At 44.1% G+C, this 57671-nt stretch carries 47 protein-coding genes, 1 other RNA gene and 2 pseudogenes; 29 read left to right on the plus strand and 21 right to left on the minus strand.

Annotated elements, in window-relative coordinates; all coding sequences use genetic code 11:
- Positions 1–70: 70 nt before the first annotated feature.
- The 7 genes and pseudogenes from rraA (at position 71) to IQ457_RS06985 (ending at position 9763) form a co-directional block, all read left to right on the plus strand.
- Positions 71–613: a ribonuclease E activity regulator RraA gene (gene rraA, locus IQ457_RS06965; RefSeq protein WP_082894266.1), complete on the plus strand. Its 543-nt coding sequence runs from the start codon at positions 71–73 to the stop codon at positions 611–613.
- Positions 614–851: 238 nt separating this feature from the next.
- The gene (gene mfd / locus IQ457_RS06970; RefSeq protein WP_200662603.1) at positions 852–4571 is read left to right on the plus strand and encodes a transcription-repair coupling factor; all 3720 of its coding nucleotides are present in this window, start codon (positions 852–854) and stop codon (positions 4569–4571) included.
- A gap of 253 nt (positions 4572–4824) precedes the next feature.
- Positions 4825–5256, plus strand: a complete 432-nt coding sequence (locus IQ457_RS06975) for an HIT domain-containing protein (RefSeq protein ID WP_144296506.1) — start codon at positions 4825–4827, stop codon at positions 5254–5256.
- Positions 5257–5626: 370 nt separating this feature from the next.
- A complete protein-coding gene (locus IQ457_RS13575; RefSeq protein ID WP_242465383.1) occupies positions 5627–5968 on the plus strand; it encodes a hypothetical protein in 342 nt (113 codons plus the stop codon).
- Positions 5969–7519 (plus strand): annotated as a pseudogene (locus tag IQ457_RS06980) (neutral/alkaline non-lysosomal ceramidase N-terminal domain-containing protein).
- Positions 7495–7815, plus strand: coding sequence for a neutral/alkaline non-lysosomal ceramidase C-terminal domain-containing protein (locus IQ457_RS13580; protein ID WP_342343309.1), 321 nt, complete (start codon positions 7495–7497; stop codon positions 7813–7815). The pseudogene IQ457_RS06980 and the gene IQ457_RS13580 overlap by 25 nt, the downstream one beginning before the upstream one ends.
- A 517-nt stretch (positions 7816–8332) precedes the next feature.
- On the plus strand, positions 8333–9763 hold the full coding sequence (locus IQ457_RS06985; protein WP_200662604.1) for an adenylate/guanylate cyclase domain-containing protein: 1431 nt from the start codon (positions 8333–8335) through the stop codon (positions 9761–9763).
- A 101-nt stretch (positions 9764–9864) separates the two neighbouring features.
- On the opposite strand, the gene fdx is transcribed toward IQ457_RS06985, so the two are convergent.
- From fdx to IQ457_RS07025, 8 genes are all read right to left on the minus strand, one after another.
- Positions 9865–10203 (minus strand): ISC system 2Fe-2S type ferredoxin, encoded by a 339-nt coding sequence (gene fdx / locus IQ457_RS06990; protein WP_200662605.1) that lies wholly within the window; start codon positions 10201–10203, stop codon positions 9865–9867.
- 101 nt (positions 10204–10304) lie between these two features.
- Positions 10305–12182 (minus strand): Fe-S protein assembly chaperone HscA, encoded by a 1878-nt coding sequence (gene hscA / locus IQ457_RS06995; protein WP_200662606.1) that lies wholly within the window; start codon positions 12180–12182, stop codon positions 10305–10307.
- Positions 12183–12351: 169 nt separating this feature from the next.
- Positions 12352–12942 carry a Fe-S protein assembly co-chaperone HscB gene (hscB, locus tag IQ457_RS07000; RefSeq protein WP_200662607.1) on the minus strand — a complete coding sequence of 197 codons (591 nt, stop codon included), beginning with the start codon at positions 12940–12942 and terminating at the stop codon, positions 12352–12354.
- Positions 12943–13129: 187 nt separating this feature from the next.
- Complete coding sequence (gene iscA / locus IQ457_RS07005) at positions 13130–13450, minus strand: iron-sulfur cluster assembly protein IscA (protein ID WP_068404485.1); 321 nt, start codon at positions 13448–13450, stop codon at positions 13130–13132.
- Between the two features lie 226 nt (positions 13451–13676).
- On the minus strand, positions 13677–14090 hold the full coding sequence (iscU, locus tag IQ457_RS07010; protein ID WP_068404483.1) for a Fe-S cluster assembly scaffold IscU: 414 nt from the start codon (positions 14088–14090) through the stop codon (positions 13677–13679).
- Between the two features lie 229 nt (positions 14091–14319).
- Positions 14320–15546, minus strand: coding sequence for an IscS subfamily cysteine desulfurase (locus IQ457_RS07015; RefSeq protein WP_068404481.1), 1227 nt, complete (start codon positions 15544–15546; stop codon positions 14320–14322).
- Positions 15543–16055 (minus strand): Rrf2 family transcriptional regulator, encoded by a 513-nt coding sequence (locus IQ457_RS07020; RefSeq protein WP_200662608.1) that lies wholly within the window; start codon positions 16053–16055, stop codon positions 15543–15545. Before IQ457_RS07020 ends, IQ457_RS07015 begins: the two co-directional genes overlap by 4 nt.
- Positions 16056–16554: 499 nt before the next feature.
- Complete coding sequence (locus IQ457_RS07025) at positions 16555–17202, minus strand: hypothetical protein (RefSeq protein WP_200662609.1); 648 nt, start codon at positions 17200–17202, stop codon at positions 16555–16557.
- A 601-nt stretch (positions 17203–17803) separates the two neighbouring features.
- Here IQ457_RS07025 and IQ457_RS07030 point away from each other — a divergent pair.
- Together IQ457_RS07030 and IQ457_RS07035 are read left to right on the plus strand one after the other, a co-directional pair.
- On the plus strand, positions 17804–18115 hold the full coding sequence (locus tag IQ457_RS07030; RefSeq protein WP_223808465.1) for an HU family DNA-binding protein: 312 nt from the start codon (positions 17804–17806) through the stop codon (positions 18113–18115).
- A 463-nt stretch (positions 18116–18578) separates the two neighbouring features.
- A complete protein-coding gene (locus IQ457_RS07035; RefSeq protein ID WP_200662610.1) occupies positions 18579–20453 on the plus strand; it encodes a SurA N-terminal domain-containing protein in 1875 nt (624 codons plus the stop codon).
- 144 nt (positions 20454–20597) lie between these two features.
- Here the strand turns inward: IQ457_RS07035 and purH are convergent, their stop codons facing one another.
- From purH to mrcB, 6 genes are all read right to left on the minus strand, one after another.
- The gene (gene purH / locus IQ457_RS07040) at positions 20598–22178 is read right to left on the minus strand and encodes a bifunctional phosphoribosylaminoimidazolecarboxamide formyltransferase/IMP cyclohydrolase (protein ID WP_200662611.1); all 1581 of its coding nucleotides are present in this window, start codon (positions 22176–22178) and stop codon (positions 20598–20600) included.
- A 199-nt stretch (positions 22179–22377) separates the two neighbouring features.
- A complete protein-coding gene (gene fis, locus IQ457_RS07045; RefSeq protein WP_068404623.1) occupies positions 22378–22647 on the minus strand; it encodes a DNA-binding transcriptional regulator Fis in 270 nt (89 codons plus the stop codon).
- 321 nt (positions 22648–22968) lie between these two features.
- Entirely contained in the window at positions 22969–24282 is a 1314-nt protein-coding gene (locus IQ457_RS07050; RefSeq protein WP_200662612.1) for a DUF3426 domain-containing protein, read from the minus strand.
- Between the two features lie 180 nt (positions 24283–24462).
- Positions 24463–25389: a 50S ribosomal protein L11 methyltransferase gene (gene prmA, locus IQ457_RS07055; protein ID WP_191689647.1), complete on the minus strand. Its 927-nt coding sequence runs from the start codon at positions 25387–25389 to the stop codon at positions 24463–24465.
- 164 nt (positions 25390–25553) lie between these two features.
- Positions 25554–26378, minus strand: a complete 825-nt coding sequence (locus tag IQ457_RS07060) for a tetratricopeptide repeat protein (RefSeq protein WP_200662613.1) — start codon at positions 26376–26378, stop codon at positions 25554–25556.
- Between the two features lie 30 nt (positions 26379–26408).
- Entirely contained in the window at positions 26409–28907 is a 2499-nt protein-coding gene (gene mrcB / locus IQ457_RS07065) for a penicillin-binding protein 1B (RefSeq protein WP_200662614.1), read from the minus strand.
- 443 nt (positions 28908–29350) lie between these two features.
- On the opposite strand from mrcB, the gene IQ457_RS07070 reads away from it, so the two are divergent.
- Positions 29351–32176, plus strand: coding sequence for a heavy metal translocating P-type ATPase (locus tag IQ457_RS07070; RefSeq protein WP_200662615.1), 2826 nt, complete (start codon positions 29351–29353; stop codon positions 32174–32176).
- A 119-nt stretch (positions 32177–32295) separates the two neighbouring features.
- Here IQ457_RS07070 and IQ457_RS07075 read toward each other — a convergent pair whose 3' ends face one another.
- The gene (locus IQ457_RS07075; protein ID WP_200662616.1) at positions 32296–33018 is read right to left on the minus strand and encodes a Bax inhibitor-1/YccA family protein; all 723 of its coding nucleotides are present in this window, start codon (positions 33016–33018) and stop codon (positions 32296–32298) included.
- A gap of 309 nt (positions 33019–33327) precedes the next feature.
- Between IQ457_RS07075 and IQ457_RS07080 the strand changes: the two genes are divergently transcribed.
- Both IQ457_RS07080 and IQ457_RS07085 read left to right on the plus strand, forming a co-directional pair.
- Complete coding sequence (locus tag IQ457_RS07080) at positions 33328–34329, plus strand: NAD(+) kinase (RefSeq protein ID WP_068404461.1); 1002 nt, start codon at positions 33328–33330, stop codon at positions 34327–34329.
- 63 nt (positions 34330–34392) lie between these two features.
- On the plus strand, positions 34393–34704 hold the full coding sequence (locus tag IQ457_RS07085) for a YeaC family protein (protein ID WP_200662617.1): 312 nt from the start codon (positions 34393–34395) through the stop codon (positions 34702–34704).
- Positions 34705–34859: 155 nt separating this feature from the next.
- On the opposite strand, the gene IQ457_RS07090 is transcribed toward IQ457_RS07085, so the two are convergent.
- The 5 genes and pseudogenes from IQ457_RS07090 to IQ457_RS07110 form a co-directional block, all read right to left on the minus strand.
- The gene (locus tag IQ457_RS07090) at positions 34860–35234 is read right to left on the minus strand and encodes a HopJ type III effector protein (RefSeq protein WP_068404458.1); all 375 of its coding nucleotides are present in this window, start codon (positions 35232–35234) and stop codon (positions 34860–34862) included.
- Positions 35235–35408: 174 nt separating this feature from the next.
- A pseudogene (csrA, locus tag IQ457_RS07095) lies at positions 35409–35576 on the minus strand (carbon storage regulator CsrA); the annotation flags it as partial.
- Between the two features lie 373 nt (positions 35577–35949).
- Entirely contained in the window at positions 35950–37236 is a 1287-nt protein-coding gene (locus IQ457_RS07100) for an aspartate kinase (protein WP_068404454.1), read from the minus strand.
- A gap of 298 nt (positions 37237–37534) precedes the next feature.
- Complete coding sequence (alaS, locus tag IQ457_RS07105; RefSeq protein WP_200662618.1) at positions 37535–40207, minus strand: alanine--tRNA ligase; 2673 nt, start codon at positions 40205–40207, stop codon at positions 37535–37537.
- A 188-nt stretch (positions 40208–40395) separates the two neighbouring features.
- Positions 40396–42132: a DUF389 domain-containing protein gene (locus IQ457_RS07110; RefSeq protein ID WP_200662619.1), complete on the minus strand. Its 1737-nt coding sequence runs from the start codon at positions 42130–42132 to the stop codon at positions 40396–40398.
- A 355-nt stretch (positions 42133–42487) separates the two neighbouring features.
- Between IQ457_RS07110 and IQ457_RS07115 the strand changes: the two genes are divergently transcribed.
- Positions 42488–42697 (plus strand): hypothetical protein, encoded by a 210-nt coding sequence (locus IQ457_RS07115; protein WP_068404450.1) that lies wholly within the window; start codon positions 42488–42490, stop codon positions 42695–42697.
- Positions 42698–42889: 192 nt separating this feature from the next.
- Here IQ457_RS07115 and IQ457_RS07120 read toward each other — a convergent pair whose 3' ends face one another.
- Positions 42890–44146: a L,D-transpeptidase family protein gene (locus IQ457_RS07120; RefSeq protein ID WP_446737536.1), complete on the minus strand. Its 1257-nt coding sequence runs from the start codon at positions 44144–44146 to the stop codon at positions 42890–42892.
- Positions 44147–44717: 571 nt separating this feature from the next.
- Here IQ457_RS07120 and prmB point away from each other — a divergent pair.
- The 16 genes from prmB to IQ457_RS07200 all read left to right on the plus strand — a co-directional run bounded on the left by prmB (position 44718) and on the right by IQ457_RS07200 (position 57666).
- On the plus strand, positions 44718–45890 hold the full coding sequence (gene prmB, locus IQ457_RS07125; RefSeq protein WP_200662621.1) for a 50S ribosomal protein L3 N(5)-glutamine methyltransferase: 1173 nt from the start codon (positions 44718–44720) through the stop codon (positions 45888–45890).
- Between the two features lie 72 nt (positions 45891–45962).
- A complete protein-coding gene (gene aroC, locus IQ457_RS07130) occupies positions 45963–47066 on the plus strand; it encodes a chorismate synthase (protein ID WP_200662622.1) in 1104 nt (367 codons plus the stop codon).
- A gap of 190 nt (positions 47067–47256) precedes the next feature.
- Positions 47257–47928 carry an alpha/beta hydrolase gene (locus tag IQ457_RS07135; protein ID WP_200662623.1) on the plus strand — a complete coding sequence of 224 codons (672 nt, stop codon included), beginning with the start codon at positions 47257–47259 and terminating at the stop codon, positions 47926–47928.
- Positions 47929–48013: 85 nt separating this feature from the next.
- Positions 48014–48372: a transfer-messenger RNA gene (gene ssrA / locus IQ457_RS07140) on the plus strand.
- Between the two features lie 163 nt (positions 48373–48535).
- Positions 48536–49777, plus strand: a complete 1242-nt coding sequence (locus IQ457_RS07145; RefSeq protein WP_200662624.1) for a tyrosine-type recombinase/integrase — start codon at positions 48536–48538, stop codon at positions 49775–49777.
- A 53-nt stretch (positions 49778–49830) separates the two neighbouring features.
- Complete coding sequence (locus IQ457_RS07150; RefSeq protein ID WP_200662625.1) at positions 49831–50886, plus strand: GTP pyrophosphokinase; 1056 nt, start codon at positions 49831–49833, stop codon at positions 50884–50886.
- 115 nt (positions 50887–51001) lie between these two features.
- Positions 51002–52408 carry a hypothetical protein gene (locus IQ457_RS07155; protein ID WP_200662626.1) on the plus strand — a complete coding sequence of 469 codons (1407 nt, stop codon included), beginning with the start codon at positions 51002–51004 and terminating at the stop codon, positions 52406–52408.
- 532 nt (positions 52409–52940) lie between these two features.
- The gene (locus IQ457_RS07160; RefSeq protein ID WP_200662627.1) at positions 52941–53225 is read left to right on the plus strand and encodes a helix-turn-helix transcriptional regulator; all 285 of its coding nucleotides are present in this window, start codon (positions 52941–52943) and stop codon (positions 53223–53225) included.
- Between the two features lie 2 nt (positions 53226–53227).
- Entirely contained in the window at positions 53228–53947 is a 720-nt protein-coding gene (locus IQ457_RS07165; protein WP_200662628.1) for a helix-turn-helix domain-containing protein, read from the plus strand.
- Positions 53940–54512 carry a hypothetical protein gene (locus IQ457_RS07170; RefSeq protein ID WP_200662629.1) on the plus strand — a complete coding sequence of 191 codons (573 nt, stop codon included), beginning with the start codon at positions 53940–53942 and terminating at the stop codon, positions 54510–54512. Before IQ457_RS07165 ends, IQ457_RS07170 begins: the two co-directional genes overlap by 8 nt.
- Positions 54505–55089 (plus strand): hypothetical protein, encoded by a 585-nt coding sequence (locus IQ457_RS07175; RefSeq protein ID WP_200662630.1) that lies wholly within the window; start codon positions 54505–54507, stop codon positions 55087–55089. The genes IQ457_RS07170 and IQ457_RS07175 overlap by 8 nt, the downstream gene beginning before the upstream one ends.
- A 135-nt stretch (positions 55090–55224) precedes the next feature.
- Positions 55225–55467 carry a hypothetical protein gene (locus tag IQ457_RS07180; RefSeq protein WP_200662631.1) on the plus strand — a complete coding sequence of 81 codons (243 nt, stop codon included), beginning with the start codon at positions 55225–55227 and terminating at the stop codon, positions 55465–55467.
- Complete coding sequence (locus IQ457_RS07185) at positions 55467–56450, plus strand: YdaU family protein (RefSeq protein WP_200662632.1); 984 nt, start codon at positions 55467–55469, stop codon at positions 56448–56450. Before IQ457_RS07180 ends, IQ457_RS07185 begins: the two co-directional genes overlap by 1 nt.
- 202 nt (positions 56451–56652) lie before the next feature.
- Positions 56653–57045, plus strand: a complete 393-nt coding sequence (locus IQ457_RS07190) for a hypothetical protein (protein WP_200662633.1) — start codon at positions 56653–56655, stop codon at positions 57043–57045.
- Entirely contained in the window at positions 57035–57388 is a 354-nt protein-coding gene (locus tag IQ457_RS07195; protein ID WP_200662634.1) for a hypothetical protein, read from the plus strand. The genes IQ457_RS07190 and IQ457_RS07195 overlap by 11 nt, the downstream gene beginning before the upstream one ends.
- Complete coding sequence (locus IQ457_RS07200; RefSeq protein ID WP_200662635.1) at positions 57385–57666, plus strand: hypothetical protein; 282 nt, start codon at positions 57385–57387, stop codon at positions 57664–57666. The genes IQ457_RS07195 and IQ457_RS07200 overlap by 4 nt, the downstream gene beginning before the upstream one ends.
- Positions 57667–57671 lie beyond the last annotated feature (5 nt).

Raw genomic sequence — 57671 nt, forward strand, 5'->3', positions numbered from 1 at the left:
TTATTACCCCAGCATACTTTTTGATACACCATCGATAATTCAACTATTTAACTTAACAAGGAGCGTCACGATGTCAGATACAGCAGAAACAACCACGATGAATAAAGACAACTTTGTCACTTGTGATTTATTAGATGCCAATCCTGAGTCGCAAGTATGCCTGCCCAATATCGAAGGCAAATCATTTTATAGCTTTGGCGGTAAAGACAGATTTTGCGGTGAAATCGTGACAGTAAAATGCTTTGAAGATAATAGCCGCGTAAAATCTTTATTAAACAGCGATGGCAAAGATAAAGACGGCAATGGCAAAGTCTTGGTCGTTGACGGTGGCGGTTCAATGCGCTGCGCGTTGCTCGGCGATATGATTGCGCAATCAGCGATTGATAATGGCTGGGCAGGGGTGGTGGTATATGGCTGCGTGCGTGATGTAGATGATATGGCGCAAATGGATATCGGCGTCATGGCGCTTGGCTGCATCCCGCGCAAATCAAATCGCCGCGATGAAGGTCAAACCGATATTGAAATCCGCTTTGGTGATTTAACGTTAAACTCAGGTATGTTTGTTTACGCCGATAATAACGGCATTATCGCGAGCGAAAAACCATTAATTTAAAAACAGCTTATACTTTAACAGTAGCTTTATGATTATAACTCTAAAACCTCAGCTTAATCGTTGAGGTTTTTTTATTTAAGTAGCTTGTCGTTATAGATGAATATGCGTTTTTTCAATTGTTTAGTTTTTGGTTTTTTCATAACAAGGCTAAGTGACAAACCGTTACGGCATAAATTTTGGTAATTGCGCAAATATTCGTATAATAGCTTTCTGACTCTTAACGTTGACCCTATCCTTTATGTCTATCACTGCTTTGACCGACGCCTTTGACCCTATTAACCAGCAGTTATTTCCTATCCAGAATGCCGAGCGGCGTTGGCTGGCGCCTGTGCATGGAGCAGTCAGTAGCTTGTGGCTCGCAAGTCTGGTACAAACGCCGCTATGGGATGTGGCTGACCGTCTAAAGGTTGTGGTGACGCGTGACCAAAATCAGCTTAACCAGATAGAGACGGAGTTGGCATTTTGCGGCGTCGATGCTTATGTGTTCCCTGATTGGGAAACGCTGACCTATGATGAGCTGTCTCCGCATCAAGATATCGTTAGCGAACGTATTAATCTGTTAACGGATATGCCAACGTCAGGGGTGTTGTTAATATCGGTACAGGCATTAATGCACCGTGTCGCACCGCCAAGCTGGTTGATAGGGCAGCATTTTGATTTGAGCGTCGGTGATCGATTTGATATCAATACTCAGCGCGAACTATTGGCAAAGGCGGGTTACCGCGCGGTTGAGAACGTCTTTGAGCCGGGCGAATTTGCCGTACGTGGTAGTATCATTGATATCTTTGCCATGGGTCAGCCATTTCCGCTACGCCTAGATTTATTCGACGATGAAATTGAGACCATTCGCTTTTTTAATCCGCAGACCCAGCGCACATTGACCGTTGATGACCTCAAAACCATGATGAGTGGCAACGATAGCAGCATGGGCAAAGAGTCGCTATCGCTGCTGCATAAACTGCCAGATATCTCAAAGCCCATTAAGCAATTCCAAATATTACCAGCTAAAGAGTTTCCGCTTGACGAAGGGCGGGAGACGTTCCGCACCAACTTTGCTGCTATGTTCCCCAATGCCAGTAGCCGCAAATCTGAGCTGCATAAAGATGTCATGGCAGGTATTGCCAGTAGCGGACTTGAGTATTATCAGCCACTGTTTTTTGATTTAAAGGATTGGATGGCAGAAAGTAGTTTGTTTTCCTATTTGCCAAGCGATGCGCTGTTTATCACGGATGAGCTGATTAACGAAAAGCAGGCAGATTATTGGTCACAAATTCAGCGCCGTTATGAAGAGCGCCGTCACGATATCGACAAGCCTATCGTTGCGCCTGAATTGTTGTATCTACTATCAAATAGTCTAAACGAGCATCTTAATCATTATCCGCGAGTGATATTGAGTGCGCGTAATGAGCTTGCGACCATGACTGATGTCGCTGCGATCGACAGCATTGATAACGATGACGCAACCTTAGCGTCTGAGCAACTATCGCTGACGCCAAAAAAACAGGGGCTAGTGACGCTAAGTGCGCAAGAGCCGCCACAACTATCAGTCAATCATCAAAAAGCCGAACCCCTTAGCGAACTGTTAGCGTTTTTAGAGTTGCAAGCGCAAACAGCAACACCTGTATTAATTGTGGCAGAAACGGCGGGACGGCGTGAAATTCTGATTGAACTGTTTAAAGGCAAAATAGATATTAAAGCTTATGATAGCTTTGAGGCATTTTTAGCAGCGGATAAATCGAAGAATAATAGTAATAAGTTACCGCAAGTCGGATTGACCATTGCGCCTATTGAACGCGGCGTTTACGTCCCTGAGCGCTTGGTGGTGATTAGTGAGACGCAATTATTTGGCCGGCAAGTGCTGCAAACGCGTCGTCGCCGGCAAAGTGGGGTATCAGAAGAGTTCTTGGTTAAAAGCGTCACCGAAATCACCGAAGGCAGTCCAGTGGTGCATATCGAGCATGGTATTGGGCGTTACAATGGCCTGATTACGCTCGATGTCGGCGATGGTGAGCAAGAGTTTATCCACCTAAAGTACGCTGATGACGCCAGTATCTATGTACCGGTTGCCAATTTACAAATGATTAATCGCTATAGTGGCGGAGATCCAGCGCTTGCGCCATTACATAAAATTGGCAGCGGTAAATGGGATAAAGCCAAGCAAAAGGCGCTTGAGCAAATCCATGACGTGGCGGCCGAACTGCTTAATATGCAAGCACGGCGCGAAGCGAAAGTCGGTATTCATTTTAAAATCGACCCATCACAGTATGAGTTATTTGCCAGTCAATTTGCCTTTGAAGAAACGCCGGATCAAGCCAATGCCATTCATGCAGTCATGGAAGACATGCGGCAGAACCAGCCGATGGATCGTCTTATTTGCGGTGATGTCGGTTTTGGTAAAACAGAAGTCGCTATGCGTGCGGCGTTCATTGCGGTGAGTGCCGGTTATCAAGTGGCGGTGTTGGTGCCGACAACCTTGCTCGCCGGTCAGCATGAAGACAATTTCCGTGACCGTTTCGCTGATTGGCCGGTACGTATCGAAACCTTGTCACGCTTTGGTGGTAAAAAGCATCAAGATACGGTGTTAACAGACCTCGCAGCGGGCAAGGTCGATATTGTTATCGGTACGCATAAACTTCTGCAACCTGATGTGAAGTTCTCTAATTTGGGTTTAATGATTGTCGATGAAGAACATCGTTTTGGCGTACGCCATAAAGAGCGTATCAAGGCGATTCAGACCGACGTCGATAGTATGTCAATGACCGCGACTCCAATCCCTAGAACGCTTAATATGGCGCTCTCAGGGATGCGTGATATGTCGATTATTGCCACCCCGCCTGCACGTCGTCTGGCGATTAAAACCTTTGTCATGCAAAAGACCGATGCCTTATTAAAAGAAGCCATCTTGCGTGAGCTACTACGTGGCGGACAGGTTTATCTATTGCATAATGATGTCGCCAGTATTGAGCGTATGGCAGAGACCGTCCGTGAACTGGTGCCTGAAGCACGAGTAGGGGTGGCGCATGGGCAAATGCAAGAGCGCCAACTTGAGCAAGTGATGCAGCAGTTTTATCATAAAAAGTTCAACGTGCTGATATGCTCGACCATTATCGAAACCGGTATTGATGTACCCAATGCCAATACTATTATCATTGAGCGCGCCGATAAGTTTGGCTTGGCGCAATTGCATCAGCTGCGAGGTCGCGTTGGTCGTAGTCATCATCAAGCCTATTGTTATTTGCTCGTACCTTCTATCAAAGGGCTTAAAGGCGATGCCAAACGCCGTCTGCACGCGATTGAACGCGCCAATACGTTGGGTGCAGGCTTTATGCTGGCAAGCGAAGACTTGGAGATTCGCGGCGCGGGTGAAATCCTTGGTAAACAGCAAAGCGGTAACATGCAAGCGATTGGCTTTAGCTTATATATGGATATGCTTGAGCGCGCAACCAAGGCGATTAAAGCCGGTAAAGAGCCAGATTTGAGTACGCCGCTGTCATTGACCAGTGAAATCAATTTGCACAGCTCAGCGCTAATACCAGAAGAATATTTGCACGATGTGCATCAGCGTTTATTGTTTTACAAACGTATTAGTAATGCTGATGATAAAGAAGCCTTGACCGATATCCGTACTGAAATGATTGACCGTTTTGGGACATTACCCGACCAGACTAAGCAATTATTTGCTATTCATGGACTGCGTATACAAGCTGAACCCTTAAAGATTAATAAGATTGATGCCAATAGCAGCAGCCTAACACTGGAATTTGCGCCTGATACGCCAGTCGATGCTTTAGCGATTATTCAGCTGATTCAAAAAGACGGTCGGCGCTATCGTATGAATGGCGCATCTGGTATACGCTATCAGGATGCCAATAAGCTGGCAACGCCGCAGCAGCGTGTCAGCGTCATTCAAGAACTGTTGCGCTATTTTAGCGAGCATACAGTGACAGAGTCTGCCTAGCTTTGTTTGTTTATATCGTTAAACTAAGCACATTTACGAAATCGTTTAAGTACAGCAAACTCTATACCTTAAGACAATCAGTCACGGCGCTATTTTATCGCTTGGATAACTGATAAAATAGCGACATCTTATATTTAGCCTGCTGTTTCTTTAAGCATAATGTTTTAAGCGTATTATATTTCAGTAAACTCAGTTCTGCTTTTCTGTATTTTAATTCCTTTTATTTGAGCGTCATAACAAGAGAACCGTCATTATGTTCCAACTTCATCATAAACTTGCAGCCGACAGTTTTTTAGTGGGTGATTTCCCATTATCAACCTGTCGTTTAATCAATGATTGTCAGTTTCCATGGTTAATATTGGTACCGCGGGTATCAGGTATCAAAGAATTGTACGAGCTATCTGAGGCAGACCAAGCGCAGTTTTTGCGTGAGTCGAGCTGGTTATCAAGCCAACTTGCTAAGACTTTCCAAGCAGATAAAATGAATGTCGCTGCCCTCGGTAATCAAGTACCGCAGCTACATTTTCATCATATCGTCCGCTATCAAAACGATATGCAATGGCCAAATCCAGTATGGGGCATTCCTGCCGTTCCTTATACCAAAGAAGTGTTGGCGCAAATGCAGCAAACGCTGATGATGGCGCTGCGTGGTCATCACCAAATGCCGTTCGATTGGCAAATGTAGTTAAGCTTTAGATAATGGTTGATAAATGTGACTTTAGTACTTTTTATTTAAGTCGTTTTATCTAAGCCATCTTATTTAAGTAAGTATGCTCAAAGTAAAATCATAGTAAAGTGGTTTTTAAGGGCAATTGAAGGTTTGGTTGCTATAAAATATTTTACATTTGTTTGTTAATCGTTATATTAGAGAGTGGGTTGGTTAAATGGATATAGCCAACTTATGTACTCGCAGTCGTTTTCGTGGATTGATGTACATTGGTAGTTATCAATATCAATAGTTATCATTGATTAAGCGCGCATCACAGGTTGCGGGATATTTAATCTTAGACTGAGATACTTCAGTTGAAGATTTTACTCTATGTTAAGGATAACAAATGGCTACTTCCTCTATCGCACCTCCACTATTACGACCTTTTATGTTACTCATCTCTATTTGTACCACTGTATTGAACCTAACGGCATGTGAGACGGATTCAACGGAGTCTGCTTCAACACAGTCGGCATCCATACAATCTGTGGCAGCCTTGTCCGATTCGAGGCCAACCATTAGCGAAAACGCTACTGCCGCAGCGGACAGCTCTGTCACGTTAAATCGTAGCGCTTCTGCTATGTCTATGCGAGCGATGCCGACAAGTCAGTATCTCGTTGGTAGTGGTAAGGCAGATATCACCGGAGCTGCTGCCGAAACTGGCATGTTTGGTTATGCGGCGGGGTAGGTGGTACAAGGTATCAACGACCGTTTGTACTCTTATGCTTTTATTATCGGCGAAGCGGACAAAAATACGGGCAAACGCGTCGTCTATGTATCAGCAGATATGGGCGCGATGTTTACCGCGGTAAAACTTGAGGTCATTAAACGTCTAAAAGCGGATTATGGTGACTTATATAACGATGACAATGTCATGCTCACCGCCACTCACACCCATGGGGGTAACGCCGGCTACTCACATCAGCAGCTGTATCAAATTGCCAGTACCGATGACACGCTAGCAGGCTATAGCAGCCAAAACTTCAATGCTATCGTCAATGGTATTGTCACCTCAATTAAACGCGCTCACGCTACCTTGACGCCAGGGACGCTATCTTTGGCGCAAGGCGAGCTAAAGGGTGCGACAGTCAATCGCTCGGATTTTGCCTATAACAATAATAACGACGTCAAAGATTTTGATAGTAATGTCAATGAAACCATGACCCAGCTGCGTCTTAATGACGCCGATGGCACCCCAGTGGGTCTGATCAATTGGTTTGCGCTGCATCCAACGAGTTTTAGTAATAAATTTATGCACCTAAGTGCTGATAACAAAGGCTTTACTCAGCGCGGCGCGGAAAAGATTTTTGGCGGAGCATCAGACAAGCCGTTTGTCGCAGCTTTTGCCAATGCTGATGAAGGCGATATGCTGGCGGCAGGTTGTAATGCCAATTCTAAACCGGGCTTTCAGGGTAGTGATAACGAGTGGGAAAATGTCAGACGGGATGGGCAGATGCAGCTGGATAAAGCGGTTGAGCTTTGGCATCAAGGCATGCCGGTTATTGGGCTCGTGGACGTACGCGCGCGCTGGATTGACTTAAAGGGCTATCAGGTCGATGGTAAATTCACCAATGGCGCAGGCAATAAAGTCTTATGTATGCCAGCTCGTGGTTACTCGTTTGCCGCTGGCGGGGAGAATGGCCCCTCGAACATACCTGGTATGTATGAGGGCATGACCCGAGAAAATTTCCGTATCAATGACGATATCAATAAAGTCGATCAATCGTTTTTGGGCAGTTTAACGCGCGGCGCGTTTGGTATAGTATCAACCGTCAGCCAAGATGATTGTCAGGCGGAAAAACAAGTCTTATTGCCAACGGGAAGCTGAAGCTGGGGCTGGATTAATACTCAGCAGCCGGTGCAACTGATGCGTATCGGTAATATCACTCTCGTTGCCATCCCTGCCGAGCCGACGACCATGGTTGGACGCCGGATGCGCGCTGCCGTGCTTGCTCAACTACAAGACTCGGGGGTTGATACCGTTATTATTAATGGTTTGGCGAATAACTATAGCGGCTATTTGAGCACGCGCGAAGAATTTGCTACTCAGCGTTACGAAGGCGCGTCTACTGAGTATGGTCCATATCAAATCGCTGCTTATATCCAAGAATACACGCGGCTGGCTGAAGCGCTGCGTGATGGTATAGAAGTCTATGACAGCGCCACACCGCCTGATCGCTCAGGCAAATCCTTTAATGAGCGGCCAGGCCAGGGGTGGTCTTCGACGATAAGCCTTTAAAACAAACTTGGGGACAAACCCTCACTCAGCCTAAAACCAGTTATCAAAAGGGTGACATTGCTACGGCAGTATTCCGCGGTGCTCATCCCAAAAATAATCTACGTACCGAAGACAGTTTCTTAAAAGTGCAGCGTCTTGACAATGGTAAATGGGTCCATTATCTGAGTGATAGTGATTTTGATACCACTTATACGTGGCAGCGCGAAGGAGCGGCTTATAGTAAAGCCATCATTGATTGGCGAATAGCTAAGGACACCCCAGCAGGCACTTATCGATTGACCCATCAAGGCGACTAGAAGAGCAGTTGGACGCATAAAATTAAGCCTTATTCAGGCGTTTCTAATAGTTTTAGTGTGCAATAATTACCTTATTCAAATAGTTGTTGAGTATGGGCTTATATTTATTTTTCACTTCACAAAAGTCAGATAGATGTTATCTGGCTTTTTTGTCTTTGTCATGGTTATTAACTCAAGTCGTTTTTAATGCAAATAGTTTTTATTAATCATGAGCTTTACACTGCTTTTTATGGCTAATAAGCGACAAGTGGTATGCTTTTACTTACCAGTGTCCTAGGTAAGAAGGCATTAAAGCCGTATAATAGGTAGATTTCCTATCTACTTATATTATCAAGTGTTGATAAAGCGTTTTACTTATTAATGTATTTACTTGCTAAGTTAAGGGCTTAGCAACCTGAAAGCTTATTAACCTAAGTACTTATTAATCTAAAGACTGCGCAAAAACATATGTTGATAGAAAATCCGCTTTAATTTTTATTCAAACCTTCGACAGTTTTCCTTTAAGCGAACCTTGACTATGGTATTTTTTGAAACCACAAGCCCAAAGATTCCTGTACAGGGTGGTAGTAATAGCAATGCCTATCGATTTGATTATCCAGAAATTTTTGTTTTAATACTAACGGTTATATTGCTCGCAATACATTACAACTTTAGTCCGACGTCGATGGCGCTCGCTGTCGTGGTTTGTCTGCCGAGTTTGCTGATTTTAATCTATAACTATCGCTGGCCAGCCAGTTTTTGGACGTCTAACATTGTTATTATTTTATCTTCAGCGGTCATAGGTTCGATACAGTTTTGTGCAGTGATTTCGCTCAGTCTAGCAGCGCTCATCGGTATGCGAATTATTCTTAGTAGCCCTGAAAACCATCTTAAACTTCTCGCTGCATCAGTAGTGACGGTCATTGTCTTTTATTACGTCAGTGTGACTTTAAATAGTACTGAGATGGACTGTCACGACAGCTTTGTTACCCCTGCGGTGTTATTGGCCAGTATGATTGTGATACTGTGCCATTTTCGCCATGTTTATCGTGATTATGTAGATTATAAAGCGCGAGCGCGGCAAGCGGCTGGACGTTTAAATACCATGGTTTCTGTCATTAATAAACTGACGCGCTTTGTACCGCCGCAAGTTTGGGAACCAATCGTTAAATCTGACAGTCCCGTTAGCGTCGAAAATAAACGTGCCAAGCTGACGATGATGTTTTCAGATATTGTCGGCTTTACAGAATTGTCCGATAGTTTGAGCGCTGACAATTTGGCGGACATTCTAAATACCTATATGCACTGTATGACGTTAATCGCCAATAAGCACGGCGCGGTGTTGGATAAGTTTATCGGCGATGGGATGGTGTGCTTTTTTGGCGAGCCGAACAGTCGAGGGCCGCGCCAAGATGCGCTCGATTGTGTGGCAATGGCGATAGATATGCGCCGTGAAATGCGCACTTTACGGCAAAAATGGCGGCTGCTCGGTTTCGAGGGTTTGTATATTCGTATTGGTATTGCCACTGGCTACTGTCACGTCGGCAATTTTGGCAGTAATAACCGTTTGAGCTATACGCTGATTGGTAAAGAGGCCAACCTTGCGTCAAGGCTTGAGGCAGTCGCGGGTAAAGGCCAGATATTTATTAGCGAAAGTACCCATGACTATATTTCGCATGATTATGACTGTGAATATGTCGGTGCTTTTCAGCTCAAAGGTTTTGATAATAAGGTAAGCGCGTGGCAAGTACGCGACCCCGATGAAAATAAAGGTCAGTTGTCAAAATGGGTGGATCATACGCTACCTGGTTTTAATTTGCATTTGAACTTTAAAGACATGCAAAATAATGACTATCAAGATATCAGAAATCGCTTGAATCTAGCCCTTGCCCGTATCGAGCAAGAAGAGCAAGCAGCGCTGCTTGAGATAGTAGCAGAAAGTAAGCAGGAAAATATCAGTCATAATTAGGTACAGATTGATTGCGACTTGAAAGTATTTATAAAAATAAAAATCCAGTTATTTATCATAACTGGATTTTTTAGTTTCATTTCATGGTTCAGCTTTATTATTTAATGATTTTCTTTCGCATGGTTTAAGGTGTATTTAGGAATCTCAATCGTTAAATCGTCATCTTCAAGCATCACTTGGCACGATAGGCGTGAATCAGGCTCCAGACCCCACGCGCGGTCCAATAAATCCGCTTCGATATCGTCCATCTCATCTAAGGTGTTAAAGCCTTTACGTACCACGACATGGCAAGTGGTACAGGCTTTTGACATCTCACAAGCATGTTCAATCTTGATGCCTTTTTCAAGTAGCGCTTTACATAAGTTTTTGCCCGATTCTAGCTCGACTTCGGTGCCTTCTGGGCAGATTTCATGATGAGGTAATATTGTAATTTTTGGCATAAGTTGTTTGTCCGCTGCTAATCAATTAAAAAATAAAAAGGGTCAACCTAGTACAGTTGCTAAGTGAGTGTCTTAAGCGCATAGCGTATACATGGTATTTGCTACCAATCTTGCGCACTGGTGCCTGACATGCTGGCTTTTACGCTTTGATTCATAATACGCGCCGCAAAAGCATCACTATGTGGTTTGAGTTTGGCTTGTGCGTCTTCGATAACGGCTAAATCATCCGTGCTAAGCGCCGTTTGTAGGGCTTGCATGCTTTCGGTTAATGACTGCTGATCTTCAGATGAGATTAAAGCAGAAAACTCATTAAGCGCCGACTGTAGCGCCAGTAACTCACGTTCCGCTTCTACTTTGGTCTCGATTAAAGAGCGCGCATTTTTGTCTTCTTCCGCGTATTTAAAGCCTGCGATCAATAATTGCTCTTTTTGCTCATCAGACAAACCATAAGAAGGCACAATCTCAATTTTACTTTCGGTCTTAGTGGTTGTTTCTTGCGCACTGACGGTCAGCTGGCCATTGGCATCAATACTAAAGGTCACTTCAATACGCGCAAAGCCTGCTTTCATAGGCGGAATGCCGTATAGCTCAAAGCGCCCAAGTGAACGGCAGTTCTCGACTGTCTCACGCTCGCCTTGTACCACGTGAATGACCATGCCCGTCTGACCATCTTGATAAGTGGTAAAGACTTGGCGTTTCTTAACTGGAATGGGGGTGTTACGCGGTATTAGGACTTCAACTAAGCCGCCCATAGTTTCAAGACCAAGCGATAATGGCGTCACATCAAGCAGTAATAAGCTGTTATCACTGTCACCATTGACCAATTGGTGTGCGGTTTGGGCAGCGCCTAAGGCCACGACTTCATCTGGATTTAAGCGGCAAAGTGGCTCTCTTGCAAAAAAATTTGCGACTACTTGTTGAATCGCAGGCATACGTGTCGAGCCACCAACCAAAATGACTTCATCTAAATCGGCGGCAGACAACTTAGCATCACGTAGCACTTGCTCGCAGACGCTTAATGTACGGCGACTGACAGGCTCTGCAATTGTTATCAAATCGTCGCGGCGTAACACACCTCGAAAAGAGCGCTCATTGACAACAATGTCGATATCGACTTGCTCAGCATCGGTCAATGCTTGTTTATAGCTTTTTGCTTGCTGAGCAAGTATGGATTTGTCGTGCAGGCTCACGTCTTTAGGGTCAATATTTAACTGCTTAATCAGCCAATTGGTCAATAAGCGATCGATATCATCACCGCCAAGCGCACTATTGCCGCCCGTCGCTAATACTTCGAATACGCCATCGCTAAGCTTTAATATAGACACATCAAAGGTGCCACCGCCTAAATCATAGATGAGGTAGTAGTTTTCACTCTTGTCAGTGTTAGGCTGATCAAGACCGTAGGCAACGGCGGCCGCGGTTGGCTCATTTAATAAACGCAAAACGTTAATACCAGCAGCTTGTGCGGCATCTTTGGTGGCTTGACGCTGCGCTTCATCAAAATAGGCGGGCACAGTAATCACCGCACCTTGTATGCTGTCATCTGGCAAAGCGCTTGCGGCACGTTGCTCTAGCGCGGCTAAAATACGCGCTGACACTTCAACAGGAGAGACTTCACCTTGCGCCGTCACAAAAGCTGGCATGGCATCTTCGCTGCCACTTAACTCATAGGGATGGGAGAATTTAATATCGGCTTGACTACGGCCCATAAAGCGCTTAGCCGAGACGATGGTATTTTTTGGATCATCTGCTAAATGGGTAAGGGCATCATAGCCAACTAAAGGCTTGCCAGCACTTGGATAGTAGACCACCGACGGCAACAAAGTATCGGTCGTTGTATCGGCTTGCAAAACTTGCGCCTTGCCTGAGCGTACCACAGCGACCAATGAGCGCGTCGTACCAAGGTCAATTCCTAGGCCAAAACGATGCTGGTGAGGTTGGGCACTTTGATTGGGTTCGGCAATTTGCAATAAAGACATAAGAAAACTCAAAGATAAAATGAATTAAGAGAAATGGTACAAATACAATATATGGTTGACTAGTATTTAATGTTTACAATTATACGGCATAGTAGTGGTTATTTTAACCTTAGCTACATATAGGCTTGTTACCCGCGAAGTTAAACAATTCAAATGAATTAGTATGACGTTAAACATATAAATCATCGTCATCTAAATGCTCAGCAGAAGCGACTTCATCAAGCCCCGTAGTAACATCGGCATCTAATTTCACCAAAAATTTTAATTTTTGCGTGGCATCAATCGCCGTTTGCCAATCTTGGCTCTGATAAGCACTATCAAAACGCTCAGATTGTTTATTTAGACGCACGGTAATCTGCGGATTTAGTTGCTTTAGCACGGCAAGCTCTTTGCCTTCAATCGCATCGTCCAAATCCATACGCATTTGCATCGCATCTTCTAAGAAGTCCAAGTCGGCAATAGAATGCTCTAAGTTTTGCGCTTGCCCAGCGATATCTAACAAATAGCTGGCGCGACTGTCAGGGTCTCTTAACGTTTGATAAGCTTGGTTAATCAGCGCAGAAGCTTGCTCTGATTGCTGCCTAGCTTGTGCGCTATCCGCTACATTTTTGCTATCAGCGACAAGATTGTCCGGATGATAACGTTTTTGTAGCAGACGCAGCTGTTGATCAAGGCGCTCTTGGTTGACCGCAAACTGTACAGGTTGCTCAAAAAGAGCAAAGAAGTTATCAAACTGTGCGTCTGGCGTGATGTCTGTCATAGCGTCTACCTTTGTTTTTATTTATTCTTGTGAAGACTTGCTTTTACTTATGCACTGTTTTGTTTACTGTCTGTTTTAAATACTGGTCTTTTAAAGTTCAGTACTTACTCAGTATCTAAGCGCTAACTCAGGTTTTAGGTGCTAAGCGCTCGTATATCAATCGTTTAGCGCGCTTTGGTTTAGAGCTTTAGACGGTAAACGATTCACCGCAGCCACATTCACCTTTTTGATTGGGATTGGTGAATTTAAAGCCTTCATTGAGACCTTCTTTTTCATAATCCATTACTAAGCCATCTAAATAAACCAAGCTTTTAGGATCAATAAAAATATTGACGCCACGGCTTTCATAACGGGTGTCGTTTTCGTCAGGCGTGTCAACAAACTCTAGCACGTAAGCCAAGCCTGAGCAGCCCGCTGTACGAATGCCTACTCGAATGCCTTCACCTTTACCGCGATTGTCCAAAAAGTCTTGAACATGCTGAGCGGCGCGTTCTGTCATTTCAATCATGCCAACTCCCATTGACTATCAATAATTGAGATAATAATTGCGGCAAAAGCGTTTTTATCAACACCACTGCCAATAAAGCGTTAAAAATAAATAAAAGGTGACAATTACATGAGCGTTATTGTCACCTTAGGGGCGTTAGTAGCTTCTAACGTCGTATTACTCATGTTTGTTTTCAAATTCGCTACTTGCGCCTATTATATAAATAAGCGCAAGGCTTTATATAAATTTAGCTGGTTGCTTCTTCTGTTACTGCCGCAGCTGTACCATGCTTACCTTTATAGTCGCTAATGGCGGCTTTAATGGCGTCTTCTGCAAGGACTGAGCAATGCACTTTTACCGGTGGTAATGCCAATTCTTCAGCGATATCCATATTTTTGATCTCGCCAGCTTGGTCCAAGCTTTTGCCTTTTAGCCACTCGGTGACAAGCGAGCTTGAAGCAATCGCTGAACCGCAGCCATAGGTTTTAAAGCGTGCATCTTCGATGATACCGTTGTCATCGACTTGGATTTGTAGGCGCATCACATCGCCACAGGCTGGGGCGCCAACCATACCCGTACCAACGTTTTTGGCATTTTTGTCAAGATTGCCGACGTTGCGTGGGTTTTCGTAATGATCAATAACTTGGTCACTATAGGCCATGGGGTTTTCTCCTAGTTAGATGATGAGTAGCCACTTAAATGTTAAGTTATATAAGTAACTTTCCAAATAACTCACTTATTAAGTTTAAATGTCTGTCTACTCATCGATAATTGGGGTCAAACACATATTATAAAAATGCTATTTATAATTGTCTGATGAATTATTTGGTTTAATGCTTATACCTGATAACCATTAAACCTTTTTACTATTAAAATTTTATGAATAAATATTAATGCTCAGACCATTCTACCGAGTCTAAATCAACGCCTTCTTGATACATATCCCAAAGTGGCGATAGGGCGCGTAATTTGTCTACCGCTTCATGCATCTGTTTTACCACGGTATCGATATCTTCTTCGGTGGTATAACGACCAAAGCTAAAGCGGATTGAACTATGGGCCAACTCATCTGGGCGACCGATGGCGCGCAATACATACGATGGCTCAAGCGTCGCTGAAGTACAGGCTGAACCTGATGAAACCGCCAAGTCTTTTAGCGACATCATCAGTGACTCGCCTTCAACAAAGTTAAAGCTGATGTTAATGATGTTAGGCACGCTGTTCTCTAAATCACCGTTTAGATAAATCTCTTCAATATCTTGTAGACCGTCCCACAGTTTTTGGCGCAGCTTTGCCACATGAGCATGGTCTTCTTCATAACGCTCATTGGCCAATGCAAATGCCGCACCTAGCCCAACAATTTGGTGCGTCGGCAAAGTACCTGAACGCATACCGCGCTCATGACCACCACCATGCTGCTCAGCTTTTAGGCGAATACGAGGTTTACGGCGAACAAATAGCGCACCGATACCTTTAGGGCCATACGCTTTATGACCTGAAAAACTCATCAAGTCAATTTTCATCTCTTCAAGATTAACAGGTATTTTACCAACAGACTGCGCACCATCGACATGGAACACAACGCCTGCTTTTCGAGTGATCTCACCAATCGCGGCAACATCGGTAATGGTACCAAGCTCATTATTAACCATCATCAATGACACTAAAATCGTATCATCACGTAGTGCTTCTTGCACTTGCTCTGGCAAAATCAAGCCCGTACCAGCTTGTGGCTCAAGGTAAGTAATCTCAAAACCTTCTTGTTCAAGCTCACGGCAAGTATCTAATACCGCTTTATGCTCAATTTTACTGGTAATGATGTGCTTGCCGCGCGACTGATAAAAATGTGCCGCACCTTTAATAGCTAGGTTATCTGATTCTGTCGCGCCCGAGGTAAAGACGATTTCGCGTGGATCCGCATGAATCACTTCAGCGACTTGCTGACGAGCCGTTTCTACCGCTTCTTCTGCTTGCCAGCCATAGCCATGTGAGCGTGATGCTGGGTTACCAAAGATGCCGTCTACTGTCAGATATTCGCTCATCTTGGCAGCGACTGACTTAGCAACTGGCGTAGTGGCGGCATAATCTAAGTATATAAGGTTGTTATGTTGGCTCATGCTGGGTTTGCCTCGCTGGTCGATAGGGTAATAGTATTGATGTCTTTCATAGAAGTTTCTTTTGGAAAAGAGAGGTGCTGACGGTCTGAGACTGACTGCACGTGTTCCATGTCTAATAATTGCGCTAATGTTATATTTTTCAAGTATTGTTCGACATGATTTGATAAAGCGCACCATAAATCATGCGTTAGGCACATTGTACCACTTTGACAATCACCGCGTCCGCCGCACTGCATCGCATCGACAGATTCATCGACGGCAGAAATGATGCTCATCACATCAATCTGATCAAGCGGCTTGGCTAAATGATAACCGCCTGCCGCGCCGCGGATACTGGTGACCAAACCGCGCTTACGAAGCTTGGAAAATAACTGTTCAAGATAAGAGATAGATATCGATTGCCGCTTAGCAATGTCAGATAAAGAGACGGCGCTGTCTTGTTGGCTGGTTTGCAAAGCCAAATCAAGTAAAGCGGTCACGGCGTATCTGCCTCGAGTAGTCAAACGCATGTGTTATCTCCAATCCTTTTTATAAAAAGTTTATTTAACAACGAACTTAGTCTTGTCGTATTCCAAAAGTGCATGGTTATCAATAGGTTCTTTATAGATTTAATAGATTTATAATCGACTTATTGGCCGCTGACGGTTAGTAACTCGCCGTACTTGCGCTTCTATTTAGGAAAATCATCTATCGACTAAGTGGTGTCTTGTCGCTATTAAACAGCAGATGGTTTACCCGATGTGTGCAACGATGGGGTAATTATACTCAATCCCGAGTAATTTAGTCAAGATTAAAGTGTGGTTGAATGGTGAGTGCGACTTATTCCTATCATTGATAAAAACAATGATAGGAAATATTAAGGCTTAAAAGAGAATAAATACGCGAACGCGCAGGATATGAATTACAGAAGGGATGCAAGAGCGCTTAACAAGCCTACATCCTATTAAACGCGATACAAGGTTAGAAAAATAACTTTAAAAACACGTTATCACTGCAGTTAGTAAGGCATTAGGTCATGATAAATAAAGCAATAATGGCAGCGATAGCGATTACCGCAAAAATAATTGCGATAATGATAAAGGTCTTCTGCTTGCTTTGCAGTTCTTTAACCGTGGTTTCAAGTTCACGGTTTTTAATGGTCAAGGTGTTGATTTGAGTTTGCTGCTCCTTAATACGCAGCTTATAACTCTCCTTTTTTTCTGCCATTTCGGCTTCAGTAGGTTTGGTCTTACTTTTACCGCCCTTAATCTTTTTAATCAGCCCTTGAATTAAGCTACCAAAACCAAGCTGCATAATAAACTGCTTGACCAGCTGTACTTGCACCGCCTCACCGCGCATTTGCAGCTTTTCAGTCGACTCAGTATCGTGGGTGATGATGGCGTTAATCACCTGAACGCTATAAGCGTTGATAATAACGTCAGGCTCACTACGGCCGATAGGCAATCTATCGTCTAATAACACCCCTTTGGTAGTAAAGGTAGCGAAAACCTCTACATGAGGCAAGTATAACCTAAGCGCGACGACCGTCTCTTGCTTAGCGAGTGGATAAGCGGCTTTACGGAGTTCTGGGTCTAAACGTAACAGCAGGGTCAGCGCCGACTCGATAAACACCAATATGATATTAAGAAAAGAGTGAGACAACGTAGAACGCTTCATGTAAATAATCCGTTTTTATTGTTTAAGTTAAAGATAAAAGGACAAACAAATATCAAAATCAACCCAAAATGTACAATGCAATCGCGCTTATAGTAACGCCTTTAGTATAAAAAGTAACGCACGTTTCTGTCAGTTGGTCAGTCACTACCTTATAATTTGCTCATCTATAAAGACACCAAAATTTATGACTGGTAATGCATTAGTTGGGCTTGGCAGCCGTTTTTCGATCCAAGTTTATGCTTTAGTTTTTAATTTTGCTTGTTAGTATAAAAACTGAGTTTTGGCACCTGCATCATATTTGAGTATTTAGGTTATAAAGGCAAAATGCATAAAAGAGCCAATACAAAGATAGGTGCTTTATTTGATAGGTGCTTTATTTCGTTAAATTCTATAAGCTAAAGTAGCGATTTAATAGAAAATTTGCAGCAGTTTTAAGTAACATTGAGTGTCAAATACGTAGTAGAGTGCACAAAAATATGTAAAATCGCTTGCGCTCCTTATGCTGCCTTGATATAAAGGCGTTAACAAAGCGAAACCTGTTTATGCGTGAGGCCAGTGGTTTTTATTGCTTAAGTACTCTGAGAGCGATACAATACTTGGCGTGAGCGTTTTTTACCCCCTAAAACTTGAAGGAAATTTTATGAATAAGTCAGAATTAATTGATAGTATCGCCGAAAAAAGTGGTCTAAATAAAACTCAAGCTGGCGAAGCTTTGAATGCAGTAATGGAAAGTGTTGGTGAAGCGCTAGAAGCTGGCGACAGCATCTCATTGGTTGGTTTTGGTACTTTTAGCGTAAAAGACCGTAAAGCGCGTACTGGCCGTAACCCTAAGACTGGTGAAGAACTTAGCATTCCAGCAAGCAAAGTACCAAGCTTTAAAGCCGGTAAAAACCTAAAAGAGCGTTTAAACTAAGCCGCTTTGTTTAAGCTGTACTCTTTTTAGCTATTCTATAATAAGATAATCAAATGCTCGTTGACGACGTGATACACGAATAAAAACAGCGTTGGTTGGCAGTAAAACAATAGATAGCAACTCATGACTTAACGATTCATTAAATCATGAGCGAATGAGCAAAAAAGCACCTAGAGATTAGGTGCTTTTTTTAATGCTGGAATTTGTAGCTTTAAGTGGCAATAGTCGCCTGAATATTTTGAGTATATATCAAAAATCACGTATCATAGGGCGCGCGATAGCGGTGTTGTATAAACAAGTATTTTTATTAAATCTTGTTATAAACTTCGTCAATCAGCCTTATTTTACAGCGATAAAATGCACACGTTCTTCTTCTTACCATTGCCTGCTTATACAGCGTTGATATTATTAATAGTATTACAATGGTCTTTCATCAATATAGGTTAATAAAGCAGAGATAACTATGGATAAATTGCGCGATTTCTTAAAAAGCTGGCCGGGTCGCATTTTATTGATTTTGTGCCTATCGCCGCTCGCTCTATTGGGTGTCGAAAGCTACTTTAGCGGCGGTGTCGATCCCAACCAAATCGCTCAAGTAGGTGACAAAAGCGTGGGGCTGTCCGAGTATCAAACTGCTGTCAATAACCGCCGTACTGAGCTTTTGGATCAAGTTGATGATGTCAGTTTGTTAAATGAAGATGTGCTGCACGAGCAAGTCCTAAAAGGACTGATTGATCGCACGTTGCTAGAGCAGCAGGCCGGCAAGCTTGGCATGACGGTTTCTGATGACACCATCAATCGTTTACTGCGCCAAGAAGAAATCTTTAAAGATGCAGAGGGCAATTTTTCTAACGAGCAGTTTGCAAACTTTTTACGTCAGCGCAATATGACAAAAAACCAGCTGTTTGCTGAGTTTCGCAATCAGTTGAGCCTAGACCAGCTCAATGCCAGTATCGTTGGTACCGCAGTTTATCCGATGCAAGCGGTCAGTCAGTTGATTGATTTGCAGCTAGAGTCGCGCAATATTTGGCTGCATCGTTTTAAATGGCAAGATTATGCTGAGCAAGTAAAGTTGAGCAAGGGTGATATTCAAGCCTATTATGATGCTAATAAAGACAAACTTAAAAGTGCGGCCATGGTCGACTTGGCTTACTTACAACTGACTCCGCAAGCGATTGAAGTTAATGAAGTCACCCAAGAAGATTTGCAGCAGCAATATGAAGCCTATAAGCAAAGTCTTGCTATCGTAGATGAGCGCAAAATCAGTCAAATCCTGCTAACGGGTAAAGATGCCAAAGCACGCGCGGATAAAATTAAAGCCCGCCTTGCGAAAGGTGAATCATTTGCTAAAGTTGCGAAAGCCGAGTCAGATGATCCAACAGGCGAAACAGGCGGCGATATCGGACGTTTTAACCCAGCGGTATTTGGTAATGATGCACCAGCCGTGGAAGAAGCGCTTGCAGGCTTGAGCGTTGGTGATGTCAGTGCTCCTGTAAAGACCAGCTTTGGCTATCAGATATTTACCGTGACTGAGGACAATGGTAGCAAGATACCAAGTCTAGAGAGTATGCGTGCAGAGCTAACCGCTAAAGCGAAAGAATATAAACGCCAGGAAATGTATACCGATAAAGTTACAGCGATTAATGACTTGGCAGCAGATGGCTTTAGTATTGAAGATATCGCTCAGCAAGAAAATGTGCCATTAAAACGAATTAAAGATTATCGTAAAGAAAACAACCAATCTGCTTTGGCGCAGCCGGCGGTGATTAAGCAAGCGTTTGATGAATTTACCATTCAAGACCAAGCGGTGACTGCGGGTATTGAGGTTGGTAATGGTACAGTCTGGGTACAACCAAGCAACTATCGTCCGACTAAGACGTTGTCTTTGACAGCAGCGACGCCAAGAATCACGCAGATATTGCGTCAACAAAAAGCAACGGCACTGGCATTACAAGAAGCGAAGAAACTAGCTGCCACTATTAAAACGCCTGCTGATATTGCGAAGCAGCCTGTGAAGTTGCAAGCGTTGGGCGAAATAAACCGTCAAACCACGCAATTGAGCGAAAAAGAGCGCGGCTTAGCCTTTAGTCAGCAAGCGGCAGCCAATGGCGTCGTGGCGGTAGCGAGTGAGACTGAGACGGGCGCGACGTTATTGGTCGGTGATCGCATCAAAACAGAGCAGCAATCGCCGCTATCTGATGCCCAAAGGGCACAAACTGCCGCCATTATTCGTGATAATTTGGGTCAAGATCAGCTGCAAGATTACCTAGATTATCTACGCATGGTCTATAAAGTTGAGATTAACGAAGCCAATATGGCCAATGCGCAAGGACGTTAAGCGATCTATAAGGCATTTGTTAAACCCTTTTTTTAATAAGCCCTAAATACAAAAAAGCCACTATCAATAGTGGCTTTTTTTATGCGTTACAATTTTTATTTACTCTTAACGCTGTTGTTTTAACAGCATTATCTTAACCACTGATTAATGGCGGAAGTGGCGCATACCAGTGAAGACCATGGCGATACCATGCTCATTGGCGGCAGCAATCGTTTCGTCATCACGCATAGAGCCGCCTGGTTGGATGATAGCAGCAATACCGACTTCAGCAGCGTTATCGATACCATCACGGAACGGGAAAAAGGCATCTGATGCCATTACCGCGCCTTCGGTAGCAAGACCGGCATGCTCAGCTTTGATAGCGGCGATACGTGCTGAATTGACGCGGCTCATTTGACCGGCGCCGACACCGATAGTGCGTTGACCTTTGGCATAAACAATGGCGTTAGATTTGACGTATTTAGCGACATTCCAGCTAAATAACAAATCAGCAATCTGTGCTTCGGTTGGCTGGACGTCGGTAACGATTTTTAAATCGTTGGCGGTAATAAGGCCCAAATCTTGCTCTTGCACCAACAAACCACCATTGACGCGTTTATAATCAAGCTGGCTATCGCGCTGCTCAGGCGTTGGCAACTCGCCACAGACTAAGACGCGGACGTTTTTCTTAGCAGCGGTCGCCTCCAAAACGCCATCTTCGATACTTGGGGCAATGATGACTTCGACAAATTGATTGTCAATAATGGCTTTGGCTGCAGCAAGCGTAAGCTCGCGGTTAAAGGCGATAATACCACCAAAAGATGACTCAGGGTCGGTACTAAAAGCGGTGCGGTAAGCCGTGACTTGATCGCTATCTACGGCAACTCCGCAAGGATTGGCGTGTTTTACAATCACGCAAGCGGGCGCACTAAAGGCTTTAACACATTCAAGAGCAGCATCGGTATCGGCGATATTGTTATAAGAGAGCTCTTTACCTTGCAATTGCTGCGCGGTTGCAATAGAGGCTTGCTGGCTTTTTAGCGCATGGTTTTCGACATAAAAAGCCGCTTTTTGATGCGGGTTTTCGCCGTAGCGTAGGTCTTGCACTTTTTCTAATTGGACGTTAAAGGTACGAGAGAAATTCTCTGCCTCTTGGTTTTCATTCACGCGGCTGCCCAAGAAATTGGCAATCATTCCGTCGTATTGCGCGGTATGTTCAAAGGCTTTGACTGCTAAATCGTAACGTAGGGCAGCGGTTAGAGTCGTTCCATCGCCTAATGCTTCAAGCACGCGCGTATAATCAGCAGGGTCAGTCACAATACCAACGTGAGCGTGGTTTTTTGCGGCTGAGCGTACCATAGTAGGGCCGCCAATATCGATGTTTTCGATCGCATCGTTCATGGTGACGTCGCTACGTGCAATCGTCTCTGCAAACGGGTAAAGATTGACGACGACCAAATCAATGCGCTCAATAGCGTGCTCATTCATGACGCTGTCATCGGTACCGCGGCGTCCTAAAATACCGCCATGAATCTTAGGATGCAAGGTTTTAACGCGGCCGTCCATCATTTCAGGGAAGCCCGTATAGTCTGAAACTTCAGTGACGGCGACGTTGTTTTCTGCCAGCAAGCGGTAAGTACCGCCAGTCGATAATAAACCAAAACCAGCTTTAAGCAAGCCTTGGGCGAATTCTACGATATTTGACTTATCGGAAACCGATAGTAGGGCAAGGGGAGTTGTACTCATAAGAAAATTTCCATAAAAAAAGCCTGACGTAAACGTCTGGCAAGGTAATAATGGCAAGCAGTGCAGAGCATATCGGGTTTGATAAGATCATAAACTATAAACGTGCCATACAATTGAATGTCGGTTAGCAGGGCTAATAAGGGCGGTGAGTGTAGTATTTGGTCGTCGTAAATAACAGCGACTGGCATAAAGCCATAGATTACATTAAGCCATAAGTTTTGAGCTTTTTACGTAGCGTACCGCGATTGAGACCTAAGATTTGCGCACACTTGGTCTGATTGCCGCGGCACTTTTCGAGCACGACTGACAATAGTGGCTGCTCTATCTCTTTTAAAATAAGCTCATATAAGTCGGTTGGCATCTCATCATCGAGCATCGCAAAATACTGCCGCACCACGCGCTCTACATGCACACGTAACGGTTGGTGCGCATGAAGGCTATTGTCTAAGGAAGCTTCTACCTTATGGATAGAGCGATGATAGCCGTCTTTATAATCAGCAGAGCTCTCAATATCCTGGTCAAAATGAGTGGCATTATACGGTGCATGTGGTGGCATAAGATAATGTCCTTAAGCGTAAGCGTAAACCATAAGGCGTTTAAGCACTATTATAACAAAGTCAACGCCTATCAGAACAATAGATTGGGTATTACCCTATTATTACTCTAGGCTTGACGCTATTTATTGTCATTTATGACGACAGATTTAAAACATTTAGGACAAATTTGATAAAAGAGTAAAACTTTTGAATAAATTTTATTGCTTATAAATGGCATTTTACCAAGCCGAATGTTAATAAATAGGCTCGGCGTTTACTTTGTCGATTTGAGCATTGGCGACTGGGATGGTAAATAACAGCTGTTTGCGACTTGTTGCGCCCAATTGGCTCTGTGTACTGAGTAGATAATCTTGCGGTGCTGCAATAAATTCGCCGATAAGTGCATCAGTACCATAAACACTGACTTTCACATGCGGAAGGAGTTGTGCTTGGGTGCTTTGGTTGTTTAAGGTGATGCTGATATCACTAAAGGTGTTGGCAGTCTTGATGCGGCTAGGTTGATGAGTGATATCGCTTGTACTCAAAGCCGCTAGATTGGCGCTAGGTAAGCTACAAGCGGCGATGGCACATACTTTTTGCAAGCGCTCAGCATGGGTAGGATTTTTAACCAAGCTATCTAAATTAAAAATGACATACTGCGCAAAAAGTAGCAGCGCTAATACCAAACATCCAAGTGTCCAGAGTAATGAAGCAAGCGAGCGCTTAGCAGGTGTTGGTGAAAACTTGGCTTGTGCTTGCTGCCTTTTAAGGCGTGCGGCCTGCGTGTTGTCTTCGTCTTTGATAGAAACGCCCATGCTTGCCAGCAGCGCTGATAAATCTGTGTCTTTTCTTGGACTATGATCGTCTTCGTTTTCATTTTGTTCTTTGAGCAATTTTTCAAGCCAAGACTCATCGCTATTATCATCGATACTGGCATGGATGTCATTAGCTGCCGCTGAGCTAAGGGCTACTTGGGCAGCTGATGCTGACTCTTTTATAAGAGCGTTTGCTAAAGAGGGGTTTTCTATGGGACTAACAGAGGCGTGAGCGCTTTTATCTAACTTTGTTGCTGTGCTTTTTGGCAGCTTATCACTACTGTTCGTGGTTGAGGTAGGGGTGCTATCCGCTACTTGCGTTAGCCAAGCGTCCATACTGTCGAGCGAACCGTATTCTAAATCTTCCTCTTCAAAATCTGCAATATCCATATCATCGTGAATCAACTGATCATCTATCAAATCTTCTTCAGCCATATCATCATGGATAAGAATATCTGCATCTTCTGGTTCAGAGGTGACGTTTGGCTTGGTTGTGGCTTTTGCTTCTGGTGTAACGGTAGACGTTTGCTTAATAGAAGTATTGGCGGTAGTGGATGCATCAGATTGAGCTTCATGCCCCATAGTGTCAGCAGTCGGCTCTGTATCATTCGTGACAATAAGGTTGTTATTGACCAAAAAACTGTGTTGACAATGTTCACAGCAAACATTGGCTGTTTTTTGGTTTAACTGTGTTTTTTTAATATTAAAAATAGCATGACAATGAGGGCACTGGGTTTTGATTGGCGTAGTCATAAGGTCGAATCCAAAAAGGTATCAGTATTAATACCGCATAATCACTTACCAATCGCTACCAGTTTTTTATGTCGTTTTTTATATAGTAATCATCATAATTTTCAGGCAACGATAGAGCAGCGTTAAATACACAACATTATTTAACTGCTCCTCTATCGTAACAGATGTAATTAAATGTTGCTACCCTGTAAATGTACCAGATAAACGCTGCCAATGTTGATCTTCTTGCGCGGTAAAAGCATGCTTAGGATCGAGCGCAAAGTAAGGCTGATATGCTTCGCTGACTTGCTCAGTTTGCGATTCAATCAAACCTGCTAACACGATACGGCTTTTGGGTGCCATCAAGGTCGCAAAATAAGGTGCTAAACCAATGAGTGGCTTGGCTAAAATATTGGCAACCATGATTTCTACAGGTTTCATATCGTTTTGTTGCCAGTAATTATTAAAGTCCTCTGGCAAAAATGCTTGCAGGCGGTCATCAACGTGATTGCGTGCCGCATTTTGATTGGTCGCAAGTACGGCTTGGGGGTCAATATCCACCGCATAAACTTGACGCGCGCCCAATAACAGCGCCGCAATCCCTAAAATACCGGAGCCGCAGCCGTAATCGATCACAACTTTATCGGTCAGGTCTTGCTCGGTCAGCCAATCAAGACAGAGGCGAGTAGTGGCATGGTAGCCAGTACCAAAAGCCAAACCGGGGTCCATAATAATATTGGTAGCGTCAGGGTTCGGCGGTGTTAGCCAATTAGGCACAATCCATAAGTTATTGGCGCACTCGATTGGCTTATAATTGGACATCCATTCGCGCTCCCAATCTTTGTCATCGACAGCGCTGATCCACGTTCGGCTGGCTTGTACTTGTGCGCCGATTTCATGGCTTAATTTCTCAAGTAATTGACGATTGCCAGCATCTGTATTGGCGTCAAACAATCCTGTGAGTATGACTTCATCCCATAAAGGCGACTCGCCAGGGAGGGGTTCAAATAAAGGCTGATCGCCTGCGTCATCTAAAGCGATTGATAGCGCGCCAGCTTCTAATAACAGCGCCTCAGCGAGATCGACATTGTCTTTTTCACATTGTAAATGCAGTTGTTGCCATGCCATAAAGGTAACCTTAGTTTAAAATAAAAGTGAAGAATTAAAGGAGTAAAAGAAAACAGTCATTAAACCCAATAAAAAACTGGATAAAAAAATTAACGACTAAATCTATAAGCCTATTTTAGCGCTTATAGATTCAGTCGTCATGGTAAATACGAGAGTGTGTGCTATTAGCGCAGCGCCTGTCTGGCCTCATTTATCACGCGAGCGTTACCCTGTGCTTGTCCTGATTGCAAGATGATTTGCCAAAGGTTGCGGCGGCGAGTGCTGTCTTGAGCGACGGTCAATCCTCGGCGTGCCATCGCTTCAGCCTTACGCGGTTGGTTCTTTTTAAGAGCGACTTGCGCCAAATAAAAATAGACGGCTGATGATTTGGGCGCGAGGCGCTGCGCACGCGTAAAGCTGCTCTCAGCGGCATTTATATTGCCTGATTTTAATTGCTCTGTACCTGTTTGCATGAGGTTTCTAAAGGCTGGCAAGTTGCTGTTATTGGCTGTGCTTTGCTGACTGCGCTGCTGTGAATTTTGCCGCGCCCGCTCCAATAGCTCATTATGCGAAGGGATCGATGGTTCGGATAGGATGTAATCTTCACGAGAAGGCGTAAGGATGATGGTATCTTGGCTATCAGGCTGTGTGATGATTGGACTTTGTGTTGCTGGCGTATAGACCTGTTCTGCTTCGGATGACTGCATTGTCGAAGTTGGTTGTGTAGGCACTGTATTGGGCACGGTAGAGTACTTATTATCATCGCCTTTAACAATGGGTGCTTGGGTTGCCGTTACTGATGGTTCTGCAGCTGGCTGCTGATTTTGAGCTACTGACGTTTGCGCAGGAGACGTTTTTATTGCTATCGGCGCCGTTTGGCAAGCACTTAAACTTAATGCGCCAATAGCGGCACCAAGCGTTAGGATAATATTCATTAGCTTAGTTTGCCCTTTAGAAGGAGCAGTACTAGCCTGCTTAGCGGTGATGGTTTGCTGTATCAATAAAGCCATGTTAAAACCCTTTTTTAAGTCTTAAAAACCCTAGAACCACTCAACGGCGCGGTCATACCAAGTGTCCGCACGATTGCTCGACCCGCCCTCTTGCTCAGCATTATCAGCATCGCCATCGTTGTTATCCGTATCAACGGCTTCGCCATTAGGAATATCCAAACCTTCACGGCGGCGCTGCTGATTGATAGAGCCTTGCTCATTTTGCCATTGTATCTGCTCGCGGGCACGCTCTTGCTGATATAAGCTAATAGCACAACTGCTGGCTTCTTCGGGTAGATACGCTGACATCACTGGCAGATAGCGCGCATCAGCACAGCGTTCATTAGACAACTTGCCAGAGTTGTTCTCAAGCCACAACCACTCAATTCCCTCAGGCTCTGGCAGCGCGACAGGGGTCAGCTTGAGACGATTCATATAATCGACCCAAACTGGCAAAGCGCCACTACCACCGCTTAGACCGATAGGTTTATTGTCATCACGACCGACCCAAACCACGCTAACATAGTTGCCACTGTAGCCGGCAAACCAAGCATCACGGTAATCGTTGGTCGTACCCGTTTTACCAGCAAGGTTTAAGTTGCTGCCAAGCGATTGTATGCGTCTGGCCGTGCCGTTTTTGACCACGTCTTGCAAGGCATAGTTAATCAAAAAGTTGGTCTCAGGCGGAATACTACGCTGGGTATTTAAACCGGTACGCTGCAAAATATGTCCGCGATCATCAATAACACTACGAATACTATGAATAGGCGTGCGGAAACCACCGGTAGCGAATACTTGGTAAACGCCCAGCATATCCATTGGGCTAAGATTGACCGAGCCTAATAAAGCCGAAGGATAAGGCGGGATTTTCTCTTTTACGCCCATGCGCTGTAGCTGTTTGGCAAAGGTATTAACGCCAAACTCCATACCCAAACGTACCGCGCTGTGATTATACGATTGCGACAAAGCGGTGGTAAACGGCACGTAACCATGGTCACGATTGTCATAGTTCTTTGGATTCCACTCAGTACCGTCACTCAAATTGACCGTAATCGGTGAATCATCGACCGAGCTTGCCAAATTATAGCGCCCGCTTTCAAGCGCCGTCATATAGATAATTGGCTTTAATAACGAGCCAACTTGACGCTTGGCATCGACAGCACGGTTAAAACCAGTAAATTCACTGCCACTACCGACCACTGCCACCAGCTCACCAGTTTCAGGATTGGCACTGACCAATGCGCCTTGTAAGTCTTTGGTCTTGCTACCGCGACGACGTAGCTCACCAAGTTTTCTCTCGACCGCTTTGTCCGCTGCCAATTGGGCAATAGGATCTAAGGTACTGATGATAATCAGACCTTCGTTTTTCAGATCATCAGAATAATAGACTTTGTTCAATTCACGCTTGACGATATCTAAAAAATCAGGGAACTGGCTTTTGCCTTCGACGGGTTTGTCCGCCACATCGAGTGGTTTTTCTATCGCTTTTTCGTACTCTTCTTGGCTAATTTTACCGACTGCTAGCATATTATTCAGTACGGTATTACGGCGCTCTGTCGAATCGTTTGGATGACGGCGCGGGTTATAAACGCTCGGGCCTTTTGCCATACCAACAAGTAGCGCCTGTTGGTCTAAACGCAGCTCTTTGAGGGGTTTATCAAAATAAAATTGCGAGGCAAGGCCAAAGCCATTGATAGAGCGATTGCCGTTTTGACCCAAGTAAATCTCGTTTAGATAGGTTTGTAGAATCTCATCTTTACTATAATGCAGCTCAAGTAACACCGCCATCAATGCCTCATTGGCTTTACGTTTCATCGTCCGATCGGAGTTCAGATAAAAGTTTTTAATCAGCTGCTGAGTGATGGTCGAGCCGCCCTGTCTAGGGCCACCGGTAAAGTTGTTTAATACCGCACGCGCGATACCGCGTATCGAGACGCCTTTGTGCTCATAAAACCCGCGATCCTCGGTAGCGATAAGCGCGTCAATCAGCGGCTGCGGTACTTGATCGAGCGTCACCACCATGCGATCTTCGTTACTGTCTGGATAAATACCGCCGATGTTTACTGGCTCCAGACGAATAATGCCAGTTTTGGCAGGCTGGGTGCTTTGTACCGACTCAATCTTATTGCCAGCAATGGTCATTTTGATGACTTGCTCTTTATCGACGTCGTTGGCGCTATACGTAAAGCCGCGCGTATGGATAAAGTAGGTATTGCCAGATTTATGGTAGGTACCGGTGCGATCATAAGCCTTGTTGCTTTGATAATTGAGCAGCTTAAGCCAAGTTTTCATGGTGTCTGTATCGACATTGGCGCCTTGATACAGCTCTAGGGGCTGCGAGTAAACCTTAGCAGGAATGTCCCAGCGCTTGCCCTCAAACTTGTGGGTAATGGTGCGATCAAGTTTGACCAAATATAGCGCCAATAGCACCATAGCTGCGATAATGACGATTAATAAAATACCACTAAACACCACGCCGCGCTGCTGTGAGGGTAGCGTATTGATAGCAGGCTTAGACGACTGTGGTCGCTTAGAATTAGACTTTTGCACTGATGACACACCATTTTGGGATAAAAAACTGCCTCATAATGACGCAAATTGACAAATTTTTCAATCTATCATCATCAACGCCTGCATTCATTAAGCAGGCGTTAGACTTTCGTAGTAGGTGTTTTGGAGGTATTAATGTTTTGGGATAAAGGGCTAGGCTGCTTACGCCGCGCGCTTGTAGTATAATGTTTATATTAATAATTAGGTTGATACCAACAGTTTTATCGACCCCTTTTATTAATAGTTTTTACCAATTTTTTAGTCTCATTTATGCCAATATCATTGTGCCAATAACGTTGTGCCAATATCTATGTAAAGTAGCTGTGTTAAAGGCAGATAATTCAATCGCTTTTTTACATAGGGATTGACTCTCGTTAATCAGAGCAAGTTTATTAAAAGCCGGTCGGCTGCAAGTAAACTTGTCGAAAGGAAATAGCGCGATTATGTCTAGTATTCCCTCATCTATGCCAGCAAATAACAACCGCCACTATCAAGACCACTCGATTACTGAGGGTCTGGTGTTGCCGCTTGCCGGTCATTGTTTTCATTGCGGTGATCCGGTACCAGAGCCGCCGTTTCATACCGATATTTTAGGTCAGTCGCGCGAGATGTGCTGTATGGGCTGTCAGTTAGCGTCGCAAAGTATTGTCGAGGCAGGGCTTGAGCAATACTATCTTGACCGCTCGGAGATTAACCGTACGGCAAGTTTACCAACCCAGCTGACGCGCCTTGAAGCTTATGATCACGATGAAATAAAATCTCAATTTGTCTACGCCCAAGACGGCATGTCGGTAGCAGAACTATCGGTCAATAATCTGCGCTGTGCGGCCTGTACGTGGCTGATTGAGTCGCGGCTAGATGAGTTAGATGGCATCAGCCAATGTCAGGTTAATTTAACCAATCAGCGCATGCGGGTGATTTGGGACGAAGATAAGCTGCCGATTAGTCGTATTTTGGGCGTTATCAATGAGATTGGCTACGAAGCCAAGCCTTATCGTCAAGATACCCATGAGGCCATGCTGGCACGTCATAACAGTCAGATGCTATTACGGCTTGGTATCGCGGCGCTCGGCTCGATGCAAGCAATGATGTATGCGGTAGCGATTTATTTTGGCGAATATAGCGACATGCTTATTTTTCAGCGTGATTTTCTACGTTGGGTGTCGCTATTTGTGAGTACGCCGGTGTTCTTTTATGCCGGTGTGCCGTTTTTTACCTCAGCATGGTCAGCGATTCGTGCCCGCCAAGTCAATATGGATGTACCAGTTAGTATTGCCTTAGTGGTGACCTTCTTTGCCAGCCTTTATGCCACTATCACGGGGCAAGGGGAAACGTACTTTGATTCGGTCAGTATGTTTATTTTCTTCTTATTGGCTGGGCGTTATATTGAGCATAATGCACGCTTAAAAGCTGCCACCATGGCCAATGACTTGGTGGTGGTCGAGCCCGTCTTGGTACAAAAAATTGCTGAAGATAAAGACGCGGCGGCGCGTATCTTGCAGCTCATAGAGCAAAATACGCTTGATAATACTGTCTTTGATAATGACGCTCTTTCTGATAATAATGCTGAACAGGTGCTTAATCCAAATAATAATTTAGCGACAAAGGGCACAACTACTACCGCAAAAACGATGCCCAACTTTATGCAAAGTATGGATGCCAATATTCAGCAATTGACGTCACGTATCGCTCAAGACTGGCAGCAGGCAAATCATAAACCATCAAATATAGCGCAGACAGAAGCCGTGCTAGAAAAAAGGCAGATGGTGACCGCTCATAGCTTGCAAGTGGGCGATATTATTATGGTGGAAGCAGGCTCTGAGATTATCAGCGATGGTATCTTGCTTAGCTCTACCGCGACCGTCTCGCAAAGCCTGCTAACTGGTGAGGGCGATTTAATCATCAAAACCCAAGGCGATTATATCGTTGGCGGCGCCCAAAATGACAGTCAGCCGTTTGAGATGCTCGTGACGGCATTGCCAGAAGACAGCCAGATAGGGTTGATTGATAGGCTGATGAATCGGGCGATGAGTGAGAAACCAAAACTCGCTCAGCAAGCGGATAAGCTGGCGCGTTGGTTTGTAGCGCGGATTTTAGTATTATCAGCTTTGGTGTTCATTGGTTGGTATATCGTTGACCCAAGCCAAGCAATTTGGGCAACGGTGGCAGTATTGGTGGCGACCTGTCCGTGTGCGCTGTCTTTAGCGACACCGATTGCGCTAACCGTAGCGACCAATCGACTGGCAAGTTATGGCTTTTTAACCACACGTGGCCATACGCTGCAAACCCTTGCTGAGATTACCCATGTGGCGTTTGATAAAACAGGCACGCTCACTTATGGTAAGCCCAATTTATTAAATATCGAGCGATTGGCAACTAATGATACGACAGCTGCTAGCAATGAAGAAAAAGACAAGTTATTAGCGATTGCCGCCGCGCTTGAAGTGGGCAGCCGCCATCCGATTGCTCACGCTTTGCTCACCGCCGCTTACCAATTGCATCTACCAGCGACGCAGTCGTTGCAATACTATCCTGCAGGCGGGGTAGAGGCAATGATTGATGGCGTCCTATATCGCATCGGTCATGTCGATTTTGCCTTAGATAGAACGGGTCATGCTGCTAATGCGGATAACGATTTAACCATTGATTTAGCCACTCATCGTGCCAGCTCGGCGGTGGTATTGTCTTGTCAAAATAGTCAGTCAAATGCATGGCAAGCGCTGGCAGGTTTTTACTTTAACGATAAGGTACGTGATAGTGCGCCGTCTATGCTCGCCGCTCTCAAAAAATCAGGTATTGAGCCGGTCATGCTAACCGGTGACCCAAGTCCGCAAGCACTAATAATGGCTGAGCACTTAGGCATGAAAGCCGCCTATAACAGTCTGTCACCAACCGATAAAGTCAATCATATTCAAGCGCTACAAGCAAAAGGCGCAGTCGTGTTAATGGTCGGCGATGGTATTAATGATGCGCCAGTATTGGCCGCAGCCGATGTCTCAACCTCAATTGCGGGCGCGGCAGATTTAGCGCAAGTATCGAGTGACAGTATTATCCTAAATGGTCAGATTGAAGCTATTACTGCGGCGAAACGTATCGCTGATAAGACCAAGCGTATTATTAAGCAAAACTTGCGTTGGGCGCTCATTTATAATAGTAGTGTCTTGATACCGGCGGCTTTAGGCTATGTGCCGCCTTGGCTTGCGGCGATTGGTATGTCCTTAAGCTCATTATTTGTGGTATTAAATGCGCTGCGTCTAAAGCGTGCTTAATTTAAGCCAGCTTAAACTCATTTAAATAAATTTCTGAAAATTACCCAAAAAAAACCGCCTTTATAAAAGACGGTTTTTTTATTTTAATTATTTTAAATAACGGCTAAACAGGGTTTAGTTTAGTCTTGTAGATAGCTTAGCAGACGCATAAATTCGATATACATCCAAACCAGCGTGGCAAGGATACCAATACTAAATAACCATTCGTAGTCTTCAGATACACCCATCGCCACACCGCGATCAATATTATCAAAGTCTAATAACAGGGTGAAAGAGGCGATAACAATCACGAATAAGCTAAAGCCGATAGCGATAGCGCCACCTTCAAATAAGAAAGGTAAGCTCGAACCGAACGCTAAGGACAGTACCCACTGCGCCACATAAACAAGCATGATGGCAATCAATGCTGAGGTGACGATTGAGCGGAATTTCTCAGTGACTTTAACCAAACCTGAGCGATACAGCCCTAGCATGACCGCAGCGGTGACAAAGGTCGCACACATAGCGGTGACTGGCACGCTTGGGTACATGCGCATAAAGAATAGCGAGATACCACCTAAAAAGATACCTTCCAATAACGCATAAGGTACGGCAAAAGTTTTGGCTTTTTGCGGCTTAAAGGTAATAAAAATAGCAAGACCAAAGGCGGCAAACATACTACCAAAAGCGGCCATGGTGATAAAGCCTTGTGATAGGCCTGCCATTAACGCATAAAAGAAAAATCCAATACCCGTAATCGCCGATAGTCCAAGCAATAAACTGGTCTTTTGAATCACACCCTTTACCGTCATCGGCTCGCCGCCAACGGCAAGCTCTGCGCGACTGACAATAGGATTTGCCATAAAGTTGTCCTTTTTAAAATATAAATAACTAAGATGCCAGCTACTTTAGCAAAACCGCCATTATTGTCAACTGTGTTTACGTGAGCGCATGCAAGGCATCACATGGCTATCGAGCCTTAATTAACTAGGGAATATCGACATATAAAGCGGTAATGAGTAGCAAAACAAATACGCTTAAAAGTGGCGTATGATAGAGGATATATGGGGCCAATTACGACAGTTAACAACGAAACTTCATAAACATGCTAGTCTAAGCGCTGATTTCTCGTTATCATTGCACTGTATTTTATCGTTATACCGAGTCGTTTTATGGAAAACTCAGCGCAGTCCGCCCGATTGCCGCACTTACATGAATCAGAGCTGTTTCATGCCATCAAAAACCCAGCGTTTAGGCGCATTGGTTTGATGGGCCGCGCCGGAAAACGCAGCGTGACCCAAAGTTTGGTACAGATTGCCAATACCATCAATGAGATGAATCTGACATTAATTATGGATGTGCAGACGGCCAATTTGCCTACTTTGAACCTCACTGAAATTGAAAAAGTTAAAATCGTCAAACGCAGCTTGATTGGTGAGATTTGCGATTTAGTCATCGTAGTAGGCGGCGATGGTTCGATATTGCATGCCGCCGAAGCATTGGCGCGCTATCGGGTGCCAGTTCTAGGAGTCAACCGTGGTCGTTTGGGGTTTTTGGCCGATGTGAAGCCCAATGAAGCGGCCTTTAAACTACGCCAAGTATTGATGGGTGATTATCAGCTAGACCACAGGTTTTTGCTGACCATGGAGATTCGCGAAGGGCGAAAAATCATTCATGAAGATATGGCGCTCAACGATGTGGTGCTGCATGCGGGTAAATCGGTGCACATGATTGATTTTCAGATGAAAATTGACGGGCACGATGTCTATCGTCAGCATAGTGATGGACTTATTGTCGCGACACCGACAGGTTCGACCGCTTATGCGCTCTCTGGCGGTGGTCCGATTATTCATCCGAGTATGGATGCCATTTGTTTGGTGCCGATGCATCCACATACCTTATCCAGTCGTCCGATTGTGGTTAGCGGCACCAGCGAGATTTGTATTCGTATTCATGAGGACAACCGCACCCAGCCGCAAGTCAGCGCCGATGGTAAGCCGAGTATCGCGCTCGACCAAGAGCAGCGCCTTTATATTCGTAAGCATCCTGATAAGCTGACATTGCTCCATCCGCCAGGGTTTGATTTTTATGAAGCTTGCCGCACCAAATTACACTGGAACGTCCATGCCGAAGAATTCAGTATGGACATCGATGATGATATTATAGAAGAATGAATGCAGTGCTAGATTTCTCAAAACAGTACTGGATTATAAAAATAGTCGCGGAGAGTAGGTACGATGGACAAACAAACGATATTAGCAAGTGTCACGCCAGAAGTGGTAGAGAAGTTTCGCCAAGCCATTGAGCTGGGTAAATGGCCAGATGGTCGTAAGCTCACGCCTGAGCAGCGCGAAACTTGTATGCAGGCGGTGATGGTTTGGGAGCATGAGCATCTGCCGCCAGCCGAGCGTACTGGCTATATTCATAAACCAGTGCGAGACGACGGCTCTGTCGTGGGCGCGGAATGTGATGTCGAGCACGAGCATCATTATCCCAATATGCCCAATCCTAAAGGGGCAGTACAACCCGTTAAATTCCGCAATAAATAAGCAGCTTTATCGCAGTGAATTAAGATAAATAAGCGGCTAAGCAGCATTAAGCCAAAAGTACCAAATTGAAAGCAGGAAACAGCAAAAAGCCACGCTAATTGCATAGCGTGGCTTTTTTAATACTTTTAAAATAGATAGTTAACGAAAATAGAAAACTACAGCGCGCTAGTATCAACACTTGGACGCGGCGTTAATGGATTTTTTTCCATCAAAAATCCTTGCCAGCCCCAATGTAAAAAATTGCGGATATTGGCGTGGTCGGTACCCTTTGGCGTTGCTTGTACTTTGGCGTAATGCTCACCAAACAACTTTAGCGTGTCCAATTGATTTAGACCATGGTGCTTAGCAAAACCAAAAATTTTGGCGCTGCCTTCGTTTTCGCCCGCTGCATTGTGCAGCATACCATTAACAAAAGGCGCTGGCGCATAACGATAAAAATCATCAATAAAGCTGATGACATCATTGAATCCAATGGCTTTTTTATTCAAACCATTAAGTAGAGCCGATACATCTGATTGACGGATACTCATAAATACATGACCTCAGAGCAGATTAGAAAGCAAAAATAGGGTGCTTAATTTATGCCCAATAATTATTGATAGTTAGTTAACGAACAAGCGATCAACTTAGCGGTTAAAATAGTCTTCATCATCGAATGAAGGTGCAAAGCTGCCTTGCTCAAGATGTTGCATTTGCGATTGTACCGTGCGTTCATGCTGAATACGCTGATAAATCTCTTCACGGTGTACCGCTATATCTTTTGGCGCATTGACGCCGATTCGTACTTGATTGCCTTTAACGCCTAGGACAGTCACACTGACTTCATCGCCAATCATTAGCGTTTCGCCCACGCGGCGTGTCAAAATTAACATGCGTCACACTCCTTATGTCGCATCAACAGATTATTACTCATCAGATTGCGTCTCAATTACAGGACATTACTCTAGTACTAAATAGGCAGAGCAGTCATTATAAAAACTCTGCGTCACCTAGTACTCATAGCGGTAATGATAGATAAATTCATTTAGCCCAAATGAAAGCCCCATTATAGGGGGCATAACAGATACTGTCACGGATTTTCACAAAACTATTAGGTATATACTTACCTGAGCAATAGTAATAAAAGAAAATAGAGCCTAAAAAGACTCTATTTAATCGAAATTTTACTAAAAAATAATCGCTACTTAACCCATCATTATTAAACCAGAAGTATCTTACAGTGATTTAATATATAGCTTTTAAATATTATAACCCAGCGATTGTGCTGTCGCCGTCTTCGCGGTCAAGACCAAAGGCGGTATGCAATGATTTCACGGCTTTTTCTAAATGCTGCTCTTGAATAAGCACAGAGACTTTGATTTCACTGGTCGATATCATTTGGATATTGATGTTGTTTTCAGCCAAAGTCTGGAACATAAGGCTGGCAACACCTGCATGCGAGCGCATACCAACACCAACCAATGACACTTTTACTACTTCGTTGTTGGCCAATATTTCTTTGGCACCAATCTCATCTTTGACTTCGTTTTCTAGCACTTTCATGGTTTTATCCATGTCTGTACGGTTGACAGTAAAGGTAAAGTCAGTAGTGCCATTGGTTGATAGGTTTTGAACGATCATATCGATTTCGATATTGGCGCGACCGATAGGGCTTAGGATGGCAGAGGCGATACCAGGATGATCGGGTACACCGCGCACGACGATCTTTGCTTCGTCGCGATTAAAAGCGATACCTGAGATGATTGCTTGTTCCATGTTGTCTCCTTCGTCTATCGTAATTAGGGTGCCGACATTGTCTTGAAAATCTTGGTCGAAGCTACCATCGTTGTTTTCATCAAAGCTAGATAATACGCGCAGAGGTACGCCGTATTTGCCAGCAAACTCTACTGAGCGAATCTGTAAAATCTTAGAGCCAAGGCTTGCCATTTCAAGCATTTCTTCAAAGGTAATCTTTTCAAGTTTTTTGGCTTTTGAGGTCACGCGTGGGTCAGTGGTATAAACGCCATCGACATCGGTATAGATTTGGCATTCATCAGCGCCTAAGGCTGCGGCAATGGCCACACCTGTGGTATCCGAGCCGCCGCGACCTAAGGTTGTGGCGTTACCTTCTTCATCGATACCTTGGAAACCTGCCACGATGACAATGTTGCCTGCATCTAGTTGCTCACGGATGTTTTTGTCATCAATGCTTTCGATACGCGCTTTGGTGTGGGCACTATCGGTTTTAATGGCGACCTGACGACCGGTGAATGAACGGGCGCCAATACCAAGCTCTTTAATCGCCATCGCCAGTAAAGAGATAGAAACCTGTTCGCCCGTTGAGACCATTTGGTCGTATTCGCGTGGATCAGGTTGGCTGCTGATTTGGCGTGCTAAATCAATCAAACGGTTGGTTTCACCGCTCATGGCAGACACAACTACGATCACTTGATGACCGTTGTCATGCCAACGTTTGACTCGTTTGGCGACATTTTTGATGCGGTCGATACTGCCCATCGAGGTGCCGCCGTATTTTTGTACTATTAACGCCATAAAAATCTACCTATTATTCACCAATGGCCATCTGTTACTTATCGACATCAATCCATCATGGCGCGGTCTGCCATGACAGTGCAAGATTCATTTTAATAACGATAAAGCCGAATTATAAAAATTGCGCCCTTTATTTGCTCTGCTATTTTACTGTTTATACCCATACACTTGATATGCTGACAGTCGTTAAGCGTGCTACTTTATACCATATTAGCGGTATAACTTTAAGTGCTAGCAAGCATTAGATATATGGCGATTGGTTATAACCGTTATAACCAATCGCCTATATTCCTACTATTTACGCCAGCTTTTCTGCAACCCAAGCGCTTAGTGCACTGATAACGGTATTGGTATTGGCAGATTTTGGCGCACCGCCTTGGGCATAATCAGGCTTACCGCCGCCTTTACCGCCAAGCTCGCTTGCCAAATGACGAATAATATCGCCCGCTTTGACGCGATCGGTCAGCGATTTATCAACGCTTGCTGCCAGTGCCAGCTGCTCATCTTTATCGCCAATCAGCACGATGATGCTGTACGGCAGTTTTGATTTCACATCGTCTATTAGGGTACGGATCGATTTGCCATCAACGCCACTTAAAGTGCTAATAAGTACAGAAGTACCAGCGATGGTCTGCACGTCATCAAGCAAGGTTGCCGCTTGGGCGCTGGCGATTTTTTGCTCTAAGCGTTCTAGTTGTTTTTCCAAATCACGCTGTTTGTCTGCCATGGTGCGCACACGCTGTGCAACTTCTGGACGTTTGACTTTTAGCTGAGCTGCAAGCTCGCTCAGTTGCTGCTCGCTTTGCTGCATGTTTTTAATGGCATTCATCCCAGTGACCGCTTCAATACGGCGAATACCTGCGGCAATACCTGATTCACTGGTGATTTTTAACACCCCAATATCTCCAGTACGCTGCACATGCAAACCGCCGCACAGCTCGATAGAAAACGGCTTGCGTTGACCATCAACGATACTGTCGGTGCCCATGGTCAAAACGCGAACGTCATTACCATATTTTTCGCCAAATAACGCCATCGCACCTTGTTTCATCGCTTCATCGATAGACATATGCTCGATACGAGCAGGGGTGTTGGCTTGAATTTGCTCATTGACAAGACGTTCGATACGGCTGATTTCAGCAGCGCTAACCGGTTTGTCATAAGAAAAGTCAAAACGCAGTACCTCGCTTGAGACTAATGAGCCTTTTTGTGTGACTGCATCGCCCAGTACTTCTCTTAATGCCGCATGCAATAAATGCGTCGCCGAGTGGTTTTTGGCACTCGCCGCACGAATGCTTGATAATACTTGTGCATCAGCCGTTTGCTGAGCGTTAATTTCGCCCATAGTGACCACACCATAATGGATAATGGCTTGGCCAGATTTTTTGGTATCTTGCACTTCAAAAACACCTGTCGCTGTGCGAATCTCACCCAGCTCGCCAACCTGACCACCGCCTTCAGCATAAAATGGGGTACGGTCAAGGACAATAACGCCTTCCATGCCTTCAGCCAAGCTCTCGGCTAGATTGCCGTCTTGATAAAGCGCATGAATAGTGACGCCGTCTTCTTCAAGCTGTTCGTAGCCGACAAAGGTGGTTGGGTTGTCTACTTGAATGACACTACTATAATCAACGTCGAATTTGCCGGCATCACGCGCACGTTCACGCTGTGCTTGCATGTGCTCATCGAATTCTGCTTCATCAATCACAATACCGCGCTCACGGGTGATATCAGCGGTCAAATCAACGGGAAAACCATAAGTATCATAAAGTTTAAATACTGCTTCGCCAGAGAGCGTATCACCGTCTTGTAAGCCTTCAAGCTCGCTGGCAAGCAAGCGTAACCCTTGTGCTAAGGTTTTGGCAAATTGGGCTTCTTCTTTTTGAATGGCATTTTCAATCGCGCTTTGTTTGTCTTTTAGCTCGGGATAGGCGTCGCCCATCTCAGCAACCAAAGGCGCGACCATTTTATAAAAGAATTCACTGTCCGCGCCAAGTTTATTGCCATGACGTACGGCACGGCGAATGATACGGCGCAGTACATAACCACGCCCTTCGTTACTTGGGGTGACGCCATCAGCAATCAAAAAGGCCACGGCCCGAATATGGTCGGCGATGACTTTTAATGAGGATTGTTGCTGGTTTTCAATACCTAAAATCTTAGCCGCCGCATCCATTAGATGGATAAATAAATCTATTTCATAGTTGCCGTGCACGCCTTGCATGATGGCGCTGATACGCTCAAGACCCATGCCAGTATCGACGCTCGGCGCAGGTAGCGGCAGCATAGTACCGTCTTTTTGACGGTTAAACTGCATAAAGACGCAGTTCCAAATCTCGATATAGCGGTCGCCATCTTCTTCTGGCGTACCCGGCAACCCGCCTTCGATATCAGGGCCATGGTCATAAAAAACTTCGGTACAAGGACCGCAAGGACCGGTATCACCCATGGTCCAAAAGTTATCAGAGGCGTACGGTGCGCCTTTATTATCACCAATACGGATGATGCGCTCACTAGGTAGGCCAATGTCTTTATGCCAAATATCAAAGGCTTCATCATCAGTTTCATAAATGGTCACATACAAGCGATCTTTATCAATTGCCAACCATTCATCGGAAGTTAAAAATTCCCAAATATAAGCAATACCCGCTTGCTTAAAATAATCGCCAAACGAGAAGTTGCCGAGCATCTCAAAAAACGTATGATGGCGCGCCGTATAACCGACATTATCCAAATCGTTGTGCTTACCGCCGGCACGGACGCATTTTTGTGAGCTCACCGCACGCGTATAGTCGCGCGGCTCCATACCCAAAAAGGTCTCTTTAAACTGATTCATACCGGCATTGGTAAATAGCAATGTCGGGTCATTGTAGGGAATCAAGCTCGATGAGGCGACGGGGGTGTGCTGCTTGCTTATAAAAAAATCGATAAAAGCTTGACGAATATCGGCTGTTTGATGTGGCTGGCTCACAGCGGCTCCTTACTGACGAATGGTTTTATTAAATAGAATAAGTAAAATAATTTTGCAAGCGATTTTAGCACAAACGTACCAAGCGTGTTGAAGATTCATCAGCAAACGCAGCGGAAATAAGGCTTAATTTTCTTTATTAAGCAAGCGCTTGTATTAAGTGACTAGGATAAATTAAACCGCCAAACACATCAGTTGGTTAAAATGGTCACATCGGTTTTATCGAGCTTATCTTGAATAAGTGGATGCGACTCAATCACCTGCACGGGCATATAGCGTAGCTGTAAGCGTATCGGTAAATAGTCGGGAAAATTATCTGCCATATCTTGGCTAATAATCGCCTCAATTTGGCGGACGTCATAAAAGGTAGGGGTGGTCTCGCCGCGAATCACCGCGCGCACGACTTGATGGGAAGTGTCTTTATCGAATTGGGTATTGGTCAGCACGTTGCCCTTGTCGCTAAAATAGCTATTAATCGTCTCTTTGACGCTACTTTCAAACCCTTGCTGCTTGGCGTTGGTTTGTAGGTTGATGGTTAAATAGGTCCCTAAAACGCCCAATAACAATAACGTCACCGCATTACGCCGTAAAAAGGTCCAATAAGTACTTGATTTATAATCATCATCGACCAAGCGGCGAAAACCTAGTAGCCATAGTACCAAAGCGTTGGTAAATTGAATGGCGATAATATTGGTCAAGGCCAATAGCAGCGCGCCAAGTCCCATTTGCATCTCACCATTGGCAAATAATATCCCACTGGCGGCAAGCGGTGGCACCAAAGCCGTAGCCACGGCGACCCCAACCACAGCGACCGACAGGTGCGGCGAAACCATCGCATAAGCACCTGCCGTACCGCCAGCTAAGGCAATCATCAAATCCATCGAAGTTGGCTGGGTGCGCGATAATATTTCGACAGTAAGTGGCTGATCTTTATGTAGCCAGCCGACGATGAAACCGACCAATACAACCAAAGAGATGCCAAGAAATACTGTAATAAGTGATTTTCGTAATAGCGGCATACGGTGGTCAATAATCGCCAACGCCACACCAGTGATAGGACCGAGCATCATTGCTACCAGCATCGCGCCGATAACCACCGCCGCCGAATTGGTCACCAAACCATAGCTTGCGATGATAGCCGAGAGGATATTCATCATAAAATACATTTTACTCGGCAGGGCGTTGGCCTCAATCCGGACCCGTACTTCTGGATAGTCTACTTTTTTATTACTGAATTGCTCGGCGACAAACTGCTTATAAGACTCAAGTTTGGCTTCTTTTTTCTCTTTGACCTCTTCATCTTCGCTATCTTCTAGATTATCTATATTTACGTGGTTGTCGCCTTCCAAAGCCTTATTAGCGGTTTGGCGTGTATTTTCAGCCTTATTAACTTCCTGCTTATTTTGTTTGTTATCTTTTTTATCGTTGATGTTATCTATATCTAAGCTATTTAGGTTTTGTTTTACATTCTCTTGCCGTTTTTCTTCAACTACTAATTTTTGAGTTTCTGTGTCTTTTGCATGGTTTTGATTAGAGATAGTTTTATTTGCGGCGGCGTTGACCTCAGTTTTATCCTTATCCTTCTCCTGAAAAAACGCTTCCGCTGTATCGGTAAATTCAATGTCTGAATTATTATTTGTAAATTCATCAACAGGTTGAGAGTCGTCAACGTCTTCCGGCGTTTCTAAGGAAGCAACCACCACATCGGGTGCCACCGTTTCCATTTTGATGGTTGCCTCAGGCACTTGCGCATCTTTTGACGCTGTTGCTCGTTCTTCCTCATTGTTATTTTCGCTATGCGTCTGTTCTTCGATAACAGCCTCGTTGTCGATATTGCCAACATTACGTTTATCTGCAAACTCAGCATCGTTTTTAGGGTGATTCATAGGTAATGAGTCTTTAGAAGTGTCAGCGTGAGAGGAGGTCATAGAAGAAAACTTTATTAAAAAATGAGGTTAGAAGATAAAAGTGGCAGTTCAGAGTATAGAGAACGACAAGAACTCTAAAACTAAAGAAAGCAGAAGGTCTACTATTGTAATGATAAATGTCCAATAGCGTGTAAATTTCTTGTGCCTAAATAGAGGGAGATAAAAGACAGATAAGCGGATAGTTTAGCTATATTTTCAAGAGAAAAATGCCAAGTACAAATCAATAATTATAATATGGCTTTTAATATGAATCACTTGCTATAAATGGGCTGTGGGTCTATAAGAAAAGGCTTACTATTTGTGTGGATTTGGTGTATAAAGGTGTTATACCCACACAATAAATGAGGAATACATCATGAACTGGCCACTATTTTCTGTCATCTATTCAATAGCCGCGACCGTGACCGTCGGTGTATTAATGATTGCCGCTTTGGTCACAGGATTTAACCAAATCCCGCACATCCAAATGGCGGTTGCCGCAGGGATCATTGTATCCATTCCTGCTGCCTTATTTTTTACCAAAAAAGTGGGAAGTATCACGGGTAAGGAAGGTCATAAGGCCTAGGGCTACAAAGCCTGTAATTTAAGACTAAGCTATTTCAAAAGCTAGCAGTCTCAAAAGCCCGCCACCATAAAAATTAAAAATAAAGAAAGGCAGCTTAGCTTTAGACTTTATATAAAATAAAAAACAGCCCCTAAAAAGGAGCTGTTTTTTTATTGCTTATGATGTGTTGTTGTTCATTTTAATTAATAACAATTATTTTAGCTCAACGGTGGCGCCATTTTCGATATTGGCATACACCTCTAACACATCCCAGTTGGTCAAACGGACGCAACCAGCGGATGCTTGGCGGCTGATACCTTCAGGTTTCGGTGAGCCATGTAGGCCATAAGATGGCTTAGACAAGCCCATCCATACCACACCGACAGGGCTGTTTGGACCTGGTGGTAGCATATGTACTTGTTTGTCTGACCCTTTACCAACGGTCGCTTTATACCACGGCATTTTTACTTTATTAATGATTTTAAATGTGCCTTGCGGTGATGGCGTCGCATCACTTCCGACTGTTGTTGGATAAGTGGCGACCAGTTTATCACCGTTATAAGCATAAAGGGTTTTGTCGGCTTTATTGGCAACGACGCGATTAATCCGCTGTTTGAGTGGATCGCGCGTATTTAAAACGGTGATGGTTTCGCCAGCTTTATACTGTTTGTTTTTATTCAACTTGTCTAAATAGCGCACGTCCATATGGAAACGCTCACCTAACATCTCTTTGATGTCCTGATAATATAAGCCTTTCATTTTCGATTTGGCCTCTGCGCCTGCAGGCGTGGTAGCAAAGTTGGTTTTTACATCATCTTCGGTGATGGTATAAGTCACTAGCACTGGCTTATTGGCTGGGATATTTTTATTCAAAGCGTCCCATGTTTTTTGATCCATTTTACCAGTCGCAGGCAAGCCTTTCATGGTTTGGAAGTTAATCAGTGCTTTTTTACTGTTCATACCCCAGCCGCCATCGATAGCGCCCGGTGAAGCGTGATTCCAATCCAATAACGCTTGCATTTTGATGGTCATTGCGGAGTTGACCTTCATGTTCGGTGTCCAAGTGGCACCGTTGACTTGTTTGGCGTAATTAGACAGGTTTAGCGTGGTATATTTTTTACCATCGACATCTTCGATACTTTTGATAGAAGTATCGGCTGGGCGGTTATTTGCTACTGCTGCACTAGGAGCGGCAACAGCTTGGCCATCACTGATGTCATCGGTGCTATCAGACTGTACATCTTTACGCGCTAGCTCTTCGACGCTCATATTGTCGGCGCTGACGCTTTGTTGCTCATCTGCTTGTTGCGCGTCATTGTCGTCTTCGTCAGCTTCCTGTTTTTCGTCAATCAGCTGCGTCATACGATCAGGCGATTTAGGCTTTAAAGTAGGCGTGGCTACGGCAGGCGCGCGACTATCGAGTGAACTGCTGCGATTTTCTTGCACGTTAAGGCTGACTTTTTTCGCCATACTCGGTTGAGCAATAGTAGGCATTGAGTCAGCTTTACGTACTGGTAGAGTGCGCGTATTTTCGGCAGGGGCAGCAACAGCGCTGACACTGGCACTAACAATCGCAATAGATATAGCGGTGATAAGGGGCTTCATTTTCATCATATTGGCTTACTTATGGTTATAACTAATGCGGCTATTATGCGCATAATTTGGACGCTTCGCAAACTTTTGACACATCTTTTTTCGTTTAGGGCTTGCTAAACGTCAACAGTTGACGTATTCACTACAGTTGGGAAATAATTTAGTCATGCTAGTTATAAAAGAGCATTCACATTTAGTTAGAGTCTTGTTTATTTGCTTTATCGTTAAATGCTAGAGTGATAAGAGGTTAATGATACATTTACCTATCATAAAAGTTGCCTTATTTATTTGCAGTAGCTTTTTGCGCTAAAAAACACAGTTATTGGCGCAGCGCAAGGTTTACGTCTATAATGTATGACAAGTTTTTATTTAATAAATCGGCTGTTAAAAGTCAGCGATTTAACCCATCCGCATGTCGTCGATACGCATGCAATCAGTAAGGTGTGATATGTCAGAAGACCAAACCATGAGCGCAGAAGAGTTTCAAAGTCAGTACTTTGCTGATGAGTCGCAAGGCTTAGATGGTGAGATGACCTACGATTTGGAGTCAGAACTGCTCGTTGAAGACGATGAGTTTGCCAATCTGCGTGCCGAGCTTGCAGAGGCGCGTGAGCAGCTGGTCAGCATCCGTGATTTTATTCGTTTTGCGGTCACGCAGCTGCGCAACTATGACGTGGTCGTCGCTCAAGGAACGACGGATGAATTTGCCGAAGCGTCGGCGCTTGTGTTGCACACGCTGTCCTTAGATTGGGCAGCCAATGATCAGATTCTAGATTGCCGTTTAACCACTTCAGAGAAGCAGCAGGTGCTGGGCTTATTAGAAGAGCGCATCGCTGAGCGTAAGCCGTTGAGTTATCTTATTAATTTATCGTATTTCTGTGACCTGCCTTTTTATGTCGATGAGCGCGTCCTAATTCCGCGCTCACCAATCGCCGAGCTGATTCGTCAGCAGTTCCATCCGTACTTCGATGTTAATGAGTTGGCAAAGCCGCTTGGTATGAGCATGAACAATCAAGCTGCCGCCTTCTTTGACCATGGTTTAGAGATTAAGCAGTTGGCGCAGCCTGAGCGTATTTTGGATTTATGTACCGGTTCTGGTTGTATCGCTATTGCGCTTGCCACCCGCTTTGTCGATGCCTTAGTCGATGCGGTTGATATTGATAAAGGAGCGCTAGAAGTTGCGATGGTCAATGTCGATCATCATGACTTAGGTCATCAAGTTAATGTGATTGAGTCTGACTTATTTGCCAAGATTCCTGCTGAGCATCAATATGAGCTAATCGTCACCAATCCTCCGTATGTCGATGCCGCGATTATGGCGGATTTGCCTCCAGAGTTTTTATATGAGCCGGAACATGCGCTCGCTGCCGGTCAGGACGGATTGGATTTGGTACATCGTATCTTGTTTGAAGCGCCAGATTATCTTAGTCCTGAGGGCTTGCTGGTTTGTGAAGTCGGCGATAGTGAATGGGCGTTAAAGCAAGCGTATCCCGAAATCCAATTTGATTGGCTAAAATTTGCTCACGGCGGTCACGGTATTTTTGCTATTACCTATGACGAGCTTATGACTCATCGTCAATTATTCGCCGCTTATGTGCAATTATTGGATGGTAATCAATAAAGTAAAATTGACACTGACGCTAAATTAAAAAACAGCAATTAAAAAATCGACTTCATTTGTTTAAGGATAAATATGGCTGGCAATAGTATTGGACAGGTTTTCACCGTAACGACGTGCGGTGAGTCGCATGGTGCAGGCCTGATGGCTATCGTCGATGGCGTACCGCCAGGTTTAGAATTATGCGAAGCAGATTTGCAGATAGATTTGGATCGCCGTAAACCTGGGACGTCTAAATACTCGACCCAGCGCCGTGAGTCTGATGAAGTCGAGATTATCTCTGGCGTCTTTGAAGGTAAGACCACGGGCACCTCGATCGGGCTTTTAATTCGTAACACCAATCAAAAATCAAAAGATTATAGTGAAATAAAAGACACTTTTCGCCCCGGTCATGCCGACTATACCTATAGTATGAAATACGGCTTTCGCGATTATCGCGGCGGCGGTCGTTCATCAGCCCGTGAAACGGCCATGCGGGTGGCGGCAGGTGCCATCGCTAAAAAATATTTGCATAAGCGCTTAGGCGTGCAAGTACGCGGTCATGTTACCCAAATTGGCTCGGAATACAGTCAAGTGCTAGACCCAAGTCAAATCGACTGGGATTTTGTCAATAGCAATCCGTTTTTTTGTGCAGACGCCGATGCGGTCAGCCGCTTTGAAGTCTTGATAGATAGCTTACGCCGAGAAGGTACGAGTTGTGGTGCGCGTTTGGAGATTATCGCAAGCGGCGTGCCCGTCGGATTGGGCGAGCCAGTATTTGACCGCTTAGATGCCGATATTGCCCATGCGATGATGAGTATCAATGCCGTCAAAGGTGTAGAGGTCGGTGATGGTATGGCGGTAGCTGGACAGTTTGGTCATCGCTCACGTGATGAGATGACCCCTGATGGTTTTACGGCCAATCATGCGGGTGGTATCTTGGGTGGTATTTCATCAGGCCAAGATATCCGCGTTAGTATTGCTTTGAAACCAACCTCTAGTATCACCACGGCTGGCAAGAGTATCAATACAGAGGGTGAAGCAATTGAGATGCTGACTAAAGGTCGTCATGACCCTTGCGTAGGTGTACGCGCGACCCCCATTGCTGAAGCGATGCTGGCGATTGTATTGCTTGATCACTATCTGCGTCATCGTGGTCAAAATGCCGATATTAAGCAACCAGTCCAATCGATTACTTAGATTTTCTGCCATCTATTTATTTGCCCTTTGTCGCATCTACTGCTGTTCTATTAGATACGTTAGAGGGTTTTTTTATGCATGCTTAAAAAGTTAAGTAGGTAAGTTATAAACTCTCATTTAAATACGGTATGTCTTGCTTAATCAAACAAACAAATCTGATTTTATTTATCAGTTAAAGGAACTTAAAAACATGAGTAACTATTTAGATGCTGTTATTGTTGAACACAATCCTAAAAACAAAGTGATTGACCGAGCCGTCATTTGGCTGCATGGCTTGGGTGCTAGCGGTCATGACTTTGAGCCAGTTGTTCCACAGTTAGGTCTTGCGGATGACATGGCCGTACGTTTTATCTTTCCGCATGCACCTAATCGTCCAGTGACGGTTAATGGTGGTATGGTCATGCCCGCATGGTATGACATCTTAGAGATGAGCCTTGAACGTAAAGTCGACATTGCTCAAATCGAAGAATCTTCTCAGCAAATTCATGACTTGATTGCTCGTGAAATCGAGCGCGGTGTTAAGCCTGAGCATATTGTCATTGCAGGATTTTCGCAGGGTGGGGCAGTGGCATATCATGTGGCGCTTGGCTATCCACAGCGCTTGGCAGGGCTGATGGCGTTGTCTACGTATCTAGCGACCAATGACCATATCAGCTATAGCGCCGCTAACAAAGACATGCCGATATTGATTGAACACGGTACGCATGACCCTGTAGTGCCTATGGTTCTAGGCGAGCAAGCCCAGAATTTGTTATCGGCGAAAGGCTATAGTGTCGTTTACCATACCTACCCGATGGCGCATCAAGTTTGTATGCCGCAGATTCAAAATATTGGCCAATGGATAAATAAAGTTTTGGCTTAGACAATTGCGCTGTAACTTAATGTAATACAGAAGGCGTTTAGGTTGAAAACCGATAGGCAGGTACTATATAATAGTCAGTCTTATTGGGGATGTTCTGGCTTCGACGCTGGTGATGAAACTCAATGATGCATGTCGAGAGTGTATGTCCTCTCGTTAATCAAACATATATTGTTATAGTCGCAAACGACGAAACTTACGCTCTAGCAGCTTAAACCCTGCTTACTTGGTTGCTGATCACCTACAGTTGGTCAACTAAGTTGAAGCGTCCGCATGTAGGCTCGCCACAAGTGATTGTCTCAATCGCTTGGGTTCAAAAGTAGAGAATCGTCCAATCCATCCTGACTGTCGGATCGGTGCGGATTAAAACTAAAGACAGAAACTAAACATGTAGATTCATGAGCGTAGTGCTGGCGGACGCGGGTTCAACTCCCGCCATCTCCACCAAACAACGATATAGGGTAGACCGTCATAGACTGTCTGCCCTTTATTTTGGGCGTTTTTTAGGTTTTAAGTTCTGTCCCGTCCTATGGCGTTCCGTATAGAATGTTGGTATTATTGTTGGTATTGAGCAGTACCAACATGGACAATACCAACAAAGGATAGGACCATGCCTTTAACTCATACCGCTATCAACAAGCTACAGCCCAGTAGCACGTCTATTGATACAAAGCGACCAGATAAGCACAGTGATGGTAACGGACTGCAGTTATGGGTTCGTTATACTGGCGTTAAATCATGGATCAGTGCCTACCGCTGGCAAGGTAAGCAGCAAACTCTTACTATTGGTACCTATCCAGTAATGAGCCTTCAAAATGCCCGCCAGCGTAATATTGAGATTAAACGCTTAATAGCGGATGGTGTGAACCCTAAAGACCATAAAAAAGAGCAGCAAGCCAACCAAGATGGTAAAAAGATATTTGATACAGTCGCCCAAGACTGGTATGCCGAACGTAAAACTTACCTAGCAGAAAGCACTTTCTCTCGCAATTACTCTGCATATATGCGTGATGTTAAGCCTTCTATTGGCCACAAAAATATAGATGATATAACTGCGCCTGATGTCTTAGCTATTGGTAAGGCAGTGGAAGCACGCGGCGCTGGTGAAATGGCGAAGCGTACCATTAGAGAAGTGGGTCAAATATTCAAACATGCTATACGTAACGGACTTGCAATGCATAACCCCGCTACAGACCTTGCAGAAGCTATCAAACCGCGTAAAACTGTACACCATAGCCGTGTAACCTCTCAACAGCTACCTAAGCTACTTCAAGATATTAACGGCTATGAGGGTGATTTACTAGTCAAGTTGGGCTTATGGTTTATGTGCTATACGTTTGTCCGTACCAGTGAACTACGTTTTATGGAGTGGTCAGAGATTGACTATAAACACGGTCTATGGCGCATACCTGCTGAGAAAATGAAAGCAAGGCGTTTGCACATTGTGCCATTGGCCCCACAAGCAATGGCAATATTAGAACAGATCAAAGAACTGGGTTTTTCAGATCAGTATGTTTTCTTTAATACCTCAACACGTAAGCCGTACAGTCAAAACGCTTTTATAACTGCCTTATGGCGCATGGGTTATAAAGGACGAATGACCGGCCATGGTTTCCGCGGTCTTGCCAGCACGACCTTGCATGAAAAAGAATTTATGCACGAAGCTATAGAGCTGCAATTAGCACATGACAGAGAAAACAAAATCAGCGCAGCCTATAACGGTGCTCAGCATCTACCATACAGAATTGACATGATGCACCAATGGGCAAACTTCATTGATGATGCCTACGCCGGCAAGTTAGATAACGTTATTCATGCCAGCTTCAAACAACAAACACAAAAGCATGGTTAGTATCATGCTGCACCGACTATTATATAAAAATAATAACTAACGAGGGCAGAACAATGACACACGTTGTACCAAGCCGCGAAAAGGTTAAAAAAGCTGGCAAAGTTTTAATCAAGGAAGATGCCACTACCGATGAATTTAACGATGCGATGGCAGTGTTGTCGCAGTGGCGTGCCTTGCATAGCTACACTATCAACACCTTTCAAGCAATGTTGCGCGGTAAGGTTAAGCAACTAGGCTTTAAGTCGCCCATCATCGCGCAGCGCCTAAAGCGCACGCCTTCAATCATCCGTAAGCTTAACCGCTTTCCAACTATGAGTTTGTCACGTATGCAGGACATCGGTGGCATACGCATTGTGTTGCCTACCGTTAATGATGTTTATCGATTACATAATGATATTATTAAAACCAAAGCACGCTTCGACCATGAGCCGCTATTACCCGCAGATGACTACATTGAAAGGCCAAAAGATGACGGTTATAGAAGTTTGCATCAAGTCTTCAAATATAAAAGCACCATAGCACCCGAACTGAATGGTCTATTTATTGAGCTGCAGATCCGAACTAAGCTACAACATTCATGGGCAACAGCGGTTGAAACGCTAGGACTGGTAGAGAAGTCGTCATTCAAAACAGGCGAAGGCGCAGAGGAGTTTAAACGCTTCTTTAAATTGGCTAGTGTATTGTTTGCCCACCATGAGAAAAAGCCCGTAATTGATGTGTTTAGCAAAGACGAGCCTAGCACCTGGGTTGCTGAGCTGATTGCATTAGAGAGAGAATTACAGATATATGCCAAGTTAACAGGCTTAATCATCACTGCTAAACATATTGATAATGTGAGTGATAAAACTGATGAATATCACGTCATGGAGTTAAATACTAGCGGTGACCATCCCGCTGTTAGCCTTGTCGCTTTTACTAAAGCACAGCTAGAGATTGCCGAAGATTTCTATAAAATGCGTGAGATTGCAACGCAAGACAAGCCAAATATAGAAGTGGTGCTAATAGCGGCGGGTAACCTGAAGGACATTAAAAAAGCTTATCCGAACTACTTTTTAGATACTCAAGAGTTTATTAAAAACTTAAAGAGCATATGCCAAAAGCTGGGCTGATGCTCAGCTAAACACTTTGCAAGGCTAGGGGTTGCTCCCGAACGACAGGTATTCACACCCTTAAACTGTCACTGCCTTGCTCCTATTTTGATTAAAGGGTGTAGGGGTGTGGACCATGGGACTATTGGCTAAAGCTATACAGCAAGATAAGAAAAAATTTATAAAGCTATCTAAAGCTATAACTATTGTTGCTAATATTACTAATGATAGTGAAGATGATGTGGTGCGGTTTTTTCATTGTACTTCCATGCCAACTTACCAGAAATGGCTTGAAGGAATCAACTTATTCCATGACAACGGTTATGGCGGATATTACCCAAATGGTGAATTTTTAATAGCATTAGATTATTATTGTGGTGACATTAAAAATTACCATAACTTGCGCGAAGATAAGTTTTTCCGCAGCGCTTATGTGGACAAAACTAAGTTCTTCAGTAAGGATTTAATAGACATTTTAGGCGTGAGCTTTGATATAGAAAACTTTGACCTATCAGAAGCAATGCCCAGTTTTGAAAATAAAGAAATAGAAGATATTACTAATAGAAAGATGGAAGATAGGCGAAGAAAATATATTGCTGTAAATGATTTTGTAAACAGTTTGAGCAAAGGTAGTGATTTTAAAGAAGGTGGAAGCTTTGGAGCAGGAAATCCATTAAGGGTTGCCATTGAGGGGATACTTGAGAGTATCCCGCTAAATGATATTGGTTTATATAAACTAGAAGGGACAGTGTATTCATTAGTTTCTCAAGCGGATAAATACAAAAATTCTACCGAGATATTACGGACTTTTTACGGTGTTCTTGATAATGATCAAACAGGTACAGTAACATCAGATAGGGAGCCATTCAAAGGCTTTTACTTTAAGTATTCAGATGTGGGCTATCTGATTGGTTCGGACTCTAAAGCTATTGAAATAGAAGATACCGAAATATGTACTAATGAAGATGTGAGTACTAACCAGCTAAAATATGACGATGAAGTTAGTGATCAAACCATTGAAAAACTTAAAAAGATGACTGCAGATTATGAAGATCTTAGGTTGAAGTATGAAGAGCTTGAAAGGCAGAACAAAGGTCTTTTTGATAAGATTGAGCAGCACAAACAAGATAATAGTGAGGAGCTAAGACAGCATTGGGAAGCTGAAAGCATAAAACATAAATCTAAAATAGAAGAGCTTGAGACCGTAATAAAAGGGTTTAGTGATATCGAGACATTAAGTCAGGATGGTGATTGGCAACTATACAATTGGAAGTCAATGGATGAAAATCAATATCCGCCTGAATTACATTTAGTGATCGAAGTTTGGAAAAGGTATTACAAAGCTAGTGATACAGAAGATATTACACGATTTAATACTCGTAAGTTTGATCGAATAACTGGAGAGTTAAATTTAAAGGATGGTAAGTTAAGAAGCAGAATTAGATCAATATTAACTCCTTTAAATAGTAAAAAGACCTCGACTGACCTTATTGCTACTTTAAGAGATGTTGATATCCTTTATAACGATAAAATGATTGATTAAACAAGGTGGCACCTTAAGCCGCCACCCTAAAGTATGCTATAGGATTTAGATGCACCCAAACTTGGGATCTGTTTAGATGTACTCAAGTTTGAGCATATCTATTTAATTATCTTCAGGGTTGAGGGTATAAGGTGGCACCTTAAGCTGCCACCCTAAAGTATGCTATAAGATTTAGATGTCCCCAAATCTGGGGACATCTATCCCTTGCAGCATGAAGCCTTATATCTTGGCCATATTTCAAGTGCGCCCAAGATTATTATCGCAATACCTGTCGTTACAAACCCAAAAGAAAGGTGAGCTTAAATGCTCGCCTTTTTTATTGTCAAAAATTCAACTCATACAAAAATATCATCCTATTTGGGATGAATTGGCGTACGAATTAGGGTGATATTTGAGCAGGGTGCCACCCTACGCCAACGGTATTACTTTAAGCCGCCACTATTGCCTACCACTATACCTCTAGTATTAGCATAAACATGTAAGCCGCCACACCACGTTGCGGCACGTAACCCACCGATACGGAGTTATAAACATGACTATCACAGACACGCCAGTTATCCCTTTCACTTCTAATAACGTAAGTAGTGCTGAACAAGAGGCAGGAAACAGCCCCTTTAAACACTTACCTCCTCAGGGAATGAGTCGAGCCAGCCAGCTCTTGCCATTTGTACCTTTTAGCAAAACCACACTTTTCGAATGGTCGAAAGACGGACGTTTCCCTGCACCTGTCAAATTATCTTCAACTATGACCGCATGGCGTAATAGTGAGGTCATCGCTTGGCTTGAAGGACATTCCGCAGATGTAGAAGGAGCATAACGATGATTACTCCACAGCAGACAGTAACAGCAACACAAACAGACACTATAAAAGCGCACCTTATGACTGGTGCAAGCATATCGACATGGGAGGCTTACGAGAGCTACCAAATTACATGTCTTGCCCAACGTGTCCATGATCTACGAAAGATTGGTATGGAAATACAGAGTAAGCCCACTGTCAAAAATGGTAAACGATTTAACCTCTATTGGTTAGAGGAAGAAGAGCGTGCCCGGTACGTGAGCGGTAAGGTTGTTACGCCTACCGATGTTCGCGGAACGGGCGACGATGCTGATGCCGGAATTCTTGCTAACAACGGAGTATGGGTGTCGAACGACTATATCGATAACCTATTAAGCACCTTAACCACGTGCGCCAAGAATATTAATCTAATGGCAAAATTTGCCGACGTAGAAGACGCCGAAGAAGGTAATAAGATTAATAATTACTCGATGCAAGTGTCAGATATCGCCATGAGCATCTCGCAGGCATCTTTGAATGTTAGACCGCATCCTACCAGCACCGACATTATCGGCACATGGCTTACGCATGAATTCCTTGAGCAGGTAAAGCTATCTATTGATGGTAGCGCGCGCAGCTTGGGTGCAATGGCTATAAGGTCTCGGCTTACCGATGCTGGCATGAATGATGGTGTCAGTGAGTCGTCAATGCGATTGGCTGAAATAAGCACGAATATAGAGGAGTTGATCACCAATGAATAATCACATCAAAATTGATATAAAACCTAACTACGGCTCAAATTATAGCTATAAATACTCAAATTTGAGTATTAATGATATGAATTTGAGTTTTATTAATAGTATTTCGAGTGCAATTGATAAGATGAAAGACACTATACCAAGCATAACTTTAGGGCTTCTATTTTCTGATGTAACACCGGTTATTACCCACTTATTTAATTTTAGCGATAGTGAAAAACAAGGCTTTACAAGTCATGATGACAAGCGTTATTATAGCCCTACTACTAAATTACTAGCGGTTAAGCCAAACCGTCATTCCTTGGCTATTTTTGTGCCTAAAATCTGCCTGACTAACTACCAGCGATTTACCAACGGCATAAATAAGAATACGTCTGCATTGCAGGCACGTCATAAATATAGCACTGTCGAAAGTGCGAACATCTATGACGGGTTGATAGAGCCTAATACAAGACCCTTCTGGGGGAATAAGCTCAACCGTCTAGTAACGGTAGTTAAGACCCGTCGCCCTTTTTTTATGGGTGACTACAAACTAACTAAATTACTAGGGACTATCCAACATGGGTAATTCAAACACCACTGTTTCAAACAAAACCTCTAAAAGCAACGCTGCTCCTAAATCTATTGCTTCAATAGCCAGTCAAATAACCTTTGATGCTGGTGATATTGTGTTGTGCCCGTCTGTAGGTGATAAACTTTATAGGCTATTCAATGATGAAGAGAATGGTTGTCTCTGTTTCACTACTAACAGCAAGACATACCATTATAGATCTGATGGCAAGGTCAGCCGCGACGACAATACCCCTTCTTTGTTTCATAACACTCTAGCAAACCGCCAAGCGATAGCCACGCTATACCATGGCGCTCCGCCACAAAAAACTACCGCCAAAACTAATGATGTCACCATGCCAGTCGAAACGCTGAAAAGCATTGCTAGTGAGATGGATGGTGCAAGTCAAGCCTTACATGATATAGGCCTACTCTTAAATATGATTTATCGAGAAAAGATAAATCCTCGTCAAGCCATTGCGCTGGCACGCTTATCTCATGATTCTACCAATACGTGGTCTGAGCTTTTATTCGACAGTTTAGAGTCAGTCAATAACACTATAGCGTCTGCTAGCACTGCCAGTGTAGGGGTGTAACCATGAAAAACAGTTACCCATCACCTAAGCAGCGCCGCCGGCACGCCAAGCGTAAAAATCATTATACGAAGTATCAATCTGCGCGTAAGCCTTTGGACCAAGGCTGTAAGAAAATAAGAGATCATGGAGGGCGTAATGACTACCACACTGCGTAAAACTTTCAGTCATAAAAAAGCCCGAGCGATTCGCTCAGGCTTCTTGGAACTGATAAATACTTTATTGCTAACTCCACAGCAAGGATTAGCGACATCATTCATGTCAGTGGCTAAAAACCACACCGAAGATAATAGCATAACTGTTTGCGAAATTGCACCCTTCCGAGTTGATAAATCTACGTCAGTATTTTTTTTGACGCTCAGCCAAGCAGGAGGTATGTGATGCACTACTACAGCTTTAACATCAAAGACTATCGTAAAGATACGCAACACCTAAAGCCGATGGAGCATTACATCTATCGAATGCTAATAGACCTCTATTACATGGATGAAAAGCCAATACCTAAAAAAACCCAGTGGGTTATGCGTCGGTTAATGTTGGATAACCCAGAACACGAAAACATGCTTAAAAACGTCTTAGATGACTTCTTTTATGAATGTGACGAGGGTTTTAGGCATAAACGCATAGATTGCGAGATCACTAAATACCATGGCAATGCTCAGAAAAACCGTGAAAACGGTAAAAAAGGCGGTAGACCTCGTAAGAATAACCCAGAAATAACCCAGTCGGTTACTGATGGGTTGCCACTAGAAAGCCAAAATAACCCTAACCAAGAACCAATAACCAATAACCATAAACCATCTAATAGTAATAATAATAGCGCGAGTGATTTTTCAGTAATTGACTCGATTGCAGATTGGATTCATCCAGAGCTTGCTGAGATGAATGCCATGCTGATGCTAGGAGCACCATCGGTACCAGCAATCAGTCAAGCAGACTACGATCACCAATTGGTTAAATTTAAAAACTACTACGCTGAAAAAGAGATTGAAGGTTCATACGTCAGGCTTGAGGGCAGACGTAAGGACATACTCACAGAATGGATTAAGCGTGATTATATCCGTCAGCAAAAAATCAAAGCTCAATCAGCAGCTACACCAAGATTTAATATCGACAACGAAGATTGGACCAAGGCCACTAAGCCTGCAGCAGATGATTCTTATCATCCTAGTCACACCAAACCAGTGGCCCAAGCAAAAGCTAACCCAAAAACATCGGTCATGGTAAATGGACTATGGAAAGAACCGTTACACGGTATGAGCGTTCAGCAAACCTACGATTATATCGCGCAGTGTCAAATGCCAGGAGAGATGCAGGATGAGACATACAACAGGTTATTGAACCAAATGCAGGAGGCGCTATGAGTATTAGTACCTTAGTAACAGGCTTAATGATTACGTACTTTATTTGCGCTTACTTCGTGGCTTATAAATTCACGGTATTAGTGTTTAAGGGCAGTAGTGGGGAGTATTACGGCTTCAAGGTTAAGTGGTACCACAAACTGACTGGAACCTATGTTTTAGCTTTGCCTATATTTCTCATTCTGACTTACTTTGTGGGTGAGGTATGAAGAGCGCTAGAAAAGTAGCCAAGGGCGATACTTGGCAGCTTAAAGAGACAGGTGCAAAGGTTGTTATAACCCACTCCGGTTCTTTAAGCGTTGGATGGCGTGAGAGTGGTGCGATAAACACCACTCATACATCGCGCAAACAATTTTTGATTGACTATAGCAAGCCAAGAGCACTTATTGCTAGTGATTACATTGAGCGCACATTTTTAGAGATTGGGGGTATTGGCAGCTTCAACAAGATATTTACGGCGGTGCTGGCGGGCAAGAAGCGTGTTAGAGCGGAGGTACTGAGGTCGGCATTGCATAGCTTATGCGATGTTGGCACGGTGCACTACTTTGAACGTAGCGATACATACATGTTTACGGGAGTCGATGAATATGGATATTAGAAAGTTTAAGGGTAAGGTTTATGAGGTTGTTAGTTCATGCGACCACGCCAAAATCAACATCGACCGCGCCACTAGAACGATAAGGTGCATGGTTTGCTTTGAACTGCTAGACCCTTTTGACACAGCCATGAATTATGTGGACGCGCTTGATGAATATACGGATAAGCTGAATGCCTACCGAGAGCGCTTAGTTCGAGAAACAGCACGCAATAAGTTACTTGCCCGCAGGCTTGAGAATCGCAAAAGAACTAAGTGCAATCATTGTAACAAGATGACAAATATCAAAATCAAAGAGCCAACGCTTTTGGAAGTCCGCGCAGAAGTAAAAGGGGATTTAGTGTGAGTGATCCAAGAGAGGGTATAAAGCAGCTAACACAAGAGGTTTTTAAGGGTGTGCCGCTTTATATAAAGAGCGCAGGTATTAGCGGTTATGGACATCTCACTTATTTTAGCGTAACTAAAAATAGGTTGAGTACGTATGGCAGGCAATTAGAAATCGGCAAGGTCACCGCCGCTGACTGGCCACCAGTTCAGAAAGACTATCACGAAAAACTAGGTTACGTCGCTTGTGATACGACGGACTGGCAGGACAGCGCTATAGATAGGGAGCCGACGGAGTGAGTAAG

The organism is Psychrobacter sp. M9-54-1 (assembly GCF_016613355.1).
In the GTDB taxonomy this organism is placed as follows: domain Bacteria; phylum Pseudomonadota; class Gammaproteobacteria; order Pseudomonadales; family Moraxellaceae; genus Psychrobacter; species Psychrobacter faecalis.

Excerpts from the sequence above, each read along its gene's own strand:
- IQ457_RS07020 (WP_200662608.1), bottom strand. The coding sequence starts at position 16,055 with ATGCGTTTGACTACTCGAGGCAGATACGCCGTGACCGCTTTACTTGAT.
- IQ457_RS07180 (WP_200662631.1), top strand. The coding sequence starts at position 55,225 with ATGACTACCACACTGCGTAAAACTTTCAGTCATAAAAAAGCCCGAGCG.
- IQ457_RS07150 (WP_200662625.1), top strand. The coding sequence starts at position 49,831 with ATGACACACGTTGTACCAAGCCGCGAAAAGGTTAAAAAAGCTGGCAAA.
- prmB (WP_200662621.1), top strand. The coding sequence starts at position 44,718 with ATGTCAGAAGACCAAACCATGAGCGCAGAAGAGTTTCAAAGTCAGTAC.
- IQ457_RS07025 (WP_200662609.1), bottom strand. The coding sequence starts at position 17,202 with ATGAAGCGTTCTACGTTGTCTCACTCTTTTCTTAATATCATATTGGTG.
- IQ457_RS07085 (WP_200662617.1), top strand. The coding sequence starts at position 34,393 with ATGGACAAACAAACGATATTAGCAAGTGTCACGCCAGAAGTGGTAGAG.
- IQ457_RS07175 (WP_200662630.1), top strand. The coding sequence starts at position 54,505 with ATGGGTAATTCAAACACCACTGTTTCAAACAAAACCTCTAAAAGCAAC.
- IQ457_RS07075 (WP_200662616.1), bottom strand. The coding sequence starts at position 33,018 with ATGGCAAATCCTATTGTCAGTCGCGCAGAGCTTGCCGTTGGCGGCGAG.
- hscB (WP_200662607.1), bottom strand. The coding sequence starts at position 12,942 with ATGACAGACATCACGCCAGACGCACAGTTTGATAACTTCTTTGCTCTT.
- IQ457_RS06975 (WP_144296506.1), top strand. The coding sequence starts at position 4,825 with ATGTTCCAACTTCATCATAAACTTGCAGCCGACAGTTTTTTAGTGGGT.
- IQ457_RS07155 (WP_200662626.1), top strand. The coding sequence starts at position 51,002 with ATGGGACTATTGGCTAAAGCTATACAGCAAGATAAGAAAAAATTTATA.
- aroC (WP_200662622.1), top strand. The coding sequence starts at position 45,963 with ATGGCTGGCAATAGTATTGGACAGGTTTTCACCGTAACGACGTGCGGT.
- hscA (WP_200662606.1), bottom strand. The coding sequence starts at position 12,182 with ATGTCTTTATTGCAAATTGCCGAACCCAATCAAAGTGCCCAACCTCAC.
- IQ457_RS07060 (WP_200662613.1), bottom strand. The coding sequence starts at position 26,378 with ATGGCTTTATTGATACAGCAAACCATCACCGCTAAGCAGGCTAGTACT.
- rraA (WP_082894266.1), top strand. The coding sequence starts at position 71 with ATGTCAGATACAGCAGAAACAACCACGATGAATAAAGACAACTTTGTC.
- IQ457_RS07090 (WP_068404458.1), bottom strand. The coding sequence starts at position 35,234 with ATGAGTATCCGTCAATCAGATGTATCGGCTCTACTTAATGGTTTGAAT.
- IQ457_RS07015 (WP_068404481.1), bottom strand. The coding sequence starts at position 15,546 with ATGAGCCAACATAACAACCTTATATACTTAGATTATGCCGCCACTACG.
- IQ457_RS07165 (WP_200662628.1), top strand. The coding sequence starts at position 53,228 with ATGATTACTCCACAGCAGACAGTAACAGCAACACAAACAGACACTATA.
- IQ457_RS07080 (WP_068404461.1), top strand. The coding sequence starts at position 33,328 with ATGGAAAACTCAGCGCAGTCCGCCCGATTGCCGCACTTACATGAATCA.
- IQ457_RS07160 (WP_200662627.1), top strand. The coding sequence starts at position 52,941 with ATGACTATCACAGACACGCCAGTTATCCCTTTCACTTCTAATAACGTA.
- IQ457_RS07170 (WP_200662629.1), top strand. The coding sequence starts at position 53,940 with ATGAATAATCACATCAAAATTGATATAAAACCTAACTACGGCTCAAAT.
- purH (WP_200662611.1), bottom strand. The coding sequence starts at position 22,178 with ATGAGTACAACTCCCCTTGCCCTACTATCGGTTTCCGATAAGTCAAAT.
- IQ457_RS07050 (WP_200662612.1), bottom strand. The coding sequence starts at position 24,282 with ATGACTACGCCAATCAAAACCCAGTGCCCTCATTGTCATGCTATTTTT.
- prmA (WP_191689647.1), bottom strand. The coding sequence starts at position 25,389 with ATGGCATGGCAACAACTGCATTTACAATGTGAAAAAGACAATGTCGAT.
- IQ457_RS07185 (WP_200662632.1), top strand. The coding sequence starts at position 55,467 with ATGCACTACTACAGCTTTAACATCAAAGACTATCGTAAAGATACGCAA.
- IQ457_RS07145 (WP_200662624.1), top strand. The coding sequence starts at position 48,536 with ATGCCTTTAACTCATACCGCTATCAACAAGCTACAGCCCAGTAGCACG.
- IQ457_RS07070 (WP_200662615.1), top strand. The coding sequence starts at position 29,351 with ATGTCTAGTATTCCCTCATCTATGCCAGCAAATAACAACCGCCACTAT.
- IQ457_RS07195 (WP_200662634.1), top strand. The coding sequence starts at position 57,035 with ATGGATATTAGAAAGTTTAAGGGTAAGGTTTATGAGGTTGTTAGTTCA.
- IQ457_RS06985 (WP_200662604.1), top strand. The coding sequence starts at position 8,333 with ATGGTATTTTTTGAAACCACAAGCCCAAAGATTCCTGTACAGGGTGGT.
- IQ457_RS07120 (WP_446737536.1), bottom strand. The coding sequence starts at position 44,146 with ATGGCGAAAAAAGTCAGCCTTAACGTGCAAGAAAATCGCAGCAGTTCA.
- IQ457_RS07100 (WP_068404454.1), bottom strand. The coding sequence starts at position 37,236 with ATGGCGTTAATAGTACAAAAATACGGCGGCACCTCGATGGGCAGTATC.
- mfd (WP_200662603.1), top strand. The coding sequence starts at position 852 with ATGTCTATCACTGCTTTGACCGACGCCTTTGACCCTATTAACCAGCAG.
- iscU (WP_068404483.1), bottom strand. The coding sequence starts at position 14,090 with ATGGCCTATAGTGACCAAGTTATTGATCATTACGAAAACCCACGCAAC.
- fdx (WP_200662605.1), bottom strand. The coding sequence starts at position 10,203 with ATGCCAAAAATTACAATATTACCTCATCATGAAATCTGCCCAGAAGGC.
- IQ457_RS07115 (WP_068404450.1), top strand. The coding sequence starts at position 42,488 with ATGAACTGGCCACTATTTTCTGTCATCTATTCAATAGCCGCGACCGTG.
- IQ457_RS07135 (WP_200662623.1), top strand. The coding sequence starts at position 47,257 with ATGAGTAACTATTTAGATGCTGTTATTGTTGAACACAATCCTAAAAAC.
- IQ457_RS07110 (WP_200662619.1), bottom strand. The coding sequence starts at position 42,132 with ATGACCTCCTCTCACGCTGACACTTCTAAAGACTCATTACCTATGAAT.
- IQ457_RS07035 (WP_200662610.1), top strand. The coding sequence starts at position 18,579 with ATGGATAAATTGCGCGATTTCTTAAAAAGCTGGCCGGGTCGCATTTTA.
- IQ457_RS13575 (WP_242465383.1), top strand. The coding sequence starts at position 5,627 with ATGGCTACTTCCTCTATCGCACCTCCACTATTACGACCTTTTATGTTA.
- iscA (WP_068404485.1), bottom strand. The coding sequence starts at position 13,450 with ATGATTGAAATGACAGAACGCGCCGCTCAGCATGTTCAAGACTTTTTG.
- IQ457_RS07190 (WP_200662633.1), top strand. The coding sequence starts at position 56,653 with ATGAAGAGCGCTAGAAAAGTAGCCAAGGGCGATACTTGGCAGCTTAAA.